This window comes from Alkalimonas sp. (assembly GCF_020831925.1).
Lineage (GTDB): Bacteria > Pseudomonadota > Gammaproteobacteria > Enterobacterales > Alteromonadaceae > Alkalimonas.
Map to the genome: position 1 here is coordinate 1 of NZ_JAFIFQ010000003.1, position 55782 is coordinate 55782.

59 protein-coding genes (1 of these 59 only partly in view) are annotated in these 55782 nt (G+C 49.7%); 24 read left to right on the plus strand and 35 right to left on the minus strand.

Going from position 1 to position 55782, the window contains the following annotated elements; all coding sequences use genetic code 11:
• The 4 genes from gltB to JJU14_RS01660 all read right to left on the minus strand — a co-directional run.
• Nucleotides 1–3220, minus strand: a 3220-nt coding sequence (gene gltB, locus JJU14_RS01645) for a glutamate synthase large subunit (RefSeq protein ID WP_228610859.1), incomplete at its 3' end; no start/stop codon positions are given.
• Nucleotides 3221–3580: 360 nt separating this feature from the next.
• Entirely contained in the window at nt 3581–4762 is a 1182-nt protein-coding gene (gene iadA / locus JJU14_RS01650) for a beta-aspartyl-peptidase (RefSeq protein WP_228610860.1), read from the minus strand.
• 10 nt (nt 4763–4772) lie between these two features.
• Nucleotides 4773–6263, minus strand: a complete 1491-nt coding sequence (gene yfcC, locus JJU14_RS01655) for a putative basic amino acid antiporter YfcC (protein WP_228610861.1) — start codon at nt 6261–6263, stop codon at nt 4773–4775.
• 84 nt (nt 6264–6347) lie between these two features.
• Nucleotides 6348–9281: a TonB-dependent receptor gene (locus JJU14_RS01660; protein ID WP_228610862.1), complete on the minus strand. Its 2934-nt coding sequence runs from the start codon at nt 9279–9281 to the stop codon at nt 6348–6350.
• 391 nt (nt 9282–9672) lie between these two features.
• On the opposite strand from JJU14_RS01660, the gene JJU14_RS01665 reads away from it, so the two are divergent.
• Nucleotides 9673–11208, plus strand: coding sequence for a cyanophycinase (locus JJU14_RS01665; protein WP_228610863.1), 1536 nt, complete (start codon nt 9673–9675; stop codon nt 11206–11208).
• 36 nt (nt 11209–11244) lie between these two features.
• The gene (locus JJU14_RS01670; protein WP_228610864.1) at nt 11245–13539 is read left to right on the plus strand and encodes an ATP-binding protein; all 2295 of its coding nucleotides are present in this window, start codon (nt 11245–11247) and stop codon (nt 13537–13539) included.
• Here JJU14_RS01670 and arcA read toward each other — a convergent pair whose 3' ends face one another.
• Complete coding sequence (gene arcA, locus JJU14_RS01675) at nt 13540–14250, minus strand: two-component system response regulator ArcA (RefSeq protein ID WP_228610865.1); 711 nt, start codon at nt 14248–14250, stop codon at nt 13540–13542.
• Nucleotides 14251–14445: 195 nt separating this feature from the next.
• Nucleotides 14446–16017 carry a HAMP domain-containing sensor histidine kinase gene (locus JJU14_RS01680; RefSeq protein ID WP_228610866.1) on the minus strand — a complete coding sequence of 524 codons (1572 nt, stop codon included), beginning with the start codon at nt 16015–16017 and terminating at the stop codon, nt 14446–14448.
• 184 nt (nt 16018–16201) lie between these two features.
• Here JJU14_RS01680 and JJU14_RS01685 point away from each other — a divergent pair, with 184 nt between their 5' ends.
• Nucleotides 16202–16597, plus strand: a complete 396-nt coding sequence (locus tag JJU14_RS01685; protein ID WP_228610867.1) for a DUF3293 domain-containing protein — start codon at nt 16202–16204, stop codon at nt 16595–16597.
• On the opposite strand, the gene JJU14_RS01690 is transcribed toward JJU14_RS01685, so the two are convergent.
• Genes JJU14_RS01690 through trmB form a run of 3 tightly spaced genes read right to left on the minus strand, consistent with a single transcriptional unit; the run spans nt 16580 to nt 18668 of the window.
• The gene (locus JJU14_RS01690) at nt 16580–16900 is read right to left on the minus strand and encodes a hypothetical protein (protein WP_228610868.1); all 321 of its coding nucleotides are present in this window, start codon (nt 16898–16900) and stop codon (nt 16580–16582) included. The genes JJU14_RS01685 and JJU14_RS01690 overlap by 18 nt on opposite strands.
• A gap of 3 nt (nt 16901–16903) precedes the next feature.
• On the minus strand, nt 16904–17941 hold the full coding sequence (locus JJU14_RS01695) for a class I SAM-dependent methyltransferase (protein ID WP_228610869.1): 1038 nt from the start codon (nt 17939–17941) through the stop codon (nt 16904–16906).
• 1 nt (nt 17942) lies between these two features.
• Nucleotides 17943–18668 (minus strand): tRNA (guanosine(46)-N7)-methyltransferase TrmB, encoded by a 726-nt coding sequence (gene trmB, locus JJU14_RS01700; protein ID WP_228610870.1) that lies wholly within the window; start codon nt 18666–18668, stop codon nt 17943–17945.
• A gap of 195 nt (nt 18669–18863) precedes the next feature.
• Here trmB and mutY point away from each other — a divergent pair, with 195 nt between their 5' ends.
• The 7 genes from mutY (at nt 18864) to JJU14_RS01735 (ending at nt 24339) form a co-directional block, all read left to right on the plus strand.
• The gene (mutY, locus tag JJU14_RS01705) at nt 18864–19904 is read left to right on the plus strand and encodes an A/G-specific adenine glycosylase (protein WP_228610871.1); all 1041 of its coding nucleotides are present in this window, start codon (nt 18864–18866) and stop codon (nt 19902–19904) included.
• A gap of 37 nt (nt 19905–19941) precedes the next feature.
• Nucleotides 19942–20214 (plus strand): oxidative damage protection protein, encoded by a 273-nt coding sequence (locus JJU14_RS01710; protein ID WP_228610872.1) that lies wholly within the window; start codon nt 19942–19944, stop codon nt 20212–20214.
• A 42-nt stretch (nt 20215–20256) separates the two neighbouring features.
• Complete coding sequence (locus tag JJU14_RS01715; protein ID WP_228610873.1) at nt 20257–21192, plus strand: transcriptional regulator GcvA; 936 nt, start codon at nt 20257–20259, stop codon at nt 21190–21192.
• On the plus strand, nt 21155–21862 hold the full coding sequence (locus JJU14_RS01720) for an alpha/beta family hydrolase (RefSeq protein WP_228610874.1): 708 nt from the start codon (nt 21155–21157) through the stop codon (nt 21860–21862). Before JJU14_RS01715 ends, JJU14_RS01720 begins: the two co-directional genes overlap by 38 nt.
• Nucleotides 21849–22235, plus strand: a complete 387-nt coding sequence (locus JJU14_RS01725; protein WP_228610875.1) for a DUF423 domain-containing protein — start codon at nt 21849–21851, stop codon at nt 22233–22235. Before JJU14_RS01720 ends, JJU14_RS01725 begins: the two co-directional genes overlap by 14 nt.
• Nucleotides 22232–23305 (plus strand): 23S rRNA (cytidine(2498)-2'-O)-methyltransferase RlmM, encoded by a 1074-nt coding sequence (rlmM, locus tag JJU14_RS01730; RefSeq protein WP_228610876.1) that lies wholly within the window; start codon nt 22232–22234, stop codon nt 23303–23305. Before JJU14_RS01725 ends, rlmM begins: the two co-directional genes overlap by 4 nt.
• Nucleotides 23306–23514: 209 nt before the next feature.
• Complete coding sequence (locus tag JJU14_RS01735; protein ID WP_228610877.1) at nt 23515–24339, plus strand: MipA/OmpV family protein; 825 nt, start codon at nt 23515–23517, stop codon at nt 24337–24339.
• A gap of 67 nt (nt 24340–24406) precedes the next feature.
• On the opposite strand, the gene JJU14_RS01740 is transcribed toward JJU14_RS01735, so the two are convergent.
• The 3 genes from JJU14_RS01740 to JJU14_RS01750 form a co-directional block, all read right to left on the minus strand.
• A complete protein-coding gene (locus JJU14_RS01740; protein WP_228610878.1) occupies nt 24407–24670 on the minus strand; it encodes a Txe/YoeB family addiction module toxin in 264 nt (87 codons plus the stop codon).
• Nucleotides 24663–24917, minus strand: a complete 255-nt coding sequence (locus JJU14_RS01745; protein WP_228610879.1) for a type II toxin-antitoxin system prevent-host-death family antitoxin — start codon at nt 24915–24917, stop codon at nt 24663–24665. The genes JJU14_RS01740 and JJU14_RS01745 overlap by 8 nt, the downstream gene beginning before the upstream one ends.
• A 203-nt stretch (nt 24918–25120) precedes the next feature.
• Nucleotides 25121–25408, minus strand: a complete 288-nt coding sequence (locus tag JJU14_RS01750) for a hypothetical protein (RefSeq protein WP_228610880.1) — start codon at nt 25406–25408, stop codon at nt 25121–25123.
• Nucleotides 25409–25545: 137 nt separating this feature from the next.
• On the opposite strand from JJU14_RS01750, the gene JJU14_RS01755 reads away from it, so the two are divergent.
• Together JJU14_RS01755 and JJU14_RS01760 are read left to right on the plus strand one after the other, a co-directional pair.
• The gene (locus JJU14_RS01755; RefSeq protein ID WP_228610881.1) at nt 25546–25818 is read left to right on the plus strand and encodes a type II toxin-antitoxin system Phd/YefM family antitoxin; all 273 of its coding nucleotides are present in this window, start codon (nt 25546–25548) and stop codon (nt 25816–25818) included.
• Nucleotides 25799–26071, plus strand: a complete 273-nt coding sequence (locus tag JJU14_RS01760) for a Txe/YoeB family addiction module toxin (protein ID WP_228610882.1) — start codon at nt 25799–25801, stop codon at nt 26069–26071. The genes JJU14_RS01755 and JJU14_RS01760 overlap by 20 nt, the downstream gene beginning before the upstream one ends.
• 66 nt (nt 26072–26137) lie before the next feature.
• Here JJU14_RS01760 and JJU14_RS01765 read toward each other — a convergent pair whose 3' ends face one another.
• The 16 genes from JJU14_RS01765 to queF all read right to left on the minus strand — a co-directional run bounded on the left by JJU14_RS01765 (nt 26138) and on the right by queF (nt 41612).
• On the minus strand, nt 26138–26662 hold the full coding sequence (locus tag JJU14_RS01765) for a hypothetical protein (protein ID WP_228610883.1): 525 nt from the start codon (nt 26660–26662) through the stop codon (nt 26138–26140).
• 86 nt (nt 26663–26748) lie between these two features.
• Nucleotides 26749–27321, minus strand: coding sequence for a hypothetical protein (locus tag JJU14_RS01770; protein WP_228610884.1), 573 nt, complete (start codon nt 27319–27321; stop codon nt 26749–26751).
• Nucleotides 27322–27339: 18 nt separating this feature from the next.
• Entirely contained in the window at nt 27340–28029 is a 690-nt protein-coding gene (locus JJU14_RS01775; protein ID WP_228610885.1) for a hypothetical protein, read from the minus strand.
• A 144-nt stretch (nt 28030–28173) separates the two neighbouring features.
• Entirely contained in the window at nt 28174–28713 is a 540-nt protein-coding gene (locus tag JJU14_RS01780) for a lysozyme inhibitor LprI family protein (protein WP_228610886.1), read from the minus strand.
• Nucleotides 28714–28878: 165 nt separating this feature from the next.
• Complete coding sequence (locus tag JJU14_RS01785; RefSeq protein ID WP_228610887.1) at nt 28879–29865, minus strand: hypothetical protein; 987 nt, start codon at nt 29863–29865, stop codon at nt 28879–28881.
• Nucleotides 29866–29986: 121 nt separating this feature from the next.
• Nucleotides 29987–30205 carry a DUF6500 family protein gene (locus JJU14_RS01790; RefSeq protein WP_228610888.1) on the minus strand — a complete coding sequence of 73 codons (219 nt, stop codon included), beginning with the start codon at nt 30203–30205 and terminating at the stop codon, nt 29987–29989.
• Nucleotides 30206–30300: 95 nt separating this feature from the next.
• Nucleotides 30301–31194, minus strand: a complete 894-nt coding sequence (locus JJU14_RS01795; protein WP_228610889.1) for a hypothetical protein — start codon at nt 31192–31194, stop codon at nt 30301–30303.
• 3 nt (nt 31195–31197) lie between these two features.
• Entirely contained in the window at nt 31198–32547 is a 1350-nt protein-coding gene (locus JJU14_RS01800; protein WP_228610890.1) for an AAA family ATPase, read from the minus strand.
• Between the two features lie 119 nt (nt 32548–32666).
• Nucleotides 32667–33074: a hypothetical protein gene (locus JJU14_RS01805; protein ID WP_228610891.1), complete on the minus strand. Its 408-nt coding sequence runs from the start codon at nt 33072–33074 to the stop codon at nt 32667–32669.
• A gap of 292 nt (nt 33075–33366) precedes the next feature.
• On the minus strand, nt 33367–34374 hold the full coding sequence (locus JJU14_RS01810) for an isocitrate dehydrogenase (protein ID WP_228610892.1): 1008 nt from the start codon (nt 34372–34374) through the stop codon (nt 33367–33369).
• A 164-nt stretch (nt 34375–34538) separates the two neighbouring features.
• On the minus strand, nt 34539–36167 hold the full coding sequence (locus JJU14_RS01815) for a hypothetical protein (protein WP_228610893.1): 1629 nt from the start codon (nt 36165–36167) through the stop codon (nt 34539–34541).
• On the minus strand, nt 36139–36531 hold the full coding sequence (locus JJU14_RS01820; protein WP_228610894.1) for a DUF3192 domain-containing protein: 393 nt from the start codon (nt 36529–36531) through the stop codon (nt 36139–36141). Before JJU14_RS01820 ends, JJU14_RS01815 begins: the two co-directional genes overlap by 29 nt.
• On the minus strand, nt 36524–37342 hold the full coding sequence (xni, locus tag JJU14_RS01825) for a flap endonuclease Xni (RefSeq protein ID WP_228610895.1): 819 nt from the start codon (nt 37340–37342) through the stop codon (nt 36524–36526). Before xni ends, JJU14_RS01820 begins: the two co-directional genes overlap by 8 nt.
• Nucleotides 37343–37346: 4 nt before the next feature.
• Nucleotides 37347–38705, minus strand: coding sequence for a nucleotide 5'-monophosphate nucleosidase PpnN (gene ppnN, locus JJU14_RS01830; protein ID WP_228610896.1), 1359 nt, complete (start codon nt 38703–38705; stop codon nt 37347–37349).
• Nucleotides 38706–38727: 22 nt separating this feature from the next.
• On the minus strand, nt 38728–40287 hold the full coding sequence (locus JJU14_RS01835; RefSeq protein ID WP_228610980.1) for a GGDEF domain-containing protein: 1560 nt from the start codon (nt 40285–40287) through the stop codon (nt 38728–38730).
• Between the two features lie 485 nt (nt 40288–40772).
• A complete protein-coding gene (gene queF / locus JJU14_RS01840; protein ID WP_228610897.1) occupies nt 40773–41612 on the minus strand; it encodes an NADPH-dependent 7-cyano-7-deazaguanine reductase QueF in 840 nt (279 codons plus the stop codon).
• A gap of 80 nt (nt 41613–41692) precedes the next feature.
• On the opposite strand from queF, the gene syd reads away from it, so the two are divergent.
• Nucleotides 41693–42244, plus strand: a complete 552-nt coding sequence (gene syd, locus JJU14_RS01845) for a SecY-interacting protein (protein WP_228610898.1) — start codon at nt 41693–41695, stop codon at nt 42242–42244.
• A gap of 48 nt (nt 42245–42292) precedes the next feature.
• On the opposite strand, the gene JJU14_RS01850 is transcribed toward syd, so the two are convergent.
• Together JJU14_RS01850 and JJU14_RS01855 are read right to left on the minus strand one after the other, a co-directional pair.
• Nucleotides 42293–43066, minus strand: coding sequence for a DUF2310 family Zn-ribbon-containing protein (locus JJU14_RS01850; RefSeq protein WP_228610899.1), 774 nt, complete (start codon nt 43064–43066; stop codon nt 42293–42295).
• On the minus strand, nt 43053–43388 hold the full coding sequence (locus JJU14_RS01855; RefSeq protein WP_228610900.1) for a hypothetical protein: 336 nt from the start codon (nt 43386–43388) through the stop codon (nt 43053–43055). Before JJU14_RS01855 ends, JJU14_RS01850 begins: the two co-directional genes overlap by 14 nt.
• 149 nt (nt 43389–43537) lie before the next feature.
• Between JJU14_RS01855 and JJU14_RS01860 the strand changes: the two genes are divergently transcribed.
• Nucleotides 43538–43903, plus strand: a complete 366-nt coding sequence (locus tag JJU14_RS01860) for a DUF3192 domain-containing protein (protein WP_228610901.1) — start codon at nt 43538–43540, stop codon at nt 43901–43903.
• Between the two features lie 37 nt (nt 43904–43940).
• On the opposite strand, the gene JJU14_RS01865 is transcribed toward JJU14_RS01860, so the two are convergent.
• Complete coding sequence (locus JJU14_RS01865) at nt 43941–44171, minus strand: DUF2789 domain-containing protein (protein ID WP_228610902.1); 231 nt, start codon at nt 44169–44171, stop codon at nt 43941–43943.
• A 118-nt stretch (nt 44172–44289) separates the two neighbouring features.
• On the opposite strand from JJU14_RS01865, the gene JJU14_RS01870 reads away from it, so the two are divergent.
• Entirely contained in the window at nt 44290–44928 is a 639-nt protein-coding gene (locus tag JJU14_RS01870; RefSeq protein WP_228610903.1) for a GNAT family N-acetyltransferase, read from the plus strand.
• A 32-nt stretch (nt 44929–44960) separates the two neighbouring features.
• Here JJU14_RS01870 and JJU14_RS01875 read toward each other — a convergent pair whose 3' ends face one another.
• The gene (locus JJU14_RS01875) at nt 44961–45278 is read right to left on the minus strand and encodes a DUF3301 domain-containing protein (RefSeq protein WP_228610904.1); all 318 of its coding nucleotides are present in this window, start codon (nt 45276–45278) and stop codon (nt 44961–44963) included.
• A 134-nt stretch (nt 45279–45412) separates the two neighbouring features.
• Between JJU14_RS01875 and JJU14_RS01880 the strand changes: the two genes are divergently transcribed.
• Genes JJU14_RS01880 through JJU14_RS01890 form a run of 3 tightly spaced genes read left to right on the plus strand, consistent with a single transcriptional unit; the run spans nt 45413 to nt 46957 of the window.
• Complete coding sequence (locus JJU14_RS01880; protein ID WP_228610905.1) at nt 45413–45730, plus strand: YqcC family protein; 318 nt, start codon at nt 45413–45415, stop codon at nt 45728–45730.
• Nucleotides 45708–46511 (plus strand): tRNA pseudouridine(65) synthase TruC, encoded by an 804-nt coding sequence (gene truC / locus JJU14_RS01885; RefSeq protein ID WP_228610906.1) that lies wholly within the window; start codon nt 45708–45710, stop codon nt 46509–46511. The genes JJU14_RS01880 and truC overlap by 23 nt, the downstream gene beginning before the upstream one ends.
• The gene (locus JJU14_RS01890; RefSeq protein ID WP_228610907.1) at nt 46508–46957 is read left to right on the plus strand and encodes a flavodoxin; all 450 of its coding nucleotides are present in this window, start codon (nt 46508–46510) and stop codon (nt 46955–46957) included. The genes truC and JJU14_RS01890 overlap by 4 nt, the downstream gene beginning before the upstream one ends.
• A gap of 94 nt (nt 46958–47051) precedes the next feature.
• Here JJU14_RS01890 and dapD read toward each other — a convergent pair whose 3' ends face one another.
• Genes dapD through map form a run of 3 tightly spaced genes read right to left on the minus strand, consistent with a single transcriptional unit; the run spans nt 47052 to nt 51316 of the window.
• Nucleotides 47052–47876: a 2,3,4,5-tetrahydropyridine-2,6-dicarboxylate N-succinyltransferase gene (dapD, locus tag JJU14_RS01895; RefSeq protein ID WP_228610908.1), complete on the minus strand. Its 825-nt coding sequence runs from the start codon at nt 47874–47876 to the stop codon at nt 47052–47054.
• Between the two features lie 9 nt (nt 47877–47885).
• Nucleotides 47886–50507, minus strand: coding sequence for a [protein-PII] uridylyltransferase (gene glnD / locus JJU14_RS01900; RefSeq protein WP_228610909.1), 2622 nt, complete (start codon nt 50505–50507; stop codon nt 47886–47888).
• 20 nt (nt 50508–50527) lie between these two features.
• Nucleotides 50528–51316 (minus strand): type I methionyl aminopeptidase, encoded by a 789-nt coding sequence (gene map, locus JJU14_RS01905; RefSeq protein ID WP_228610910.1) that lies wholly within the window; start codon nt 51314–51316, stop codon nt 50528–50530.
• Between the two features lie 290 nt (nt 51317–51606).
• Here map and rpsB point away from each other — a divergent pair, with 290 nt between their 5' ends.
• From rpsB to JJU14_RS01935, 6 genes are all read left to right on the plus strand, one after another.
• A complete protein-coding gene (gene rpsB, locus JJU14_RS01910; RefSeq protein ID WP_091344655.1) occupies nt 51607–52335 on the plus strand; it encodes a 30S ribosomal protein S2 in 729 nt (242 codons plus the stop codon).
• A 92-nt stretch (nt 52336–52427) separates the two neighbouring features.
• Nucleotides 52428–53300 (plus strand): translation elongation factor Ts, encoded by an 873-nt coding sequence (gene tsf / locus JJU14_RS01915; protein WP_228610911.1) that lies wholly within the window; start codon nt 52428–52430, stop codon nt 53298–53300.
• 122 nt (nt 53301–53422) lie between these two features.
• Nucleotides 53423–54157: a UMP kinase gene (gene pyrH / locus JJU14_RS01920; RefSeq protein WP_091344651.1), complete on the plus strand. Its 735-nt coding sequence runs from the start codon at nt 53423–53425 to the stop codon at nt 54155–54157.
• A gap of 52 nt (nt 54158–54209) precedes the next feature.
• The gene (gene frr, locus JJU14_RS01925; RefSeq protein ID WP_091344650.1) at nt 54210–54767 is read left to right on the plus strand and encodes a ribosome recycling factor; all 558 of its coding nucleotides are present in this window, start codon (nt 54210–54212) and stop codon (nt 54765–54767) included.
• A gap of 69 nt (nt 54768–54836) precedes the next feature.
• Nucleotides 54837–55607 carry a polyprenyl diphosphate synthase gene (gene uppS, locus JJU14_RS01930; RefSeq protein WP_228610912.1) on the plus strand — a complete coding sequence of 257 codons (771 nt, stop codon included), beginning with the start codon at nt 54837–54839 and terminating at the stop codon, nt 55605–55607.
• A 1-nt stretch (nt 55608) separates the two neighbouring features.
• Nucleotides 55609–55782 carry the 5' portion of a phosphatidate cytidylyltransferase gene (locus JJU14_RS01935; protein WP_228610913.1) on the plus strand. It continues 690 nt past the right edge of the window, so 174 of the gene's 864 nt are visible here — the first part of the coding sequence; the start codon lies at nt 55609–55611; its stop codon lies off the right edge, out of view.

A 55782-nucleotide genomic window follows, 5' to 3' on the forward strand; every position in this document is an offset into this window, starting at 1 on the left:
CACCATCGACCTGCAGCCGTACTTTATGGCGCAGGCCGTTATCAACCAGCGCCTGGTGCACTTCGGCCAGGCCCAGCTCCCACGGGCTGCCGGCGTATTTAACCGATGTCAGCGGGCTGGCGCCGGTGCCGCCATCGTAGCCGGAAACGGTAATCAAATCGGCATAGGCCTTGGCCACACCGGTGGCTATGGTGCCGATGCCTGGCTCTGATACCAGTTTGACCGAGACCAGCGCTTTAGGATTGACCTGCTTTAAATCGAAAATCAGCTGGGCCAAATCTTCAATTGAATAAATGTCGTGGTGCGGTGGCGGTGAAATCAGCGTAACGCCAGGCACCGAATAACGCAGGTGGGCAATTTCAGCGGTGACTTTCTCACCCGGTAGCTGGCCACCTTCACCGGGCTTAGCACCCTGAGCCACTTTGATTTGCAGCACTTCGGCATTGACCAGATAGTGCGGCGTAACACCAAAGCGACCAGAGGCGATTTGCTTGATTTTGGAATTTTTTTCGGTGCCAAAGCGGCGTGGATCTTCACCGCCTTCACCGGAGTTTGAACGGCCACCCAGCCGGTTCATAGCAATAGCCAGCGCTTCGTGGGCTTCCGGGCTTAAGGCACCAATCGACATAGCGGCACTGTCAAAGCGCGGGTACAGTTCGGTATCCGGCGCGACCTGCTCCAATGGCAGTGGTGTATCGACCGGTTTAATGCGCAGCAGATCGCGGATATGAGCAATAGGGCGCTCATTCACCAGTTTGCTGTAGCGCTGGTAATCGCGGTAATCGCCGCTACGCACTGCCTGCTGCAGGGTTTGCACCACATCCGGGTTGTAGGCATGGTACTCGCCATCGTGCACGTATTTCAGCAAGCCACCATGATTCATGGGTTTGCGTTTTAGCCAGGCGATATGCGCCAGTTGCTGCACATCCTGCTGCAGATCGGCAAAACCAGCACCACCGATGCGCGAGTCGATATCGGCAAAGCAGAGCTGCATCACCTCTTTGCCCAAGCCGATGATCTCAAACAGGTTGGAGCAGCGGTAACTGGCGATGGTGGAAATCCCCATCTTCGACATGATCTTAAACAGGCCTTTGTTGATGCCTTTGCGGTAATTGAGCACAGCCTGGCGGGCACTTAGACTCAGCCTGCCTTTTTCCACCAGCTGCTCCACCGTCTCGTAAGCCATAAAAGGATAAACGCCGGTAGCGCCTAAACCAACCAGCACGGCGAAATGGTGCGGATCACGCGCTGTGGCTGTTTCGACAATAATGTTGGAGTCGCAGCGTAGCTGAGCTTTTACCAGGGCTTGTTGCACGGCACCTACTGCCATGGCGGCCGGGATTGGCAATTTACCAGGGCCGATATCGCGATCGGATAGGATCACCAGCACCACTTTCTCATCGCGTACTGCTGTGATCACGGCATCACACAGCTGGCGCAGTGCCTGCTCCAGGCTAAGCTGTTCCGGGGCAAAGTTTAGCGAAAACTGGCGGTGGCGGTAAAACTCATCATCGGCAGCTTTAAGTTGCTTCAGATCAGAATACATCATCACTGGCGATTCAAATTGAATACGACGGGCGTAACCGGCCGTTTCGCTAAACACATTGTGCTCGCGGCCTATGCTGGTCGCCAGCGACATCACATGGTTTTCGCGCAGCGGATCGATCGGCGGATTGGTCACCTGAGCAAATTGCTGCCGGAAATAATCAAACAGGTTGCGCGGTTTTTGCGACAGCACTGCCATCGGCGTATCGTCGCCCATAGAGCCGACCGCTTCCTGACCATCTTTGGCCAGCACCGTCATCACCTGATCGATTTCTTCGTAGCTGTAGTTAAACAGCTTGTGATAGACCTGCATGGTGTCATCATCAAACACTCGTTTGCCAATCAGATCAATTTCGTACTTTTCATACGGGATCAGACGCTGTACATTTTCATTCAACCAGGCGCGGTACGGGTGACGCTGTTTTAAATCTTCATCGATATCGCAGGAGCGCCAGACTTTGCCGGTGTAGGTATCCACTGCCAGCATTTCGCCCGGGCCAACCCGGCCTTTTTCCTGCACTTCATCCGGGCTGTAATCCCAGATCCCGACTTCGGATGCCAGCGTCAGTACCTGGTCTTTGGTGATGACAAAACGGGCAGGGCGCAGGCCGTTTCTGTCCAGGTTGCAGGCTACATGACGGCCATTGGTCATCACGATACCAGCCGGGCCATCCCAGGGTTCCATATGCATGGAGTTAAATTCGTAGAAGGCTTTTAAATCATCGTCCATCACCCGGTTGCCTTGCCAGGCAGGTGGCACCAGCAAGCGCATGGCGCGAAATAAGTCCATGCCACCGGCTAAAAACAACTCCAGCATATTATCCAGTGAGCTGGAATCCGAGGTGTCTTCTTTGACAAAAGGAGCGGCCTGCTGCAAATCGGGCAGCAGGGGCGAGCCAAATTTGTACTGGCGGGCGCGGGCCCACTGCCGATTGCCTTTAATGGTGTTGATTTCACCGTTGTGGGCTAAAAAGCGAAAGGGTTGTGCCAGCGGCCAGCGCGGCATGGTATTGGTGGAAAAGCGCTGATGGAACACGCAAATTGCGGTCTCCAGCCGGATATCGGCCAGATCCAGATAAAAGCGCGGCAAGTCAGCCGGCATCATCAGGCCTTTAAATACGGTAACCAGGCAGGAAAAGCTGGGGATATAAAAATCGGCATCATCGGCCAGCCGTTTTTCGATACGGCGGCGCACCATATAAAGGCGGCGCTCCAGATCGCGTTTACGCCAGCCGGGCTGGGCATTGACAAAGACCTGCTCGATTTGCGGCAAGGAAGCTACAGCGATAGGCCCCAGCACTGAATCATCAATCGGCATTTTGCGCCAACCGACCAGGCTGAGGGTTTCATTGCCGACTTCTTCTTCAATCACTTTGCGGGCAAAAGCAGCTTTGTCCGGATCCTGACTTAAGAACAGCATGCCAACGCCGTATTTTTTGCCGAGCGTCCAGCCATTTTCTTCGGCAATGGCTCGAAAGAAACTGTCGGGCTTTTGCATTAAGAGACCGCAACCATCGCCGGTTTTACCATCGGCAGAAATCCCGCCTCGGTGCTGCATGCGATCCAGGCCATTGATGGCGGTTCGCACCAGCTTATGGCTGGCTGCCCCTTCTAAGTGGGCGATCAGGCCAAAGCCACAGTTTTCCCGGGCTTGTGCGTGTTGGTACAACGCCATAACACACCTCCAAACTTGTCCAAATGGATATAAATATAGATTTTATGAATTTTTATTCTATTTGTGTGCGCGGCGTTAAACTGAAATAAAACAACAAAATAAGTTCAGTTTTTCAGTGTTTCTAGAGTAAAAGCTCTTAGAGCGTCTAGCCGTCTAAACAATATCAAGCTATAGGTATACCGGCTTTGCAGAGAAAAAGCAAGCAGACTTTTTGCACCCTAGAGTATAGAAAGTAATCAGTTGAATATGAAAATAAATTACACGAATTGCGGCTATTTCGGCTATCTATGGGGGTTGAGGCAGAAAAAAAGCTGCAGAAGCAGCTTTTGATAAATGCCAAATTATTCTGAAACTATGCGGTTAAACTTCAAAGGTGCCTTTTACCACGGCTTTGGCATTGGCCACCAACTGCCGACCTTTGGCCCAGACCTGGTCGATCTGCAAGTCTTCACGCTGAATGAGCACCAAATCGGCATCTTTGCCTGTGGCAAGACGGCCTTTTTGCTTCAGTCCAAGAATATCGGCTGGCGAGGCGGTAATGCTGCAAATCGCATCGGACAGTGGCACATCAAACTGCTGCACTGCCTGACGGGCCGATTGATACAAGGTACGAACCTGGCCAACTTCCAGCCCGAGCATGTTGCCTTTTTTATCATAAATCGGCAGGCTGGCATTGCCATCCGAGCTCATGGTCAGCTGCAGTACCGGAATGCCCTGGGCCAGACTAAGCGCCAATGCTTCGGCTGCAGCCACTTCACCATGTGCCAAATCGTAGGCAGTGGTGCTGGTGGTAAAATCCAGATAACCGCCTTGTTTGGCATAGCTAAGGCCGGCCGCAAACACATCCTGATTGCGGTTCATATGGGTTGGGTAGAACTGGGTTAATTCCAGTTCGCTGCCACTGACCGCATCCAGAATCGGTTGCAGTATGCTTTCGCCTGCGCCCATGTGGACACTGACAATGCCACTTTTACCCGACAAAATACCACCGACTCTGGCCGCTGCCGCGACTTTGCGAATTTCGCTGGTGGTCGGCTGGGAGGAGCGGTGATCGCTAATGGCAATCTCGCCAACACCGATAAACTTATCGATCAGGATTAAGTCGTCGGTAATGTTGCCGGTCAGGGTGCGGCAGGGGATTTCATACGAGCCGGTATGGCACCAGGTGCTGATGCCTTCTTCTTCCAGCGCATGCGCCTTGGCCAGCAGATTGGTCAAAGTGCGGGTAGTGGCATCGGTACCAAGCACGCCTATGGCGGTGGTGACGCCGCCTAAGGTCGCATCGGTCAGTTGCATTTCCGGTGTGCGGCTGGCAAAACCAGCTTCACCACCGCCGCCGATAAAATGCACCAGCGAATCGACAAAACCAGGCACCAGGTAATGACCGCGGGCATCGATTTCGGTCAGCGGCAGATTGCCGCTACCGCCAGCAAGCTCGTCGGCAATGGCCAGTATTTTACCGCCGCCAATCAGCACATCTTTTTGACCCAGCGGTTCAGGAGCCAGCACTTCAGCCCCTTTAAATAAAGTTAATCCGTTCACATACACCTCGTTATTGGTAGCCGATCGCCACTGCCAGCAGCATCGCCAGGCTGGCCAGTAAGAACAGCCACAAATACAGTTTCCAGGCAAAACGGGCCCACAGGGTCCAGTCCACCCGTACCACCCCGAGACAGCCAATCAGCGCTGCCGAGGTTGGGATAATGATATTGGTCAGGCCATCGCCCAGCTGAAATGCCAGCACGGCAATTTGCCGCGACAAACCGACTAAATCCGCCAAAGGCGCAATCAAAGGCATGGTCAGTGCAGCCTGGCCGGAGCCTGAGGCCACAAAGAAATTAAACACCGATTGCAGCACCAGCATAAACCAGGCCGATAGCCAGCCAGGTAAATCCCCCAGTGCCTGGCCGGAATAATACAGCAGAGTATTAAGTACGGAAGGCGTTTCCGGGTTATCGCCACCCAAAATCAGCACGATGCCCTTGGCCATGCCAACAATAAGCGCTGCTGGCAGCAACTCAGCCGCCCCTTGCTTAAAGGCATCGGCCGCGCCATTCACGGTAAGTCTGCCAGCTAACACCCCCAGCACGGCCACGACTAAGCCTATGGTAAAGAACTGACTGGCAATTTCCGGAATGTAGTACTCTCGTGTGGTGACACCCCAAATAATCCAGCTAAGGCCGGCAAAGAATGCCAGCAAAATCACCGTATCAACGCCGGTGTAATGGCTGTGCTCAGACTGCTTGCCTTGTTGCTGGGCTTTTACCTGCAGATCGCTGGCGTAACTTGGCGAAAGCTCAGGATTGGCCTTGATGCGTTTGGCGTAGCGCATGGTGAACACCAGGCCAAAAAGCGTCAGTACCAGCCAAAGCCCATAGCGAAACTCAGCACCGGACATCAGTGGAATATCAGCAATACCCTGGGCAATGGCAATGCTAAAGGGGTTCATCCAGGAGGCCGCAAAGCCGATTTGGGTGGCGACATAGGTCACCAGCACCGTAGTAATGGCATCGTAACCCAGCGCATACATCAGTGGCAGTAGCACAATGCAAAAGGCGATGGCCTCTTCCCCCATGCCAAAGATGGCCCCACCCAAAGAAAACAACAAAAACATGATGGGGATAAAGAGTGCCTCCATGTTTTTGGTTTTCTCTATCAGTGCCAGGATGCCATTGTGGATGGCACCGGTGCGCATGATGATGCCAAAGGCACCGCCAGTGATAAGAATAAAGGCAATGACGCCAATGGCCGAGCCCCACTTAGAGCCTGAGACCATGCCTTCAAAGGCATAATTTAAAAAGCCAATACCACCGCCTTCGGCGAACAGTGGCACTCCATGCTGTTGCTCGGTATCCAGCGCAAAGCTGGCCGGATCGATGCGTTGCTGCAGTCCGATCTCACCGTTTTGTTCAACTTCTACCTGCTGCATGCCAAAGCTGCCTGCCGGGATCAGGTGGCTGGCAATAGCGGCCAGTACCATCACGAAGAACAGGATCACAAAGGCATCAGGCATGTTGACCGGTTGTTTAACCGCGGTTTTCATAACGATTTAGCCTGTAACGTACCATTGAAAAGATAGGGGGGAGCCAGGCTCCCCCTTAAGGTTGCTTACTAGAATACTTACCTGTTAAAAGAAGTAAGTAAAGGATAAGCGATAACTACGGCCCATGGCGTTATGATTGATGGAATCAAAGCCGCGAGCACTGCCGAATACACGTGGAGGATCCCGATCCAGCAGATTATCGATGCTGAAGTTAATAGCTGCATTGTCAAAATCATAGCCGATGTTCGCCCGCAATGTGGTCCATGAGGCGACATTGCGACCACCATCTTCATTCAGCTCACCTAAGTCTTCCAGCTCCCAAATATTGCGACGACGCAAGCGGCTGATATCGTCTTCATAGGAAGAGGTATAGAGTGCGGTTAAGCCGAGGAACAAGTCATCGTTGCGCCAGGAGATGCGGGCACTACCAATGTTGCGTGGATAGCGGTAGGTGCCTACCAGCGACTCGATTTCATCCGAGCCTGCTTTATTGCGTTTAAACGACAGGTAGTTGGTCCAATCGATGTCCAGCCCTAAGCGACCACCGGCAAAGTCCAGCGTATGCTTGAAGCTGATATCCAGGCCTTTAACTTCTTGCTGACCTACGTTTTCCAACTGAATCACGTGATCCCGCAGCAACGGAAGTTCAGCAAATCGAGGGTTGAATGCAGCATCGTAGGCTTCCAGTATTTCGCTCAGATTAGCCCCTTGCTGATCAATACGAAGGCCAGCGGTATCGGTCACCTGACAGACATCTGGATTGTAAGCAATACCAATTTGGCCTTGCGGTACCAAACCACAATGACGGATCGAGGCGTCGTTCGCGGTACGGGCCAGCATGGCGGTCATATCGGTATCCACCAGGCGTTTGTGTTCAAACTGCCAGTAGTCAACCGTAATAGTGGTATCACGGGTAGGGCTCCAGGCCAGGCCTAGGCTGATAGACTCAGACGTTTCAGCTTGCAAATCAGGGTTACCCAGTTCCAGCACATTAGGGCTGCTGGTAAAGCTCTGGCCATCACAGTAGAGATCGGATACGGTCTGGTTAGCCGAACAGTCATAGGTAGCTGTTGTGGTGCGAAGCTGCACACCCGCCTGAGTCAGCGATGGCGCGCGGAAAGAGGTTGCCCAGGAGCCACGCAGAATCAGTTCATCCACCGGACGCCAAGTCAGGCCTACTTTCGGGTTGAAAGTACCGCCAAAGTCGTTGTAATGATCGTAACGTCCAGCAGCCAAGAGCTCGACCCGCTCAGCCAGTGGTACATAGATTTCGGCAAAAGCGGCGGCCTGGTTGCGGCTGGCGGCAGATAAACTGGAACCGAAACCAAATACATCCACCAGGTAGTCATTTTCCGGGCGGGCGCGGGCATTTAACGATGGGGTATCGGTAATTTCTTCGCGGCGAAGTTCCAGGCCAAGGGCGGCACCAACAAAGCCGTGTGGCATTTCAAACAACTCACCGCTAAAACGGGCATCCCAGCCATAGACGGTGCTGCGACCATCCCGGGTAGGCACTTCTTGTGCCAGAGCTAAAATAGCTTCGTTGGCTGGGTCATTTTGCAAGAAGGGGTTGTATACCCCAGCCAGGCCAGCACCTGAAGCACAGGTCAGATCAAAACCATCGTAATTGGCAATGCTACCATCCTGGCACAGCTCACCTGCAATACCTGCGTGGTATTTGTAGCGATTGTAAATGCCGGCCACCGCTTCCTGCTTGGACTTTGAACGTGATAACAAAATAGCACTTTCCCATTCCCAATGACCAATATCACCGCCCAAGGAAGACACAAAGCGAATGGCTTCACTTTCTACTTCAATGGTACGAGGATCATTAAAGCGGGCATCAAATTGGAAGCCCCACAGACGCTGGCCAGCCGGTGAAAAGAAAGGATCAATCCAGATTTCATCATTACCAAAATAGATGAAATTAGAGTCACGGGTCACGCCGGGGAAGATATCCAAAGCATCTTCCTGTACCCAGGCACCTTCACTGTCATCCAATTGATCAATAGGGGCGGGGCTGGAGAACGCCGTGGATTTGGTGCGGGTATAGAACAGATCCGTATTCCAACGCAGCCCATTGGCTAAATCGCGGTTAAACATAAAACCAACAGCAGCACTTTTGAACGGGCTTACCAGCACATCGTCTTCGTTGCTGTAGTAAGCACAGATTTCCTCACCAAACTCGGTGGTGACAAAGTCCGTTTTACAATCCGGGCTACCGATCTCATCACCGCTGCGTGCAGAGTTAAAATAAATATTTGGCGTACCTTTGGGTAAGTAAGAGTAGTTACTGACCAGTGCCGGCTCACGGGTAAAGCTGCGATCCTGAGCGGTCAGCATTTTACGGTCAAAGTAATCGGCGAATACGGTCAGGTTGCCACCAGCGACCTGGCGCCCCATCACAAAATTAATGTTGGCTCGGCCATCATTGCTCGAAGCAGTGCTGTTGCCGTAGCTCAGGTTTAGCTCGGCGCCATCGTAGTCGCTTTTTAAGATGTAGTTGATAACACCGGCTACTGCATCGGCACCGTAAATGGCTGAGGCACCGGTCGCCAGTACTTCTACCCGCTCAATCGCAGCCAGCGGGATGCTATTGATATCGACAAAGTTCTGGGTGCCGGCGGCAAAGGAAGATGCAGCAACCCGGCGGCCGTTGATTAGGGTTAAGGTTGAGGCTGGACCTAAACCACGCAAAGAGGCCGCTGCCTGCCCACCTGGCGTTGAGGTAGAAGTGGCACCACTTTCGGAGGTGGAGAAAGTTCCGCTACCACCACGAACCTGACCCAGGTCGCGCAGCAGTTCATAGATATCGCTGGCACCTGAGTTTTTGATGTCTTCGGAGGAAATAACCACCAGAGGCTGAGTGCCTTCCAGATCGACCCCGCGAATACGAGAACCGGTGACTTCAATTCGCTCAAGTTTGGCTTCTTCGGTCGCCGCTTGTTCATTCGCCAGTAGTGGACTCGAAACCAAAGCCGTTGCAATAGCTGTGGCTAAAACTGAGATTTTACGCATGTTGTTACACCTGTGCTGTACGACGGGCAGCATGCCAACCGACCATTGCTCAGCAAAAGCAAAAGGCAGCAGGTCAAACCGCGGGCGTCGATGTAGTTTTCGTTAGTTCTGGTAAAAATTAGTGGGCAGGAACAAATAACACCTGCCGGTCAGGGATGACCGGATGTGCTATTCGTTAAACCACTCAGAGAGGTAGTATGACGAATAGTGATATGAGCTAAGCTGTACTGCTTTTTTCAGCATATCGCTACCCTGGGACAAAAATGCGTCAAATTCTGCCTATAGATTTATCTCTAATTGGCAAGGAAGTCAATACAGGATACTCTATGCAGCGATAAAAAATAATAATAAAAATCGTCTCAATCCATCCGATAAGCAATGAAGTGACCTTATGAATCCAATGAATTATATCAAACGAACTATCGCATTTTTTCCGCTAATCGCTGCTTTTTCGCTGCACTCTAACGAAGTTATCCAAAGTGGCCACCAGATGATGTTGGTAGGTGGCGGGGTCAGTATTTGCACGTCTGAAGCACCAGGGAGTTGTTTACCCGATACGCGGTTTGAACATGATGACAAGCCGTCTTCTGGCAAGTTTCAGGTAGAGCAAGTGGCACTTTTGCAGAGTAAGGATCCTTTTTCACGTGATTTGATACTGGATTTTGTGCGCCAGGCAGCACAGTTATCTGGCAAAGAGCAACCAGAGGTGTTGGTGGTTACCGCTTCATCCCGCAACCCTTTTGCCGCGGTTGATTTTTACCTGGAGCTATTTACCCAGGCGGGGGCTAAGGTGCGCTGGTTGCCCATCCACGCAGCCTATCAGCAAGCGCAACGGCTTGGGGCTGAGTCTGGCTGTGCTCAGTTAGATACTTTGTTCGAGCAATACCATGGCCTGACCGAGCCTGGGAAAGAGCACCCGAATTTAATGGTTTATCAACAGCAGTTTTGTCAGTTTGGTTCTGAGCACAGTGTTGCTTTGATTGACGCTGCCGATGCAATTTTTTTTAATGGTGGCGATCAGTCGATGACCCTGCAGGCGCTTCGAGGCCTTGACGGAGCTGCAACGCCAGAGCTAACAGCCATAGAGCGGGGGTTAAAAGCAGGTACTTTATTAGTGGGTGGCACCAGTGCTGGTACTGCTGTCATGTCCGGTAGTGAGCCTGCAGCTGTTCCGATGATTACCAATGGCGATTCACGCTATGCGCTCGCTTTTGGGGCCCATGCGGTAGAACCACCTGAGCGTGACTGTGCCGAACATGGCACTTGCCCGGCTGGTTTGCATGAGAGCTCCTTAACTTACAAGGCAGAAGGTGGTGCTGCTCTTTTTCCATGGGGTATTTTGGATACGCACTTTTCTGAACGTGGGCGCGAGGGGCGGTTACTTGAGCTGGCTCTGGCGACCGACACCCGTTTTGGTTTTGGTGTCGATGAAGCGACCGCTCTGTGGGTTTATGTACCTAAAGCAGGCTCAGATGACGTGTGGTTTGAAGTGCAAGGACGAGGAGGTGTGTTTATCCTTGATCTGTCGACTGCTCAACAGGACCAAAAAGCGGATGGAAAGCGAGTTCGTCAGGTCGTGACGCACTATTTAACGCATGGCGACAAGGCCAGGCTGCATCAAGGCGAGCTTAGCATTCAGTTTGCTGACTGGAAGCATGGGGTTGCAGACGATGCTGCAAAGCCGCAACAACTGAATAAGATCTTGCAGCATGATCATTTTCAGCAGTTAGCTCATCATTTGTGCGTCAGCAATCAGAAGACTGCCAGCGGACAAGACCAGCTGGCAGCCACCAGATTCTTATTGCAATTAAGTCGCAATGACCAGAGCAAAAGCAAGCCAGGCGTAATAGTAAAAGATGACCAAGCGTTTCGTTTTTGCTCGTATCAGCATATGCTGCTAGAGCTTAGCGTAGCAGCGAACCCTTAGCAGGCAGAGTAGAATTGAGCAGATAAAGAGGCATTGATGACGGTTCAACCTGTACATCCGATGGTAAAAGGTCTGGCAGAACGATTACGGCAGTGGGGTTGGCTCAAGCTGATGGCGCTGGTGCTGTTGTTCGTTGTTATGGCCGCGACTTTGCTGGCACTCGGTGTATCGGTACTGCTTGGTGCTGGTATCCATTGGGATACGGTTTTAACTGTCTTGCTCCTCACCTGCCTGATTGGTCCCTTGGTATTGGCGCTGGTGTTTTATCTGATTGAACAACTGGATGCCACTTTGTTGTATCTGGAAGATTCCAGCCGCCAGGAAAAAGTACTGAATCAGCACCTGCAGGAAAATATCCGCCAGCTGAACTTTGAAATCGAAGAGCGTAAAAAAGCTTTTCAGGCCAAGCGTAGAGCCATTGATGAGTTGCGCAAAGAAATTCTTGAGCGTAAAAAAGCTCAGCAGGAGCTGGAAGAGCAGACCTTGCTGATCCGCTCCATCGTTGATAGCTCGCCCGATTTATTCTATTACCGGGATGAAACGGGCCGCTTTGCCAGTTGCAATAAAATGTTTGAAGTTACCATGGGCAAACCGGCCGCTGAGCTGCTTGGACGCCATCCGGCAGATATCTTCAAAGATGATACGGTGCCTTCTGCGATTTTAAGTGACCACGAAGTAACGACCCAACAATCCGAGCTGATCCTGGATGTGGAATTTACCGATAGCAAAGGACAGAGTCTTTGGTTTGAAATGCGTAAGGTGCCGTTTTTTGATAAGCAAGGGCGCTCCATTGGCTTGCTGGGTTTTGGCCGGGATATCACCTCACGTAAGCTGGCCGAGCAAGCGTTGGAGAAGGCCTATCAGGACAAAGGCAAGTTTATTGCAACGTTAAGCCATGAGCTGCGCACTCCGCTGAATGGCATTGTTGGTTTAACCAGACGCCTGCTGGACAGCGAACTGGCAGAATCACAACGCAGCTGGAGTCAGACTATCTTTACCAGTGCCGAAACTCTTGGAAATATTTTCAATGATATTATTGATTTAGATAAAATTGACCGCCAGGATCTCGATATTGTTTATCAGAACATCGAAATCAATGGCTTTGTCACCGATATCAAAAACTTTGCCGAACTGATTTGCCAGCAAAAAGAGCTGGATTTTGAGTTGGTTTTGCATGCTCCAGCTGACTGCTATTTGCAGCTGGATCCAACCCGGGTACGTCAGGTGCTTTGGAATCTGCTGAATAATGCCGTGAAATTTACCGCCAAGGGCCGTATCAGTTTGTATTGTGAGCTACTGCAACACGACAACACCCAATTGTTGTTAAAAGTGATCGATACCGGCATTGGCATCAGTCAGCATGAACAAAAGCGTATCTTTGATATGTATTACAAGTCCAACGATGGCCGTCGTTTGAGTGTGGTTGGTTCGGGGATCGGTTTATCGGTTTCAAAAGCCTTGGTGGAGGCGATGGATGGTTCCCTGACGTTAGAAAGTTCGGTGGGTGCGGGCAGTTGTTTTGAAATCTTATTGCCGACCCGCTTGGTTAGTCGGCCCACACAGCAGGCGATTGATTGTCCGGAGCTCACTATCTTGTTGGTTGAAGATGTACCTCTCAATGCAGACATCGCTATTAGTTTGTTGGAGCAGCGTGGTCATACTGTGATTCATGCTGAAACCGGAGAAGATGCGCTGGCATTACTGGAAACGGAGGATGATCTGGATTTGGTGCTGCTCGATATGCAGTTACCGGATATGACCGGTGATCAAATTGCCAGGACGATGCGCCAGGAGATGCACCTGAAGCATTTGCCTATCGTTGTACTCAGTGCCAATGTGCGCAAAGCGGAAGAGCAACTGGCTGGGATCCGGATTGATGGCGCTTTGGCAAAGCCACTAAATACCAACAATCTGGATCAATTACTGGCGCAGTTGTTTTCGCCCAGCGCCTTAAAGACAGCCACCACTCAACCTACGGTAGAGTCGGATTATATGCTGGATCTGGCAACCCTGGATGATTATATGCAATCGCTGGGCAAAGAAACTATGCTGCGCAGCGCTAAGTTGTTTGCACAGTTGTTGCCAGGTTACATTAACAAGATGCTGGAAGAAGCCGTGCATCAACGGTTGAATGCTTTCAAGGATGCAGCGCACACCCTGAAAGGGGCCGCATCATCGGTTGGTTTGCATTGGGTGCAGAAGCAGGCTAAAAAATACGAGGCGCTGTCGGAGCCCAATTGGCAACAGCTGGAACGACAGTTGGTAGACTTCCATTTAACAGCAGAGCGGCACTTGGCCGCTCTGTATGACTATTTGGAAAAGGATAGCTGATTAATCTTTATCGATATTACCGACAAAGCGGTAACCTTCACCGTGAATGGTGCTGATCAGCTCTGGCGTATCCATGTCGGTCTCAAAATGCTTACGGATACGACGAATGGTTACATCTACGGTCCGATCATTCGGACGCAGTTCACGGCCTGTCATATGGCGGATCAATTGCTCACGGGTAAAGATTTTTCCTGGGGTATCCAGCATCAGACGCAAGGCGCGGTATTCGCCTTTTGGCAAGCGGCGTGACTCACCTTTTGGCGACGTCAGGTTGCGGCTATTCTCATCCAGCGTCCAGCCATTGAAGGTCACTACGCTTTTGTGCTCTTCCACCACAGGTTGTGCTACCGTGCGGCTTAACAGGTTGCGAGCGCGGATGGTTAATTCACGTGGGTTGAATGGCTTGGTCAGGTAATCATCGGCACCAATTTCCAGCCCCAGAATACGATCGACTTCGCTATCGCGACCAGTCAGGAAAATCAGGCCAATTTTTTCTTTTTGACGCAATTCACGCGCCAGAATTAAGCCGTTTTTACCAGGCAGATTGATGTCCATCACGATTAGATTGACTTTGCTTTCAGCCAGGCGCTGATTCATTTCTTCACCATTGATGGCTTCAATCACATCGTAGCCTTCACCTTGAAACAGGCTGACCAGATTGGTGCGAGTAACTTCTTCATCTTCAACAATTAGAACGACAGGGGTCTGCATATAATTAACCTTATGTGAATTTTGTTTGATTTGTGATTCAATGTGACGCTTTGATATGACAGAACATTGTCAATTAGTTCTCAATTATAGCTTTACTTGGCTTTGTTAACAAGTAGTATTGTTAACATTTAGCGCATCCTAAAGTAATTCACCGCATTTGCATGTTTAAATTCATAAAAATCAATTGGTTGAACTTTATTTTGTATCTCTTATCAACACCGGAAACTCGATAAAAACATGGACGCCCTCACCAATAGAGCTTTCCAGCTGAATTTTTCCCCGCAATGCCTGAGTCACCAGGTTGTATACCAGATGGAGACCAAGGCCGCTGCCACCTTCACCTCGCTTAGTAGTGACAAAGGGATCAAAAATACGCTTACGAATTTGCTCTGGTACACCAGCACCATTGTCCTGATAAATCAATTGGCAATGGTTATTCTCTGTGGTCACGGTGATGATGATTTTTCCTTTATCCTGGTCACTGAAGGCATGGATCAGACTGTTCATAATCAGGTTGATCAGAATCTGATTGATTGGGCCCGGCTTGCTTTCAAGCAGCAGCTCTTCCGGGCAATTGACCACCACTTCATGACTGGTTTTTTTTAAGTTTGGCCGCAGTGACAGCAATACTTCATTAATTAACTGCAACATATTAAAAGTACGTGCACTATCGCTGGATTGATCAACGGCAACCTGTTTAAAGCTTCGAATCAGGCTAGCCGCACGTTCCAGGTTACGGTAGACAATGCCAAGGTTTTCCTGGGCTTCGCCAATAAAGCGCGATAATTGGGAGGAGGTAAGCTTTTTATCCTGAAAGTTCTGTTCTATCACTTTCAACTTATCTTGCAGTAAGGTTGATGCAGTGATGCCCAGGCCTATGGGCGTATTTACTTCATGCGCAATTCCCGCAACCATCTGACCAAGGCTGGACATTTTTTCGGTTTCGACAATCTGGTTTTGATACTGATGCAAGGTCTCCAGTGTGTTTAGTAGCTCCTGGTTCGATTCCTTTAATGCCTGGGTTCGCTCCGAAATCTTTTGCTCCAAGCCCTGGTTAAGCTGGCGAATTTCCTGCTCAGCACTTTGCAGCTTATTAAACTGACGCTCAATTTTATCCAGCATCAGGTTCAGGGCTTTACTGAAGGATTCTACTTCATCCAGGTTCGTTTGCGGCACGCGCAAACTAAAGTCTTGGGTTTTGGTAATGATTTGAACCTGCTCCAATAAGCCTTTAATGGGCCTGGTTAACCAGCGCTGTAGTCGGTTGGCAGCCAGAAAGGCCAGCAACAACGCCAGCACTGCAATGGCAATATCGGATAAAATGCGGTTTTGGGTATAGCCGGATAACTCTGCCTTGGTCGCACGTAAATAGGTATAGCCTATGAGTTGACCGGAAAACTCTATTGGCGCCATCACTTCAAGATGATTCCGGCTTTGCTTTGGTTGTAACAGCTCTGGCAAACGATGAAACTGTGTCGGGTAGGGGCCTATGGTTTGACGGTTGTAACTGCTGAAAAATACCGGCTCAGACGCCTCGGGATCCAGGCTATAAATATGGATATTATTGATCATAGGAACTGCAGAAAAAGCCTGCAGCTGCTGTTCTAACAGATCAGTGTCATTGTTATAAAGCCCGGTGGCTGAGCTGATGGCAATAATGGTGGCGTAGGCCTCCAGCTGGTGCTGAAGTTTGCGGTATTGCGCATTGATATCATGAATGCTGGATAGGGCAAGTGATGCAATCAGTGTCAGGCTACAAATCAGCATTACAATGCTGATTAACATTCCTTTTATGGAAAAAGTTTTTTGCATCATAGAGTTGTCATATTCCAAACCAACAATGGCATGTCAGTATTCACCTGACTATGATGTTATGCAGAAAACCATAATTTCGCAAACTACTGGCTTGTTTTTTTATGCTTGGAAGGCAACTCTGCAGATGGAGGTTCTGATGACACCATGGCAATTGTATCAAAACGTAGTCTTTATTAGTTATCAGCCTTTTGCCACTATGAGCAGTTTTGCCATTATCAGTGCAATTAATCCTGCAGGTAAAATGGCCCCGGCCGGGCAAAATCTTTGTCGCCATATGGCCTTTGCTGCCAGCTTGCACGATGCCAGAGTGCGCTATCGGAAAGTCACAGGAGCATCCCCAGATTTTAAGCACCTGGAGCCAAGTTGGGCTGTGTTTTGTAGCCGGCATCAGGCGGTGGAGTATGCGTTGGACTGGCAGCAAAATGCGCTGTACTGGGTAGAAGACGATGAGCTTTGGCTGCTACCTGCATTGTTGCAGCAAGAGCCGGTGGCTTTGGGCTGTTTTTCGCAGCGCTTAATCCTCGCGCCTTAAGATACGTAATATGGGCTCTAGCTCCATCCCCAGTTGAGCTTCTAATTGTCGTCTGTCCATGCGTTGACGGATTTGCGCTACTTCTGATTCTGGCTGCTGTAAGAATGGCTGAAAATCGGTGACGCAGATGCAGCGCACCCCAGCTTCTTGTTGATCGGGTAGCTGCATCAGCCGGTACAGCTGGTGTGGGCAGGGTAAGGTGCGGTTTGGCTGCTGCAGGCAGGTGTCAGTTGCCGTCGTGGCCATGGCTGAAAAAGTCAGGCCGGACAAGGCTGTTCCCAGTAATACCGCCTTTACACCCATGTGTTATTTCCTCGATTTTAAACACTGGTAAATGGTAAAACCATGCGCTTGTGCCAGTATAGTACAATGACCAAAGCTTTCCTGTAGCCAGCTCTGGTAGGGCAGATGATTGTTAGCAACCAGCGTCAGGCTACCTCCAGGAGATAACCTGTAAGGGCAGGCTCTGATAAAAGCTTCTGCAATGCTGTAATCCGTTTTCTGACCGGTGTGAAAGGGAGGGTTGCTGACTATGTGCTCGAATTGCGCAGGCGTATCCGGCAACCCATCGGCAGCCAGCACGGTGCCAGTTAGCCCATTGGCTGCTAGTGTTGCTTGGGCGGCTGCAGTGGCGAGGGTGCTGACATCGGAGGCATAGAGCTCAATCGATGGCTGGCTTGCTTTTAAATAAGCCGCGATAACACCACAACCACAGGCAAAGTCCAGCACCCGGCCAGACTGAATGTGCGCCAAATGCTGCAGCAACAAGGCTGTGCCTTTATCCAGACTGCCATGACTGAACACCCCAGGGTAGGAGTGAAGGTGTAATTTAATGTCGTTTAGTGTGACAGCAAAGGTTTGGGCGCGGATGGTACTGGCTGGTAAGCGACCATTGACGACAAACCAGAGGGCATGGCGGGCATTGTCCAGTTTATGAGCGCTCAGCTCACTGCTTTGCAGCTGTTTGGGTAATGTTTTGATACCGCTTTTATTGTCGCCCACCACAAAGATGTCGGCGTTTTCTGCCAGCACCGGCTGCAACTGCTGCAGCATCAACGTCAGCTGCTCTTTGCTTTTCGGGTAAAACAGCACCGCTGTTTCAAAGCGTTCGGCAAACTCGGGCTTAAGCCCTGAGCTGCAGCGGTAACCGGCGTGCTGCCAGCGGGCAGCTACCGCTACATGGCTGCTGTAGACTGCGATTTTTTGGCGGTGATCGCTTGGTAGCTGGCCAGCCAGCTGATCCAGCGGCGGCTCCACCAGCAAGCTTGGGCCGGTTAAATCGGCCAGGTTTCGCAGCAGCATCTGGCTGGCACTGCTAAGCATTTGGCTGGCGCTAGCGGACATCTTAATGCTCCCGCTTAAACATCAGATCCCAGACGCCATGGCCAAGCTTTTTACCGCGTAGCTCAAACTTGGTGACGGGGCGATGGGTTGGGCGTTCCACATAGTCATTGCTGGCCGACAGGTTGCTAAAGCCTTCCGCGGCCTGCATCACTTCCAGCATATGTTCGGCGTAATGCTGCCAGTCGGTAGCCATATGAAAAACACCGCCAATCGCCAGCTTGCTACGTAGTTGCTGCACAAAGTCGGCTTGCACAATGCGGCGTTTGTGGTGTTTTTTCTTTGGCCATGGGTCTGGGAAAAACAACTGAATGGTAGTAAGGCTGTTATCTGGGATCATCTGAGCCAATACTTCAACAGCATCGTGCTGGAACACCCGCAGATTGCTGATACCGGCTGCAGCAGCATCTGCCAGGCAGGCGCCAACGCCAGGGCGGTGCACTTCAATGCCAATAAAGTTTTTTTCCGGGGCTGCTGCTGCCATTTGCACCAGAGATTTGCCCATGCCAAAGCCAATTTCCAGTACCGTATCGGCTTTGCGGCCAAACAAGGTGGCTAAATCCAGTAGCTCGGGTTTAAACTCAACGCCCATGGCGGGCCAGTGTTGTTCCAGCGCCAGTTTTTGTGCCTTGGTTAAGCGGCCTTCACGCAGGACAAAGCTACGAATTTTACGCATATAAGACGTGGTTTCTGCGCTTTCGTCAGCGGCTGTGGTTGGCTGTTCGCTCATGGCGGGCTCCGGTAATGGGTTATTTATGCGCCTGTTATTCACCTGTCATGTATCTTACAAGGCATCTCAGGCTGGCAACGATTGGTAGCCGCGTATTATCGGTGTTCTTAAGCAGAAGCTCAACCCGCTTTTTTCCACATAGCCTCGCTTCACCGGGCTATGGCATACTAGCGGGGTTTTCAATGCGGAGGCTGTGTGCAGAGTACTGACTTATCCGATAATCATCCGTTTGCTGCCGATCAATTTGCTGCGCTGGTGATTGGCTGGCAACAGCAGCAAGGGCGCCATGACATGCCCTGGCAGCAAGCCATCACCCCATACAAGGTGCTGGTATCCGAGCTGATGCTGCAGCAAACCCAGGTGACTACCGTCATTCCTTATTTTGAGCGCTGGTTACAGCGCTTCCCAACCATTGAAGCTCTGGCAGAGGCCGAACAGGATGAGGTGATGACGTTGTGGCAGGGGCTTGGCTACTACGCCCGGGCGCGGAATCTGCATAAAGCGGCTCAGGCCATTGCCGAGCGTGGTAGCTTCCCGGATGATTTGGACAGCCTGCAGCAAATCCCTGGTATAGGCCGTTACACCGCCGGCGCTATTATGTCCTTTGCCTACGATGCCTATGGCCCTATTGTCGATGGCAATGTGCGGCGCTTATTTTGCCGTTTGTTTGCCTTAGAAGGCTACGCCGGCCAAAGCAAGCTGGAAAAACAGCTGTGGCAGCTGGCAGAACAACTTACCCCAAAGCAGCACAACCGCCGCTTTGCCCAGGGCTTGCTGGATTTAGGCGCTACGCTTTGCACCGCCAGGCAACCCGACTGTGTCCGCTGTCCACTGCAAGGAGACTGTAAAGCGTACGAACGGCAACAGGTCGATCAGTTTCCAATGGCAAAACCGAAAAAAGCCAAGCCAAGCCGGCAGGGCCACTTTTTATGGGTGCAGCAGCAGGGCCAGTTGTTGCTGGAGCAACGGCCGGATAAAGGCATTTGGTCTTCGCTACTAACCTTGCCGGAGGTGGCAGCTGAGCACCCGCTGCTGCAGCAGGCCGAGCCGATAGGCAGCTTTCGCCATCAGTTCAGTCACTATCAGTTGGATGCCACCATCTGGCAACCCCGGCAGCAGGTGCAGGAGTCGCCTCAGCATGGCTGGTATGCCAGTCGGCAACTGGCCGATATTGCCTTGCCGGCACCGATTCGCAAGTGGATTGAGCAGCAATTAAAGCATTCCACAGCCGATTAAGATAAACTAGATGAAACCATTGCGTTAAGAGGCCAGTATGTCACGTACCGTTTATTGCCAGTATCTGAAAAAAGAAGCCGCCGGCCTGGACTTTCAGTTGTATCCTGGCGAGTTGGGCAAACAGATTTTCGACACCATCAGTAAAGAAGCCTGGGGCCTTTGGCAAGCCAAGCAAACCATGCTGATCAATGAAAAGAAACTCAATATGATGGACCCTGAGCACCGCAAACTGCTGGAAGCTGAAATGAAAGCTTTTTTGTTTGAGGGCAAAGAGGTTGCCATTGAAGGCTATACGCCGCCAAAAAGCTGATTCGGCTTTTTCTATCGGACTTATGGGAGACCAGGCTAAGCCATGGCGCGACGATTACCCCCGCTGAATGCTTTAAAAGCCTTTGAATCTGCAGCCCGGCATCTGAGCTTTACCAGAGCCGCCGAAGAGTTGTTTGTCACCCAGGCCGCCATCAGTCATCAAATCAAAGCGCTGGAAGATCACCTGGGCCTGAAGCTGTTTTTACGCAAAAACCGCTCTTTATTGCTGACCGAAGAGGGGCAGGGCTACTTTCAGGATATCCGGGAAATTTTTTTGCAGCTGCACGATGCCACCGAGAAGCTGCTGGCCCGTGGCGCCAAGGGCTCTCTCACCGTGAGTATGCAGCCAAGCTTTGCCATTCAGTGGCTGGTGCCCAGGCTCAACTTATTCAGTGAACAGCATCCGGATATTGATGTGCGCATCAAAGCGGTCGATCAGGACGAAGGTTCACTGACCGACGATGTCGATGTGGCGGTCTATTATGGCCGCGGCAACTGGCGCAATCTGCGCTCAGACAAGCTGCAGGCCGAGTACCTGCTGCCGGTGTGCTCGCCACTCTTGCTAAGCTCTGGTAAGCCGTTGTCGGAAGTGACCGATTTGCGTTTTCATAATCTGTTGCACGATGGCTCACGCAAAGCCTGGAAGTCCTGGTTTGCCAGTCAGGGTTACAAGCATTTTAATGTCAATCAGGGGCCTATTTTCAGCCATTCGTCGATGGTATTGCAGGCGGCCATTCATGGTCAGGGTGTGGCACTGGCGCACAATGTGCTGGCGCGGCCAGACATCAGCTCAGGTCGCTTAATTGTGCCCTTTCATCATGTGCTCTTGTCCAAAGATGCTTACTACCTGGTGTGCCGGGATAGTCAGGCCGATTTAGGGAAAATCACCGCCTTTCGCCAATGGCTGACGGCCGTGGTGCAGCAGGAGCAGGAACAATTTAATGAGCAGCAATTTACCAATGCCGTCGCCGCTGATTGAGCGCCCGGCTAAGCCGGTGGCGCGTTTGCTGCTGGCGCATGGCGCAGGTGCTGGCATGCAAAGCGACTTTATGCAGTGGCTAAGCACAGCTTTGGTCGCCGCAGGCATCGAGGTGTGGCGCTTTAATTTCCCCTATATGCAGCAGCAAGTTGCCGAGCAAAAAAAGCGCCCGCCAAACCCGATGCCAAAGCTGCAGCAGGCTTTTCTTCAGCAGGTGCAGCAATGCCCCAGCGACTTACCGCTGTTTATTGGTGGCAAATCGATGGGAGGACGGGTTGCCTCCATGCTGGCGGTGGATAAGGGCTTGCCGATTGTCGGCGTGCTGGCTTATGGCTATCCATTTCATGCGCCAGGCAAGCAGCAGTTCCGCACCGAGCATTTTGCTGAACTTGCCAGACCGCTGCTGATCCTGCAGGGCGAGCGCGATACCTTTGGCAATACAGCAGAGCTGGCCGATAAGCACTGGCCTGACGTGAGCCTGAACTGGCTGACGGATGGCGATCACAGTTTTAAACCGCGCAAGAAAAGCGGGGTCACTCAGTTACAGTTGATTACTGAGGCGGCTGTCATCAGCCGGGCCTGGATCGACACGCAGCCAGAGGTTCAGATTAAGGCGCAGACCGCGGCGCAGGTCGAGGCACAAATCGAGGCGCAGCATGAACAGCGCTAACCTGCTTAAATTAAGCCGCAGCCTGGCCGGGCTCTATGGTGCTGCTTTGGTGGCTTTATCGGCGGTCACCATGCACCTTGGCTTGAAACAACTTACCGTGGCAGAGCTTGCCGCGGTAGTCAGTGCCTTGTCGATGCTGGCTGTACATACCCTGGCTCTGTTGCTGCTAAGCAATAAGCCATCGCCCGGCAAACTGGAAACAGCAGCTCTGCTCTGCTGGCATCTGGGCACCTGGCTCTTTGTCTATACCTTGTTGGCTGGCGTGTGGCAGTTACCATGGCACCTTGGCCGTTTAGCTCCCTTTGGGGGGCAATTGATGATACTGGGTTGGTTGCTGCTTGCCATCAGCCCCTGGTTTGGGAAGCGCGCATGAAGCAATTATTGCTCTATTGTCGTTCTGGTTTTGAAAAAGACTGTGCGGCGGAAATTCAGGATAAAGCAGCTCAGCATGAGGTGTTCGGTTATTGCAAACTCAGCAATCACAGCGCCTATGTGATTTTTGAAGCCTACGACGGTGAAGCTTTAGTGCATTTCTTTCGTACCTTTGCTTTGTCGCAACTGGTGTTTGCCCGCCAGTGGTGTTTGCTGCTGGAACCTTTGCTGGAGCTACAGCCGCACGATAGAGTCAGTACAGTGCTTGAAGCTGCAGCAACGCACGAGGTGCAGGGCTGTGGTCAGTTGCGGGTGGAATACCCGGAAACCAATGACGGTAAAACCCTGTCGACCCTGGCGCGCAAACTGACGGTGCCACTGCGGCTGGCGCTGCGCAATCAGGGTGCTTTAACGGCGAAAGAGCGGGATGATAAGCCGGTGCTGCATCTGTTTTTACTCTCCGGCAGTGAGGCCATGCTGGGCCTGAGCTACCCGAAGAACAACAGCCCGCTTGAAAACGGCATTATGCGGTTAAAGTCACCGAAAGATACACCCAGCCGCAGTACGCTGAAGCTGGAAGAAGCCTTTCTTACCTTCATTCCGGCCAGTGAGCGGCCGCAGCGGTTGGCTTCTGGTTTAAGGGCAGTGGATTTAGGTGCCAGCCCGGGCGGCTGGACCTATCAGCTGGTGCGGCGCAGCATGATGGTGACCGCCATCGACAATGGCCCTATGGATCCGGCGCTGATGGAAAGCGGCCAGGTTAAACACTTGCAGGTGGATGGCTTTAAATTCCAGCCCGCCAAGCAAAATGTCTATTGGTTGGTCTGCGATATGATTGAAAAGCCTGATCGGGTGGCGATGCTTATTTGCGATTGGTTTATCAACGGCTGGTGTCAGGAAAGTATTTTCAATCTGAAACTGCCGATGAAAAAACGCTACGAGATGGTCGAGCAAGTGCTGGAGCAGGTGCATCTGCGTTTGCATGAAGCCGGCATCCGCTATCAGTTGCAGGCCAAGCATCTGTACCACGACCGTGAAGAAGTGACGGTGCATATTCAGCGAAAATCATAGCCAAATGTCGCTGTTCGCTTTTAAAAACCGCAGCCTTAGCCAGGGGCGGTTTTTTATTGGGATAACAGCTGGATCGTCGTTTTAGGCGCAGCAATGCGGCAATTGAAAAATAAAGACGCCACCAGCAGATCTCCGGGCAAAAACCCCGCGTATACTGAGTAACTCTACCTTGGGCTGTCCTGGCCCGAACTTATGCAGGAAAATTTCTTATGAAAAAGTTTACCGCGTTATTGTTGATCACCTGCATGCACGGCTTTTTCGCTCACAGCGCATTAGCGCAAGAAAGAACCGCTCTGGTGCCTTTGCCTTCAGTCGACGATTTCAGCAGAGGCCAGGATGGCTGGGCTTTGGGGTTGGGCCTTGGCATTGAGTACGAGACTCTGTACGAAGGCTCCGACGAATTTGGCTTTGAGCTGGATCCGGCGGGTGCCCTGCAATGGCGCCGCGGCAATGATATTTTCTTCTGGGCGGGGGAGGCTCTTGGCTGGCGTGGCCTTCGCGCAGATATCTGGTTATTGGAAGCGCTGATTGGTTTTGATGAAGGCCGTGAAGAAGGGGACTCGAAAAAAGGCTACCTGGATGGACTCGGCGACAATGATGAGAGCTTCGAGCTGGTGCTGCAAGCACGCCGTGCTTTCGATGCCGATTGGCGCTATTGGCTGGTTGGCCGGGTTGTCACTGGCAGCAATGGCAATCTTGGTTTATTTGGCGTGGGGCGGCGGTTCGGCGATAAACTGGATGGCTCCGGCTCGGAGATTAATGTCGTTGCGGTATTTCACGATAGCAAATTCGCCAATAACGATTTCGGCATAACCGCCCAGCAATCGCTGGCATCCGGTTTGAATGAAACCCGGTTAAGTGGTGGTTTTCGCTCGCTGGGGGTCAATTACAATTATCGCTACATCATCAATGACAACTGGCAGATTTTCGGTGAAGCGCTGTATGAGCATTACAGCAGCAAGGTGCAGGACAGCCCCATTGCCCGCAGCAAGTATGAAGCCGAAGTAGGTATTGGGTTTATTTACGTTTTCTAGCCGACAGCTGGTAAGCCATGCGCCCTATGGGCGCAAGGCTTAACTGTTCGCTGGGCAAGGGCAAAAGCTAATAGTGATAACGGCACGAGATAATGGTAACCGCATGATCGTCAATGGCGTAGACCAGTCGGTTGGTATCATCGATACGCCGCGACCAAAAACCAGCTAAATTTTCCTTTAACGGTTCTGGTTTACCAATGCCTTCAAAGGGAGATCGTCGAACGTCGTTGATCAGCTTGTTGATTCGTTTCAGCGTCTTTTTGTCCTGGGTTTGCCAAAATAGGTAATCGCTCCAGGATTCGTCAGTCCATGACAGTAAACGATTACTCATCCATCAAGTCTCTGTGGCTTAGCTTACCTGCTTTGAATTGTGCAATGGAGCGATTCAAATGCTCCGCATTTGCCGGTGAACGGAGTAAGTGCACCGTTTCCATCAGGCTGTTGTAGTAGTCTAGCGACATCACCACAGCATCTTCCGCATCACGGCGGGTAATCACCGCTGTATCTGCGTCATTTACGACGGAGTCTAATACCGCTTTCAGGCTATTTCTTGCTTCTGTAAAAGACACAATTCTCATAGAGCCTCCATATGTACGTTTTACAGTACAAGTATAACCTTAACCTCTGACATGTACAATATAACGCACAGGTTGGTGATGGCAGTTATTGTCTATATCGAGCGCGGAAAGTCGCGCCGCGGTTTAGATCCTGGCCGGCAGCTAGTTTGTCGGCGGATAAAGTTTATAGGCGATGCGCCATGTCACAAGGCTTCGGTACAGCGCTATCTTCTGACTATCCTGGTGACCACTGCTGCAGCACATGCGACTACTGAAAACTGCCCTGCCATTTGCAGCGCGAGTTTCGGCCAGAAATTAATTTCTTCAGTAAAAAGTGGATGCCACAGATACACCAGCGACAAATTACCAGGGTAAAGGAACAGCCGAATGCCCGGCATAGGGCCGCCCCAAAAATCCCACAGTTGCCAGCTTAACGCAAAGGCAACCAAGCCGATCACGACGGATACCGCCCCCGATAGAATAGCTATGGTCGATGTTTTAAGTTGGCTCATTGGTCCCCGTAATGCCGCCAACATCCGCGGCTTTGTAGCGAAGGCGAAGACTCAACGAAAAAGCTGTCGCTGTGATTGGCCTCGTTGGGGCTATTGACGTATAATTGTACGGAAATTCCGTACGTCAAGGTACCTTTATGGATACGATCAGTGTAAACAAATTCAGAGACAACCTGAAGAGTGTTGTAGAGCAAGTGGTTAGCAGACATGAGCCGCTCAAAGTTACTCGACGAGCCGGAGAGGCTTTCGTTGTGATGAGCGCCGATGACTGGGAGCAAGAACAAGAAACCCTTCACGTTCTCCAAAGCAAGAGTCTCATGCAGCAGATTGCCGACTCTCTTGCAACTCACACCTGTGGAAAAGGCTATAAGCCGACTAGCGAGCAGATGGATGAGATCACTGGTCTTTGAAGGCAACACCTGGGACGCGTATGAGGTTTTGCGTGAAAAAGACAAACGATTACACAAGGCCTTGTGCAAATTGCTCAAGGAAATGCTGCGATCAGATGACCCTTCTTCCGGCCTGGGAAAACCTGAACCACTAAAGCACAACCTCTCAGGCCTGTGGTCTAAGCGAATATCACAGAAAGATCGTTTAATATATCGGTTCGACGAAAAGTCCATTTATATCTTCGCTATTGGTGGTCACTACGACCAGCCCTAACGCCCGCCATAAAGGCGAGCAACTTGTTGCGAGTCGAGCCACGGAGTGGCGTTTGGATGGCGATTGTTAGGAACTAGCCAAATAGTCACGACAAGAATTAAGAATCTCATCAACTTTTTCTCTAATAGGTGCTTTAACCTCTATCGATTCGAGTTTTGAGCCCGGGCCGAGAACATCTCCGACAGAACCTTTAAAAATATTCTCTACAATTGAATCTTCTTGTTGATTTAAAGGCTGGATGTCATCTGGTGCCGATTTACCAAGCGCATTGTAAATATACCAAGTAACGCTATTGGCATACTTAATGCCCAATTCAGAGCTGAGGAAGTCATCAGAAATCTGCAACTGTTCAGAACTAAAATTCTGCTGCAAAATGGACTGGTACGATTTAGCCAAAATATTCACGTCGATTCTGTCAATACACTCTGCAAACTCTTTTGTCGCAAGACCTTTCTCAGCCCCATCAATTATTGATAACTTTATTCCGCCAAAGCTTACATCGGCTAAAAATTTTGAAGTTGCACTAACATCATTGTCTCCAGATGAAATTAGTAAAAATGAAATAGAAAGTGCCAGACCGAGGTAGTTCATAATAATTCCTAACGCCCGGCGCAACGGGCCATTTGGAGCGATGAAGGAGCGGAAAATGGGTCCGCCTGCCGCCGTTTGTTAGGCATTTATCTGGTTTTTTCCTCAAACCACTTTTCGAGTTCGACACTGGCAGCAGTATCAGTAAGATTGAGGTCCAGTATATAGTAGGGGGAGCCAACTGGCTGCCCACATCTTAACTGGAGCCAACGTGATTTATCTTTTGATTGGAACTGATATTGTTCGCTCCAATTCATTTTTTGGTTGAAATCTTTAGATAGCTGACCACTTAACTGTCTCAGTGAAGTTATGCATTGTTCAGATGACTCAAAGCTTCTATGAGTAGTAATTTGAAATACCGCCCCATTGAAAAGCGAAATCCGCATCGTAAAGTCGTTAAAAATTCCGTTGTAGTGTGATTTTGCAGGAGCATGAATAATTTTAACGGGAGCCTCATCACCAAGATATCTATTGCCAAGCAGCTTAATTTGAGCTTCTTTAAAAGGTTTGCCAATATGAACTCCAAAGATCCTTTCAACATCATTGTCGCTGTAAGCCAATGATGAAGTGCTAAATAGAACCAACAAAAGTAGACTCTTCATATTTGATCCTAACGCCGTGCTCTGCGGAAATTTAGGAGCGCCAGCGAGTAAATTTTCCATAGCAGCACCTTGTTAGTTTCACATTTCAAACACACTGCCAAAGCTCTCTCCATTTCGAACCCGTTCTAGTTTTTGATAAAGCTGTAGCGGCTCGAAATTATTAACTGCCATTCTTGATGCAACATAGTTTTCATGTGTGTTTGTACCACCAAAAAATTCTCTGCCGGTTTTCAATTGTTTGACGGAGTCTATGGCTTCTTGGCTGATATCAATATTTTCAATTAAGAATGGCTTTCTGTGATCCACGATTAAGGCCACCCCTTCATTGAACCAAACGGGAATTTCTAGCCAATGATTTAGCCATCCAACTCTTTGTCCAACTTCTGCATGCACCAGCTCATGCGCGGCAACATCTACATTTTGCCCTTTAGGGCCAAGGATTATGCAAGTGCCCATTGGGGTATAGTAAGCTGTTGCAGTTGAGTTAGCTCCAAAGTTGCTTGCTTCAGCTTTATTACCCACAATTACTATTTTGGGGGTAGCGATCATTTCGCCAAATGTTGCATCTACTCTTTGTCTACCGTCTATGATGCTTCTTAAAGCTTCCTCTATATTTTCAACGCTGGGGGATACAAAAACATTTGGAGCGACTTGCTCATAACCTTTAAATCCCACAGCTTCACAGGCCAACGCATGTCTCTGAGAAAAAACACCAGCGAGTGCAACTAACAAAAAGCAGGCGAAGACAACAATTTTAATTCTTTGCATGATGCTCCCTCGTGAAACTAACGCCGCGTTAAGGGGTGAGCAACGCCAACTACCAACTCACCGCATTACACTAAAAACTAATAAAATCAATGCATAACGAAAATGCTACGCGTTGCGAATCCCTCTTTAACGCCTTGTTAGGGCTCAGTTACCCAGCGATACTAGTTCGTCTAACTCACTCTGCAAGCGAGCAGTTCGTTCAAAAACTAAAGTTTCGAGTTCCGAGTAATATATCAATGGGTATATAGATCCCCCTTTGTACATATCAGCTACTGATCTCGCATGGGCTTCGATATACTCGTTCCACTTTGCCTGTGCACACCCGTATGCTTCGGTGTGGTCACTATCTAGCTTACTCATTAATTGAGCGTAAACCTCGTTCATTTTAATTAATGAACGATTGTAACTATCCGAAGCCATTTGGTTCATTTCAGTTTGAGTAATATGCTCAGTGCTACTCGCCTGCATATGAGAAACCGATTTGGTGTTTAAATCAAAAACATGACTTTGCACCGCGCTACTTTTTTCTGTGAGCATAGATCCAAATTGGTTTAAGCCTGAGATATCTAAACCTTGCTCACTCATTTTTTTATGTATATCTAGAACTTTTTGATGCTTATCCAAAATTTCTAATTCAGGCTTTGATTCGATTTTTCGCTTTATAAGATAACCAATGCCCGTCATGAGAGCTCCTAGTAGAACGAAGCCCAACTTTTCTATCATTTCATTCATTTACACTGAATCTTCCTATGAGCCCTAACGCCTTTCTAAGAGGCGAGTAATTGTTGGCTAAAATGTGTAGCGAAGCGGAACCGAGCCAACTGTTACGAGTCCTGCTTGAGCAACTTGTTAAACGTCATTTGACTCGAAGTTTCCTGCTAAATCGGTTTGTCCCCAACGAATATAGCCAGTATCAAAAATCCTGCTATGAAAATCAGACTGGTCTATAAAAAAACCTTGCCTTGAAACCGATTCAAAGTTTAATTTATTGTCATACTCATTGAAGTTTGAGTTTATAACAAACTTCTTTTCGTCGACTAATTCTATTCCAAGAATAAAATGAGGAAATAAAGCACCTTTTACTGAAACTTCCTGTTGCTTTGGAAATAATCCTGTAGATTTATATGTGGGTAGCCTGAGAGCATTGACTATTCGTTGATGATGATCAGCAACCCATGGTGCTATTGCATGCACATGAAAAGGTTGTGGAATAAAATAGTGAAATATTATTCTTGAACTATTCCTATTTACTGCTTTAGAAAAACCACGAGCAATTCTCCTATCTGTTGTAGTTGAAACAAACATTGTTTCTTTACGAATTCCCGCAGATCCTGCGATATGTAGAAAATATAGGAAATAATCTCTAGCCTTTAGCTTAGTTTCAGAGGTATAGGCTTGATTTATCCTTTGTAAAAAATCGTGTTGATTATGCTGATTTAGAAAGAAATCCCTAAACTCCCTAGATGTGTTCTTATTTACTTGACTTAAAACTCTGGGATCTTCTAAAGACTCACAAATACGTCTATAGATAAACAATAGGGTTTCATCAGAGCAATCATTTATGCCTGTGAGGAAATTTCTTTCCGTATTAAAAGTATCAACTGAAAAATGTCTGGCTTTATCACCAAAGTAAAAAGCGCGTTCGAACACTTCATTCGTTTCAATTCCCAAACCACCACTAGTTAAACGCCTCCTAATATTGCGCTGCTCTTCTCCTCGAAATAAAAATAGCAAACGCCCAGCCTTATCCTGTTCAGATAAAAAAGATTTAAGGCTTAAGAAGCGTGTTCTTAACTCTTCGCTTATCGGCTGTAAGTTATTATCAACGTACTCCATACCCTTCCTTGACGTTTAACGCCCGGCTTTGGGGCGGGCTTGGAGCCGCGCAGCGGCGGAAAGGCCGTCCCAGCCCCGAAGGGGCGACAACAGCCGATTGTTATGTGATTTGCAGGCGCGACTAAACACCAGATTTCACCATATCCCTGATCTTTATTGCCTTTTCGAAATGATCCAATTTGTGAGTCTCAATCCACCACCGGGCTGCTTCCATAAGCACTTCTGGCTGATCATTTCTATTTTTGAAGAATGCGTAAAACGAGAGGCCGACTCCTGAACCTTTCTGATCGATTTTGTGATCACATACTTCTACAATTTTTTCTCTTAGCTCTTTCCGCAAAACAGTATCCCTATGCTGGATTGATCACATAACGCTTTGCACAGCGGCGCGAGGAACGAGCGTCCGGTGCCGCAGGCACGAACTGCTGCAACTTGTTAGCCCTTGGGCATATTTGATACAGGCATGTTAACTCCTAACCCAGCAAGCTGTTTACCCATAGGACTACGCTGAAATTCAGAGAACTCGCAGGCTAGTCTTAGCATAAGTTCAAGCTTGTCGGCCGTCATTCCTTTTTGACCTCGACACTCAAGATGTAGAGACAACATTTCTGTCAAATCGTGACCTCTTGACAAAGACCAACTTGAAGATGCTTCTCGATCAAGGCGTTCAGCCACCTCAATAAGATCGTCAGTATACTCACGATAATTGGACCATCTGGGTAATGCTTTTAAGAGTTCATTCTGATCAAAAGAGATATCTTTAGGATTGAAAAATGCTCGGATATCCAGCCCATTTAGAACACTTGATCTTAGATTATGCTCTTTTTGAACTATAATGTCTGCCGCACGAAGACTTCCAGTGACACGTGACGCACGCTCCAAACGATCTCGCAGATTATCTGCTTCGTTGATATCAATATCCAAGTTAACTAAAACCTTTTCAAAGGCGCTAGTATTTATAAGAAAAGACTCTAAGTCATTGTAATGAAGTCGATTTTCAGTGAAGCAAAAAGAATTGTAGATAAAACTCGGATGATTATGCAGTTTATGTCCGGCAATGAAATCAAAGTCAACATCGGCTAGAAAGCACAGGAAATCATAGTCACAATACGGCTTCATTTGTGAAGCGCTATATACACGACTCACCAATGACTTGCCATCAAGCCCGTCAAATCGAATCGATGCATTCGCGCAAAGCCATTGACTTAGAAAGCGCTTATCACACACACCTTCTACAACGGCAGTGCGTATTTCTTTACTTCGATACATTTGCAATGCGTTATTAAGGAGATTCTTGGGATCTTTTTGATACTTACGGAGTGAGCTCATATATTACACTCCATAGCTGTCTTGGCTGCCAACCTCTCGATGCTGTTCAGCAAGCTCGATCACGCTCTCCCATCTATCCCCTATTAGTATTGGAGAGTGTGTTGCTAGAAGTACTGTAAAGCCATTAACTTTTCGAATTTCTTCAAGAATTGAAAGGAACTTCTCTTGCCATTCAGGATGAAATGAAATCTCTGGCTCATCAATAAGAACAAGCGAACCCCTAGTCGTACTAAACACTAGCTTTCCTATCAGGACAATTAAGTGTTGCTCACCGGAGGATAATACTGACAGAGATAATACCTGCTTTTCTCCATCACAAACTCTAACAACAATACCCTCGTCAGCTGATGTTTCAATTTCTTTAAAGGCAATTAGGCTATTGATAGAACTACAAAAAACATCGAGGCGACGCGCTAGATCATCGAGTAAAGAAAATTTCTCACGAATGTCGTCCAAGTATGTTTTTAGTACCAGCATGCCAGCATTTTCCGAAGATTCAGCATGGACATTCAGTTGTTTTGTTGTTCCAGTATGAGGAACTAAGCCGAGTCGCGCATATCTCTCTTCATATTCCTGAACAGCTTTTATAGATTCAACAATAGCCTCCCTAGCCGGTGATACCCCTTCTTTTAAAGACTCCATTAGCCGAGTTGGAAAATTTGTCTCTTTTTTTCGACCCTCTTCAAACTGATTTCGAATAGCAAACTGAATTTTATCTTGAATATCTTTCGCTAGAGCCCCTACCATTAAACTACTTTTAGCTGCTGCATGCCCTCGAATATCGAAATCTTCTTCAAATTTTAGGCGGTTAGTGGGGATGGAAAATACCTTTATTGATCTTCGTGCTTTTTCTAGCCACTCATCGCGTTTAATATTCCTCCTGAATATTGGATGATCACCATATCGAGACAGTATTTCAGCACGATCAAATACCTCCCCAGTACGATCATGTCGCCATGTTTTTGGTCCAATCCTCGTCAGGAATGGCAAGGCTCTTTCAACTACAAATGATCGCTGGGCCCCATCTTGATTCCCAAATGGGTCTTTTATTTTCGTTTCATTAGATCCGGAACGAATTGTGACTTGATTATTTTCAAGGTCATCATCGATATGGAGTATTTCGATAACATCATTATCCGACAAATAAAAGCGAATACTTCCAAAATTCTCCCTGATAAAATAGTAATGATCGCCTGAAGCAAAACTGCTAATTATCTTTAATATTGTTGACTTCCCGTACCCATTTGGTGCGGTTAATATAGATATATTTGTTTCATTATCATAGAGGTTAATGGTGTAGTCAAAGCGACCAAAGAGCTTATCAATCTCTATTCTTTCAATTATTTTTTCCATGAATCCCTCTAAAATAGATTGCGGTAAAATTTCTGACGTAAGGCTAACGCCGCCAGCACGCGCGGCTTTGCAGTGGAGGCGAAGCCGCAACGGAAAAGACGTCGCTGTGACTGGCCTTGTTATAACTCAATGCTCGTGACCACTGTTTTGCTTAAGTTTTTGAAGCCGGTTCTTTCATACTCAAGAACCCAATTTGTTTCAAGCGTAATTGGTAACTTCTTGGATTGAATATTCCCAAACACGATTTTTGTAACATCCACGGGATTATGAGCCGCAAAGAAATAAATAGAACCGTCAATGTAGCCAGGCACCGGATTGATTGGAAATATGAACTCCTTCCCCTCAAGCTCCACCGGATTCCGTGGAATACGAACACAGTCGAGGCGGATACATGTATCCACATTTTCAGCATAACCATCTAAGTTCAATTCAAAAGGCGCAACATCAACTTCAATGGAGACGTTTCCGTCTTTCCCTTGAATCTTGGCTTTTGTGAAAACAATTTTCTGTATCGGAAATTCTTCCATGCTTCACTCTGAGTTATAACAGCTTGATAGTTTGTAAAGTCCCTTCTTTCCGCGCGGGATTTTGCCTTCTATCTTTTTTTGATGAAATTAAACTAGCGAAAAACTTGCTGATAAGCAACAGAATTTTAACGATGAGCTGGTATGTGAGTGGTAATTGCTGGGTTTCTACTTGCGATTCGCTGGTTAACTGCTGGTTTACTTTGAACTGAGTGTTTGTACAGTCTTAGCTAGCTGACTTTTGGCACTAAAAAAACCGCTGCAGCGGTTTTTTTAGTGGGGTAAGCGATGGAGCTTACAGCCGTTCCAGCATCGCTGCGGTGAAGTCGGTGGTGCCGTGGCTGCCGCCGAGGTCGCGGGTGGTGCGATCGCCGCTGGCAATTACATCGGTCAGGGCCGCTTTGATTTTCTCGGCTTTGTCTTTCATGCCCAGATGCTCCAGCATCTGAATCGACGCCAGGATCACCGAGCTTGGGTTAGCCAGGTTTTTACCGGCGATATCCGGTGCGCTGCCGTGCACGGCTTCGAAAATCGCGCAATCTTCACCAATATTGGCACCTGGAGCCATGCCCAGGCCGCCGACCAAGCCGGCGCACAAGTCAGACAGAATGTCGCCAAACAGGTTGGTGGTGACAATCACATCAAACTGCTGCGGGTTCATCACCAGCTGCATGCAGGCGTTATCAACAATCATTTCCTGCATCTGGATATCGCTGTACTGAGCCGCCACTTCGCGGGCCACTTTCAGGAATAAACCAGAGGTAGATTTCAGGATATTGGCCTTGTGCACCACAGTCACTTTTTGACGCTGCTCACGGCGTGCCAGCTCAAAGGCAAAACGCACGATGCGCTCGGCACCTTCACGGGTGATGATGCTGGTAGCCTCGGCGACCAGGCCATCTTCGGACACCACCTGGCCATGGCCGGAGTACATGCCCTGGGTGTTTTCCCGGATGGTGATGATATCGATGTTCTCGTAACGGGCTTTGGTGCCTTTGAACGAAATCACCGGCCGTACATTGGAGTACAGATTGAATTTTTTACGCAAGGTCACATTGATGGAGGTAAAGCCCTCGCCAACTGGCGTGGTCAATGGCCCCTTTAAGGTGATTTTGTTGCGGGCAATGGCGTCTAAAGTTGCTTCTGGCAGCAGCTCGCCGGTTTTTTCCAGCGCAGTTAAACCCGCATCAACGTATTCGTACTGAAAATCACAGCCGGCTTTATCGAGAATTTGAATGGCTGCTTCAACAATGCTTGGACCGATGCCATCACCTTTGATGACCGTAATGGTTTGGGTGCTCATGAGAAACCTTATAATTTGCTTTCGTGGAATTGGGGGCTGGGCGAAGAGGCCCAAAATCGCGGCAAATTATAGCATTTTTTCCGGATATGATACCAGTTTGTAGGAAGGTTACTTGATATACGACCTTAGTCTTAGCTTTATAGCGCTAAAATTAAGTAATAAAACTACATTGACAGCGTAAGTGGGTAGTAGCAATGTTGCAACAGGCTGTCAGGGAGCTGCTCTGTTAGTTGGCTGCCCGGATCATTGTGCAGCATTAACCGATCACAGCATTGCCAGGCAGCATGCAATTGCTGGCTGTAGTGGCTTACTTGATCGGACTGAGAATGGGCACTGGCCGGGATACGAAAATGCAGCACCGCTTTTTGCAGTGCTTTGGGTTGCTGGTAATGATGAAACAACCACTGTATCCGCTTTAGGTAGCTATCGGATTGCCATAGCTGCTGTTGACAAAGCTTGTGCAGGTGCTGGCAACTGACAGGGGTAAAGCCCGCCAGATAACGCAGTGCACTGAGTTGCCAGAGCGGCAGACAAAGCAGCCAGCTGATTAGCTCCAGCTGAGCGGTCGGCAGGTCCAATTGTTGCTCGGTTAACGCCTGCTGCAGCAGTTGCCGCAGTTGCAACAGCCAGTGATGATAGGGCTGATGTTGTTGCACGGCAAAACGTTGGCATTGGATTTGTGACAACAGCCAGGGCAGCTGTGCATGGCCTAACAATAAAAGTGCATGTTTGACTTGATGGATGTCTTGTTTGCTACGGTTGGCTTTGCTGGCAGCGGCTAACAGCAAGCTGACACCAGCTTCATCCTGCTCCAGGATGGGAATGAGCCGTGCAGGCTCCAGCGCACAGAGCTGCTGAATGCTATTGAAATCCAGCGTTGCTGCAGAGGGTTTTCCTGGCAGTGATTGTTGGATTAAATCACTGTGCTCGGCTTTTCCAATGAGCTGCAACCAGTGCCAGTCATGAAAACCGGTCTTTTGCTGATAGGGCTCATCAGTGTGCTGGATGGCCTGCACTGGTCCTGTGAGCTGGCCCTGCTTTACTGGCAACACCAACCAGAGTTCCGCTTGCTTATCCAGCAACAGCCACTGTTGCTGCTCTTGCTGAAGCATCAGGCCACAATGCCAGAGCGCCGGGCCAATGCTTGCCAGGGATTCCAGCAACTGGTAGCTCGCCTGATCCTGTTGACGCCAAAGCATGACCCGCAGAGTGTGCAGCAGATCATCCGATGGCAGCAGTACCAGCTGGCGAGCAATCTGACGGGTTAGTTGCAGCGCAGTGCTAAAAGGATTTTGTTGCCAGGCAGGTTTGGTTTTTTCCGCATAGCAATGTTGCAGCCAATGTCGGCTATATGGCGCAAGGACTGCTTTGAAACGGCTTAAGCTGTAGTGGGCAGGGAAGTGCAGCAGCTTACTGGCTGTACGTTTGTCATCGGCTAACTGATTTACCGGCTCAGCCACTGCCGCCAAACTAAGCAAGGCGGTACTCAGCAGTTGCTGGTGAAGCTTATCAGACCATTGATGCGTTCTGCCAAGCAAATAAAGCAGGCAGCATTGTTTCATAGCTACTAACGTACAAAAAGGAGGTTGCACTGGATGAAACTGTAGCTGGGCATAGACGCCCAACTCAGTTTCGGCTGCACAGTCGATAAAAGTCTGGGCCAGTTGATCTGCCTGCTGTTGCAGTGCATCGGTTTTGCTAAGAGCGCTTGATGCCCGGTAAAAATCCGTGACGGCCCGATACAGCGGCTGCCAATTACCTGGCTCAGTGAGCGCTTGGGCGTTGTTGTTCATACAAGTCGATGGCCTCATTGCCTATGGCCACCAGTTGGCGGTCTATGAACAGCAAAGGTGTACACTCATCTTCAGTGGTGATGCCATCGGCGATAGCTCGATGTGTGCGGTAATACAGCAACTGATACACCACACCATCTTTGCGATAAGCGCGGGTAATATCCGGGCCACCGAGCCGTTCTATCACTTGTTGTTGCTGTACCTTCGGTTCTTGCTCCAGGCTTTGAATGTATTTGGCGTTAAAGGCTTCCCTGATTTGCCAATTCATTTGCTCAGGATCATCCGGGTAAAACCGAAGGATACCGGCGACAATAATAAAATACAGGGCGATGCCTGCCAACAGCAGTGCAAAAATCCTAAGCATGGGCCGGCTCCTGATTGGGGTAGCGTAACTGTTGCAGGTTCAGACCAAGCTCCATATCCGTTCGGGGCTGAAATAACTGCAAAAAACACTGAATATCGGCTTTGTGATCCGTGAGCTTTATGCGCATAGCTTTTGGACAATCTGGGTGCTGCAGGATTTCAGTAAAAGTATCACCCAGCTGCAATAACTCGAGCGCGGTTTTTGGTCCTATACCGGCAACTCCGGGAATATGGTTGGTACTATCGCCGACCAGGCTCCAGTAACGGATTAAACGCCTGGAAGGCACACCAAACTTTTGCTGGACATAGGTTTCATCCAGATACTCACGGCGGAAGTGATCATACAGCTTTACCCCGCTATCCAGCAGAGGGCAATAGCCTTTATCTGTGGAGACCACAGTGACGGCTTGTTGATGTTGCCGCATTTTCAGTGCCAAAGAGGCAATGATATCATCGGCTTCATAGCCCTCTTGCTTATGAATGGCAATGCCAAGCTGCTGGATATGCTGTTGCAGTTCTGGTAGGGCTTGTTGCAGTATGGCTGGCATTGGACTGCGGTTGGCTTTGTAATCCGGGTACAACTGATGACGCCAGGTGGCTTGCTGGCTGTCAAATACCAGCAGCAAATGGCTTGGCTGGCACTGCTCGATAATGGTTCGCAGCGCTTTTTCCACCGCATGTGTGGTGTTTTTCATCAGTTGCTGGCGGGTGCTTTCAGTCAGTTGATCAGGCAAAGGCAGGTAAGGCCGCTCCTGCGCTGCGTAGAGCCGCCTAATCAGATTCATCGCATCAATCAACACCAGATGAGTCATGGTTCTATTGTATGATCCTGTAACAAGGCTCGTAGGTGCTGCCTGGCAGCTTCATGCGCCCTTGCTCTACAAAAGCTTGCAGTAAGCGATCCATCATGCGCATCAGCTCGGGTTCACCACTTAACTGAAATGGACCTTGCTGCTGAATTGCTTTGATGCCTTCATCTTTTACATTGCCTGCAACAATGCCAGAGAAGGCCCGTCGCAAATTAGCGGCCAGTGTTGCGGTATCTTGCTGGCGGTGCAAGTCCAGTGCGGCCATATTGGCATGGTTCGGGACAAATGGTTGCTGAAAGTCTTTTTCAATCTTCAGCGTCCAGTTGAAGTGGTAAGCATCGCCGACCTGACGCCGATAATCACGCACTTCCTGACATCCTGCTTTCAAAGCTCTGGCCACAGCGGCCGGATCATCAATAATCACCTGCACCAGATCCAGCGCCTGCTGACCTAATGTTTGCTCAATAAAGTGAATTATTTCTTCAAAGTAGCCTTCACTGCTTTTCGGACCAGTCAGGATCACCGGTAGCTTTTGTGCTTTGTTCTCTTCGTGCAGCATAATACCTAACAAATACAATAGCTCTTCAGCAGTTCCGGCACCGCCTGGGAAAATAATAATGCCATGAGCGACCCGGACAAAAGCTTCCAGGCGTTTTTCAATATCCGGTAAAATGACCAGTTCATTGACGATAGGGTTGGGTGGCTCAGCTGCGATGATACTGGGCTCGGTCAAGCCAAGGTAGCGGCCCTGACTGATTCGCTGTTTGTTGTGCCCAATGGTCGCGCCTTTCATTGGACCTTTCATGGCGCCAGGGCCACAACCAGTGCAAATATTCAGGCCGCGCAGACCAAGTTGATAGCCAACATCCTTGGTGTACTTATACTCTGCTTCTTTAATCGAATGACCGCCCCAACAGACGATCATGGTCGGCTCTGTATTGCAACCCAGCACCTGCGCATTGCGCAAAATATCAAACACACTGTGGGTGATGTGTGCGCTACTGGTCAGATCCAGCCGGTTGGCATTGATTTTAAGCTGGGTATGGTAAAACAATATATCGCGTAATACAGCGAACAGATGCTCGTGAATACCCCGTATGATCTGACCATCGACAAAGGCGTCTTTGGGTGGATTAAACAGCTCAATTTTAATGCCGCGTTCACGGCTGATAAGATTGACGGAGAAGTCTTTGAATTGCTGATAGATTTCAGCTGAGCTGTCGGTATGGCTGCCTACGTTTAGTACCGCCAGGCAGCAATTGCGAAACAGCTGAAAGGCTTCTTTGTTGGTGGTTTGCTTTAGTCGGTCTACTTCGAGCTGGGAAAGCAAACTCATTGAGCCAACTGGATTTAATTGGACATGCATAAAAGGCTCCATGGCCGTGCTGTTATTTGTGCACGGATTTAAGTACTACCTTGTCCCTGCCTGCATGTTTAGCCTCATACAAGGCCTCATCGGCCCGGTCAAAGGCAGCCCGGACATTATCGTGTTCGGTTAATTGCGTCGCACCAAACGACAGGGTGATAGGTACTTTTTTGTTTTTGAATTTGAATGGGATCTTTTTAATTTTTTCCCGTAGATTATTCAGTGGTTTATCCAGCTCCGATAAACTGGTTTCAGGAAACAGGATGACGAACTCCTCGCCACCGTAGCGTGCAATAAAATCGGTTTCACGCAGGCTCTGCTTTAAAGCCCGGGCAATAACTTTTAAGGTTTTATCGCCTGCACTGTGGCCATAGTTGTCGTTGATACCTTTGAAGTAATCGACGTCAGCCAAGGCGACACAAAGAGGAGTGCCATATCGCTGATAGCGCTTTAATTCCAGCTCAAAGCGTTCATCAAATGCTGCTCGATTCGGGATCTCAGTCAGTGCATCCTGCAGGCTACGGAATTTTTGTTCGGCAAGTTTTTTCTGGAACTGTTGTGCTTCAGATTCCAGCTCTATTAAGCGATGTTCCATGGTTTTTAACGAGCTTAGCATCAGTTCACGTTCTTGCTTTTCGAGCAGTTCTTTTTCTGCCAATGAACTGGTGATTTCACTTAAACGTTCATTGACCAAACCTTTGAGCTGCTCCAGCGAAGTCGCATTTTTGCTGTCTTTGCCAAAGGCATCAATTTTAAGCTCCAACTGTCGACTGAGCTGGTTGAGCTTGCTGTGCAGTGAGCTGGACTGGCTAAGCGATGAAACCAGAGACTTTTGCACCTGCTCCAGCGTATCGTGCAGCTGCAACAAAAAATGCTGAGCTGATTGCCGTTCAGAGTTGATGCTGGCAACAATAATGGTGATGGTTCCCAGGCAGGCATTTAATAGCTCCTCAATGCCCAGGTGGTCCATCAGTGATTGGCGGATCTTTTCGATGTCGTTGGAGAACTGCTCGGCAAAGCTCATTTCTGTCAGCAGGTTGGTCAACTCAACCGAGATTTGTCGGCAAATATGGCCGTAACGATCCTGCTCCGGGTTGTCGGAGTCATCCAGGCTTTGCTTCGCTTGCAGCGCATTTTGATACAAACGGGCCAAATCAGTTAAATGCGGCAGGTAAGCGTGGATGGTCGGGGAGCTTTCGTTTACTTTAGTAAGTAAGGTGCGTAAGTCACGTCGTAACTGATCCGGCAGGCCTTTTTGCTGCTGCAGTAGTTGGCCTGCTTCCTTTAAACCATGTTGCAGTTTGCGCAAATCCTGCTCATTTTTGCTCTCGAGATGCCTTAAACCATCACTTAACGTTTGAACCAGCGGCAAGAGTTTTTCCAAGTCGGTGCCGCGAGCCAGCTCTAAACGAAGTTTGGCAAGCTTATTGTCAAGCTCAATATCAAGCCCCTTGCATGCGAGAGATAATCGGGAGACAAACTTGGCCAAAATTTTAAACTGACTTTCGTAGGTGTCTTCCAGTTGTTTGCGCGTTTTTAACGCATGCTCGAGTTGCTGTTTCAAATCATCTTGCAACGGCATCACCATGAATGATTATCAGAAAATGTCTACTGTGAGAGGTCAGATATAAGTATATATGCTAGCACAAGAATTGCGACTGTTGTTTGACATAGATGCGAATTATGCAAGGTAGCTGCGACCAAAAAAATAAGCCGGTGAGGGGAGCCGGCTTATTTTTGTAGGGTATTTGTCTGGCCAGCTCTCGGGCTGTCTTTGCCAAACAGGTTACTTACACAAATAGTAAGGTAACCAGGATTGCTCTTCTGTCGAGGTAAGGTGTTGCATGATGCTGTTCATCCATTGGCTGAATGCAGCTCAGTCCATCTGAACTGCTGAATGAATTATAAGCAAAAAAGCTTTGCTTTGAAAGTAAAACTGAAAGTTTTCATGCTGACTTTCAGTTTTAACTCAGGCGCTATTCCTGTAAGATCAATTTACTCAGTTACTTAGCTATTTTGTTTGGGCTGTCATTCTGAAAGTTTGTTCGTAATTTTTCAGGTGTTTGATTATTGCCTGGTCAGGCGGATCACCGGGACCGGATAGGGTTCACTGCTACGCAACGGGTTGATGTCCAGGCCTCCGCGGCGGGTGTAACGGGCATAAACAGCCAGAAACTCTGGTTGGCATTGTCGCCAGATATCGGTAAAGATCCGTTCAACGCACTGCTCGTGAAACTCATTGTGCTGGCGAAACCCTATCAGATAACGTAGTAAGGACTCATGACAAATGGCTTTGCCACGGTAGTGAAAAAAGACACTGGCCCAGTCTGGCTGATTGGTGATCAAACAATTCGATTTCAGCAAATGTGAAAACACCTTTTCATCCCTAGGGGCTGCGTCGGCCTTAAGCTTTAATTGCTCTGGCTGATACAGATATTCGGATACCTCGATATCCAGATCATCCAGGCAACTGCCCTGGATCCAGGTGGGTTGAAAGGGTTGTAATTCATTGACATTGTGCAGGGTTACATCAACTTTTGCGCCGGCACAGGCGGATAAATCCTGCTGCAGCAAACGAAACACCTGGCCTAAATCGGTAAAGCGGGTTTGATTTAAGCTGTTCAGGTAGAGCTTAAACGATTTGGATTCAATCAGATTCGGCGAATCAAAAGGTACTACAAAGGTAGCCAGAGCAACCACTGGTTTGCCTTTATGGTTTAACCAAGACAGCTCATACGCATGCCAAATATCCTGACCAATAAAGGGCAGCTCTTCGGTCAACTGCAATTCATTGCGACCAACCAAGCGAGGTACCGCCTGTAACAGCTCGGGGGCATAGTCGGATGCATAGCCGGTTACTTTACCCAGGCTTAATTGTTGCTGCAGTTCCGGCTCAAGCTTTGTCATGGCAGTTCCAGTCAGGTTAGAATGAGCACATTGTAACATACCGGCTGATGTTGGATCAGCCGAAAATAAGGATGAATTGCATGGATTTGGCCACCAGTTGGCAGGATTTTATTGAACGTACGCTCGCCTGGTCGCAGCAACAGCAGCAGTCTTTGCTGACAGAGCGTGACAAGGTGCTGCCATCGCCCTGTGAAATAAAAGCGCAAGGTGATGATCAGGTGCTTTGGCAGCCGGTGCTGCAACAACCAAGGCTGGATTTTAGTGCGGTGGAACAAGCTCTGGAGCTGGAGCTGCATGCCGATATCAAGGCCTTTTATGGTCTTTATTATGGGGGCGGCCTGGCAGCTGAGCATACTGAAGGTAAGTTATTGCTGCTGATGCCCTGGCATGAAGCCGATTGCGACCGTTTAAAAGAGAACATCATTGGCCATATCCTGATGAAACGGCGGCTGCGTCAGCGTGAAACTGTCTTTGTTGCCGTAACGGATGATGAGAATGTGATGGTATCGGTATTAAATGGCACCGGAGAGGTGTACGCCGAATCGGTTGGTAAGGAAGTAAAACATAAACTGGCGGACTCGCTGGGTGAATTTTTGCAGCAGCTAACACCGGCTAATAGCGACGGTTTTTGACTGCTTTTCATCCAGCAAGGCCCGCCCTGCTGGATGGGTACTAACGAGCTACTGACAATCCCAGGCGATATTGGATACCAGCCGGCAGCTATCGCAACGAAACTGGAACAAACCATGCCAGCTGCCATCAAGTCCCCAGTCACTAGCACAGCCGGGGCACTTTTTGCAGGCCTCCTTGTTGCAATTGGGGCTACTGCCACTGTATAAATAATAATAACAGGTCTTGCCGCTCAGCTTTTCTACCTGCCTGGCCAGTTGCCTGCCTTGCTGGTTTAATGTGCTGTGCAGTTGCTGCAGTGCATTTTCGGCGCTTTTGGGCAGCACACGCTGCTGCTGCATTTGTATTTCATCCAGCGCCTGGTATTGCAGCTGCCAACGGATGAAAGCTTCGTAATCTGTTGTACTATCCGCGCCTAGCCGATACAAAGGCACAGGCGCAAAATGCTCACTGCAACGCAGCGGTGAGACTTGCTCAGCAAAATTAGTAAACACTATATAGCCTTCGGCGGGCTGGCAGGGATCGGTATGGCTGGACATCAAATCCTGTCCCAGCAGTTTTAACTTTGGGTAAGCCAGTCCAGCCTCAGACAAGGCTGCTAATGCCTGCTGTCCACGCTGACTATGATGCTGCGGTATCAGTGCATCTTCGGCGGGCAAAATTACCCGGCTGCAGAAATGATCGTTGGCAAAATAGGTAGGAAACTCCCGCCCAATCAACTGGCCTTGGAAAATCAGGGCCTCCAGATACTGCCGGATTTGCTGTTCTGCCTGGCTGTAGCTGGTATCGCTAACCAGCCGAAACTGCAGCTCAGCCAGCCACATGTGAAGTTCCCTGACTCTCCAGCAGTGCCAGCCGCTGCTCCAGCAGAGCTATTCTGGCTTCCAGGTGCTCAATACGATGTGCCATGGGCTCTGTGTGAGGTTGTGATGCAGCAACCGGCTCTTTTGCTATCTTGGTGTTGGCTGCTGTTTGTTTGGCTTCGGCAGGTAATTGTTTCCATTGCTGAAAAGCAGGCAATAAGTCTGCTGGTGGCACTTTACGTCCCAACCGACTGCGAAGTAGTGCCAGGCTGGGAGTTTTACCTTCCTGGATCAGGCATGCTGCTTCCTGACTTAGTAATTCCAGGGCTGTTGTGCTGTTCATTGGTGAAATCCGCTAGTTAATGGCCAAATCTTACATCAATTTTGCCCATGCTGGCATGATATAATTTTAAGTTATTGATTTATTTATCATTAAAAATTGGCCTTTTCCTTGCTTTGCCCCCTGTGCTCAAAAAATAAAAGGAGAAAAGAATGACTATGAAACATCTGCTGTTGGTATCTGCGCTGATCCTGCCATTATCTGGCTGTGTGGTGGCGGTGAATGGCTCGAAAGACGCGCGTTTTAATGAATCGGACTGGCGTCAAACCCAAAAAGCCAATCGCAGTTACATTAACCAGTTAACAACGGGGACCTCACTGGTGCAAGTGATGCAAGATCTGGGATCACCGGATTTTACGGAAGCTTTTCAGCAGGGGGATACCTCTGTGCAGGTGTTGTTCTATCGCACCCACCACAGACGCAGCGATGGCATGACCACCAAAGATGAATGCACACCGCTTATTTTTAGCAATGGCCGCTTAACTGGTTGGGGCGATAAAGCCTACGCTCAGCTGTAAAGCCTCGTGATGCAAGAGCCAGAGCATAGCTCTGGCTCTACTTGCGCAGCAATGTATTTAACTCATCAATCACTTCAGACCAATCGGCATCTTCCTTTAAAGACTCGGCAATAAAGCTGGCCTGACCAGGGCTCCAGAATGGCGCTTTCTCCAGCGGTACATGTTCGGCCAGGCGATGCTGGGCAATAAAAGCATCAATTGCTGCTTGATCGTTATCTAATCCGAGCTGGGCAAACAAAGTGGCTAGGCTATGTGTTGAGGTATCCATTGACATGTCTCCGTTAAAATCAGTTTGCCTTAAGGGTAGCGCATCAAAGTAGATTGGCAATTGCTAATTGCCCTGCTATGGTGATGAAAAAACAATCATAATAAGAATCAGGAATGCTATGTCGGTTGAACAATTAAATCATTTGCTGGTGCGTGAGCTGGAAGGACAGGAATTAAATGTCGCCGCTTCCATTTTGTATCAGTCTTACCACGATGACCCGCTTTTTATGACCATTTTTCAGGCCGAAAAAGCCGACTATGAAAAAAAGCTGCGGGCAGCCATTCGCGAAGAGCTGAGTGCCTTTTGGCAAAGTAGTCAAACCATTATAGGGCTGTTCCAGGCTGAGCAATTAATCGGTGCCGCTTGTCTGGTAAAAGCCACCTCAGGCCTGGGTGGCCATCGTTACTGGCACTGGCGACTAAAGATGTTATTGACAGCAGGTTATGTCTCTACCCGCCAGTTGCTGGAAAAAGAAGAACGTATTCACGCAGCCATGCCAGCTAAGGATTACCATATGCTAGCTTTTATTGCGGTATCCCCCAGGCATCAGCAGCTTGGCCTTGGTCATCACTTGCTGCGGGCGGTGGATCAGCTGGTCGATCAGGATAGTGAGTCTTCGGGCGTGGGGGTTTTTGTCACGCTGGAAAAGTATCTACCATTCTTTGGTGGTGATGCCTATCAAAGCGTGACTGAGCTTAGTTTTAATGCAGTACAGGGCAAGCTGTTGTTCCGGCCGCGTCAGTCAGGTGCAGCTTAAGGGCAAGGCATTAGCTAGCTTTGAAAGCCAGGTTAATGAGTAGGGAAGCTCTCTGGCAGCCGGTAAGCCGGTAAATCAAAAGCTGCGTACTGCAAGCCAGATAAGCTCAAAGTACCCTGATAGCGGCTCTCACCATCGCTGCTAAAATCAACGCCATAATGGGTCAGCCAGCGCAGCCGGCCCTGACGGCGCTCCAGCTTGTGATGAAGCCTGCCACAATCCAGATACTGCAACTGATGTTTTTTGCACAGGTGTCTGGCCAGCACAATAGCGCGCTCGTCCTGCTTGCGCTGCAACCAGAACAGATAACAAATCAATAGTAAGCCAATAATCAGCCAGGTGGTGGCCATCGATAGGGTCCAGAAACTAATACTGGCGCTTATGGTACTGACAAAACCAGTCACTGACAACAGACAGCCGTGGATGCCGGTGTTGATAAACTTATGCTAAGATCCGGCCAGAATCTTTTGCCACAGGAGTTGTGATGTCACAGCTGATTGTTGCTGCACTGCAGGAAATTAAAGCTGAGTTAAAAGCACTGGAGCTATGGAGCCCAGTGCCACCAAGCCCCGAGGCCATGGCAAGTACAGCGCCCTTTTGTTGCGACACCATGCCTTTTGAGCATTGGTTGCAATTTGTGTTGCTGCCACGCATGCAGGCTTTGCTGGATGGCGATCATCCATTGCCAGAGAAAGTCAGTATTTTGCCTATGGCCGAAGAAACACTGGCCAAGTATCCAGAGGATACCCGCTTATTGTTGTACTGGATAGGACGCTTTGATGCCTGCTTCCAGACTGATTGAAACGCCCGACATCACCGAACTGACCATTTTGTATCAGGATGAATGGCTGGTGGCGGTGGATAAACCGGCCGGTATGCTGGTGCACCGTTCCTTTTTGGACAAACACGAAAGCCGTTTTGTGATGCAGACGCTGCGCGATCAACTGGGCCAGCATGTGTTTCCGGTGCACCGACTGGACCGGCCTACCTCCGGTGTCTTGCTGTTTGCCCTATCCAGTGAGATAGCCAGGCTACTGAGTGAGCAAAATGCCAGCCAGCATTGGCACAAAGGCTATCTGGCCATAGTACGGGGTTATCTGGTGCAGGGTGGCACTCTGGATTACCCCTTAAAAGAGCAGCAGGATAAAATCGCCGATAAATTCAGCAGTTCGGATAAGGAAGCGCAAGCTGCAGTGACCGACTACCTGCCGCTGGCGCAGGTGGAGCTGCCGATCCCCGTGAGTCGCTACCCGGCGGCGCGTTACAGCCTGGTGGCGCTATCGCCTCGTACCGGGCGTAAACACCAGTTGCGGCGTCATCTGGCGCATTTGCGCCATCCTATCATTGGCGATACCAGCCATGGCGATGGCAAGCACAACCGTTTGTTTCGCGAGCATCTTGACTGCGCGCGTTTACTTTTGCTGGCGAAACAATTGATCCTGACCCACCCGATCAGCGGTACAAGGTTGTGTATCGAGGCTAGTCTGACCGAGTGGCAACCAATACTGCAGCAACTGGGTTGGCCCGAAGATGAAAGCTTTTATCGCCAGGCGTTGGCGACACTTTACAAGGAGCAAGCATGAACCGTATTGCCATTATCGTTGGCACCGTCTATGGCGGTGCTCAGTATGTTGCTGAGCAGGCCGAGCAGTTACTGACCGGGCGTGGTTATCTCTGTGGTTTGCACACCGAGCCAACACTGGATGCTGTTCTGGCAGAAGATCCTGATGTCTGGCTGGTGATCAGCTCAACCACAGGGCAGGGCGATATTCCGGACAATGCCTTGCCATTTTTCATTGATGCCCGGGATCGTTTTCCGCTTTTGACCGACAAAGTCATTGCGGTGATTGGCCTGGGGGATAGCAGCTACGACAATTTTTGTGGGGCCGGTAAGCAGTTTTACGAGTTGTTGCAGGAGCTGCAGGGCAAACCGCTGGCCGAGCCACTGTGGATCGATGCCTGCGAAACGCTGGAGCCGGAGACGGTAGCACTGCCCTGGCTGGAAGCGCACTTTCCAAAACTAAGCTAGCGCCTGGTGAGCTCGTTGTGACAGCACAGATACCATAAAGGCCAGTAATCACTGGCCTTTATGGTTTGCTTGGCTAATTAGCCTGGCTGTTGCTTTACTCTACATTGCGCAGCAGTGCATTGATGCCAACTTTAGCGCGGGTCTGGGCATCGACTTTCTTAACAATAATCGCCGCATACAGACTGTGGCTGCCGTCTTTGCTTGGCAGGCTGCCTGGTACTACCACAGCACCGGCTGGTACCCGGCCGTAGCTGACTTCACCGGTTTCTCGGTCATAAATACGGGTGCTCTGGCTGATGTACACCCCCATCGACAGCACGGCGCCTTCTTCAACAATCACCCCTTCCACCACTTCAGAGCGGGCACCGATAAAGCAGTTGTCTTCGATGATGGTTGGGTTGGCCTGCAGCGGCTCCAGCACACCACCGATACCAACACCGCCGGATAAATGCACGTTTTTACCGATCTGAGCGCAAGAGCCAACTGTGGCCCAGGTATCGACCATGGTGCCTTCGCCCACATAGGCGCCAATATTGACGTAAGACGGCATCAGCACGGCATTTTTGGCAATGTAGCTGCCTTTACGCACCGCCGCAGGTGGTACTACGCGAACACCTTCAGCGGCAAAGCGGGCAGCATCGTAGCCGGCGTACTTCATCGGTACCTTGTCGTAGAACTTGGTTTCACCGCCATCGAGCACTTCATTGTCATTGATACGAAACGACAGTAAGACGGCCTTTTTTAACCACTGATGCACCACCCATTCGCCCGCCAGCTTTTCGGCCACCCGGGCTTTGCCGCTGTCTAAAAGCTCCAGCGCTGCTTCAATAGCTGCTCGGTGTTCGGCCGAGACGGTGCTGGGCGTGATGGAGTCGCGCTGCTCAAATGCTTGTTCAATAATGGTTTTTAAATCTGCCATCTTGGGTTATCAACCTTCTGTTACGTGAGTTAAATGGTCAATCAAAGTCCGTTTCAACTGGCTTTGTTGGTCAAAATCAAGGGCGGTATCTTCTGCCGTTGAGACCATGAAAAAATCTTCTGCCCGCTCGCCCAAAGTGGTGATTTTGGCGGCGTGGATTTGAATGGCGCATTGCTGGAACACATCACCAATGCGGGCCAGCAAGCCGGGTGCATCCAGCGCGGCAATTTCTACCATGGTGCGGTTTTTGCTGTTGCCAGGTAAAAAGCTGACTTTCGGCGGTACATTGAACTGGCGCATCTGGCGCGACAGTTTCGAGTGACGTTGTGGCTCCACTTTACCGGCTATGGCCTGCTCCAGCGCGCGTTTGATGCTTTGTACCCGTGATGGCGAAGTCACTGGCTGGCCATTTTGCTCCAGCACCACAAAGGTATCCATCACATAGCCGTCTTTGTTGGTCATTATCTGGGCATCAAAAATGGCGACTTTTTTGCTATCAAGCGCCGAGACCAGCCGGGCGAATAAATTGGGCTGATCCGGCGTATAGACAAACACCTGGGTGCTGCCCCGAATGGGGGCCTTGCTCACCAGTACCAGGGGCTGTTTCGGCTCTTTGTGGCGCAGAATATGCTCGCAGTGCCAGACAATTTGCTTGGGGTTGTAGCGAATAAAGTAATCGGCCTTGATCCGGCTCCACAAATGCTGGATCTCGGTTTTGGTAAAGGCCTGGCGTTGCAGCAATCGCAGGGCTTCAGCCTGGTTCTCGCGGATTTGATCGCGCATATCCATCGGTTTTTCCAGGCCGCGGCGAAAGGCTTTTTGCGTCGACAGATACAGATCACGCAGCAAGGAGCCTTTCCAGTCGTTCCACAGGTTGTCGTTGGTAGCGCGAATATCGGCCAGCGTCAGACAATACAGGTAATTGAGCCGGGTTTCATCTCGTACTTTTTCAGCAAATTCGATGACAACCTGCGGATCATGAATGTCTTTGCGCTGAGCGGTGACCGACATCAGCAGGTGCTGCTCGACCAGCCAGCTGATCAGCTTGCTGTCAAAATCACTGAGTTTGTGCAGCCGGCAGAACTCTTTGGCATCCATAGCGCCGAGCTCGGAGTGATCGCCACCCCTGCCTTTGGCAATGTCGTGGAAAATGCCGGCCAGAAACAGCAGCTCGGGCTTTTCCATGCGTCGCACGATATCCGAGCACAGCGGGAATTCATTGTCGTACTCCGGCAGGGTATAGCGGTACAGGTTTTTCAGCAGCCGGTGGGTGTGCTCATCCACGGTATAGGCATGAAAGAGATCGAATTGCATCTGGCCAACAATATTGCGCCACTGCGGCAGGTAAGCTGCCAGAATGCCGTATTTGTGCATCAGAGTGATGGACGTATCCATACCACGTGGGTGACGCATCAGTGCCAGAAACAGCCGGCGACAGGCCTCGTAATCCTGCAGATCCCCCATTAAGCGGCGCCGCACCTGACGCAGCAAACGCAGTGTATCGGAGTGAATGCCAGTGATGTTGGAGTTGTTGGCAATGTGCCAGAACAGCTTAAGCAGATTGTCGCGTCTGGCAAACACACTGTTGTCCAGTGCTTTGATCAGGTGGCCATGCAGCTCAAAGCTATCATCCAGCGGCTGCACTTTGGCACTTTGATGGTTATTCAGAATGCTGCCTTCAAAATGCTGCAACAGCATTTCATTCAGCTCACTGACCCGCTGTACGGTGCGAAAAAACCGTTTCATCATGCGCTCAACGGTAGCTTTGCCATCGTTTCCAAAGCCTAGCCGCTCGGCTACTGCTGGCTGGTAGTCAAACAACAGCCGGTTTTCATTGCGGCCAGCCTCCAGATGCAAAGCAAAGCGCATCTGCCACAAATAAGCCTCGCACTCCATCAGCTCCTGGTACTCGTCTTCGGTTAGGTACTGATAAGCCACCAGTTCCCGCATGGTCCGGGTCTGAAAGTGCCGTTTAGCCACCCAGCCCACGGTCTGAATATCACGCAAACCGCCCGGGTTGGCTTTTAAGTTTGGCTCCAGGTTGTAGGCGGTGCCATGATACTGAGCATGACGCTGTTGCTGCTCGTGACGCTTGGCTTCAAAAAATTGTTGGCTGGTCCAAAAGTCCGTGGCATTGATTGCCTGATGCAGGCGCTCATACAGCGCTTTATTACCGAGCAAGCGGCGCATTTCCATCAGATTGGTGGCGATGGTGATGTCTTCTTTGCCGAGCTGCAGGGTTTCATCCAGCGTGCGGACACTGTGGCCAACTTCCAGCTTCAGGTCCCATAGCTGGGTAATAAATGCGGATAATTGGTCTTGCTGGGTGGCCGTTAATTGCTGTTCACTTAATATCAGCAGGTCAATATCTGAAAACGGATGCAGTTCGCCACGGCCATAACCGCCAACGGCAATTAGACACAGGGTGTTATCCTGATGAAGATCCTGTTGCTGCCACAAGGCCGCCAGCAATTGATCGATAAAGCGGGCTCTGGCTTTAACCAGGCTTTGCACCGACTGTTGCTCGAAAGCCAGCTCGGACCAGCGCAGAAATTCGGCCATATGCTTTTTGTAGCCATCCAGGCTGAACTGGCTGGGCCAGCTTTTTTGAAAAGCAACAGCTTCTTTCATGCGCTTTAGCTCCTGTCGGTTTATTCGGCGCTAACCATCCGCTCGATGGTATCGTCACTGCGCAGGGTCAAAATTTCACAGCCGGTTTCTGTTACCAGGATGGTGTGCTCGTATTGGGCCGACAGGCTGCGATCCTTGGTCACGACGGTCCAGTCGTCTTTGAGCAGCTTGCTATGACGGGCGCCGGCATTAATCATCGGCTCTATGGTCAGGCACATACCGGCTTTTAATACCTCACCGGTACCGGCTCGGCCATAGTGCAGTACTTGCGGCTCCTCATGAAACTCGGCGCCAATGCCATGACCACAATACTCACGAACCACCGAGTAACCGTGCTTTTCGGCGTGCTGCTGAATCACCTGGCCAATATCGCCCAGGCGGGCACCATCTTTCACCTTCTTGATGCCCAGGTACATGGCTTCCTGCGTTACTTTGATCAGCCGCGCAGCCAGAATGCTGGCTTCACCCACCACAAACATCCGTGAGGTATCGCCGTGATAGCCGTCTTTAATTACGGTGATATCGATATTAATGATATCACCGTCTTTCAGCGGTTTGTCATTTGGAATGCCGTGGCAGATGACATGGTTGACCGAGGTACAAATCGACTTTGGGAAACCGTGGTAATTGAGCGGGGCAGGAATGGCTTGCTGCACATTGACGATGTAATCGTGGCAGCGGCTGTTCAGGTCGTCTGTAGTCACGCCAGCGACCACATAAGGCTCAATCATTTCCAGCACCTCGGCTGCCAGACGGCCAGCCAGGCGCATTTTTTCGATTTCTTCCGGTGTTTTGATGATTGGGGGCATCCGGTCTCTCTCTGTGTCATAAACGGTGGCATAAAAATGCCACAAAGCGGGTATAATATTGTGTTTTACAGGTGGCTATGGTATAAAGCGCGCCGCAATTTAGCAAATAGCTTTGTGCTTTTCTTCAAAGTATTTCGTTATTGCTTATGCTGCGAAATGACAAATAACACACATACATCGGCACATGGGCCGGGGTGCCTGCACTATCCTGCACAATAAAGCGGGTTGGTAAGCGGGTCGGAACATGGGATGTATGGAGGCCTAACCCCTAAATTTAAGGTATTTTTATCATGGCAAAAGTTTCAATGCGTGACATGCTCCAGGCGGGTGTCCACTTCGGTCACCAAACCCGTTACTGGAACCCGAAAATGAAGCCGTTCATCTTCGGCGCGCGTAACAAAGTACATATCATCAACCTGGAAAAAACCGTTCCTTTGATGAATGACGCACTGAGCTTCATCCAACAGGTTTCTGCCAAGAAAGGCAAAATCCTGTTTGTTGGCACCAAGCGTGCAGCTTCTGAAGCCATTAAAGAAGCAGCAAAGAGCTGTGACCAGTACTACGTTGACCACCGCTGGTTGGGCGGCATGCTGACCAACTGGAAAACCGTTCGTCAGTCCATCAAGCGTCTGAAAGACCTGGAAGCACAAAGCCAGGACGGTACTTTCGACAAGCTGACCAAGAAAGAAGCGCTGGATCGTACCCGCGAAATGGACAAGCTGGAAAAGAGCCTGGGCGGTATCAAAGACATGGGCGGCTTGCCAGACGTTCTGTTCGTGATCGACGCTGACCATGAGCACATTGCCGTGAAAGAAGCTAACAACCTGGGTATCCCAGTTGTGGCTGTAGTAGATACCAACTCTGATCCAAAAGGCATCGACTACATCATTCCTGGTAACGATGACGCCATCCGTGCCATTCAGCTGTACCTGTCTGCTGTAAGCCAGGCAGTGAGCGAAGGCCGTAGCAACACCATCGAAGTTCAGGCGGAAGCTGAAGGTTTCGTCGAAGCTGAATAAGCTGTTGGCTCCCTGGGAGCTGAACTGACTAAGACATCAACAGAGGCTTCGGCCTCTGTTTGTTCAAACCGATTGATAACGAGGATACTCTGATGGCTGTAACTGCTGCCTTAGTAAAAGAACTGCGCGAGCGTACCGGCGCAGGCATGATGGATTGTAAGAAAGCTTTGGAAGAAACCAAAGGTGATATCGAAGCTGCGATTGATGAAATGCGTAAAAGCGGTCTGGCCAAAGCGGCTAAGAAAGCTGGTCGTGTTGCCGCTGAAGGCACCATTCTGACCCGCGTTGGTAATGGCTTCGGTGTTGCGGTTGAATTCAACTGTGAAACCGATTTCGTAGCACGTGACGGCAGCTTCCTGGCGTTCGCTAACAGCGTGGCAGACCTGGTTCACAGCAACAAAATTTTTGCTTTGGACGCTTTGCTGGCTACTGACCTGAATGGCAGCACCGTGGATGAAACCCGTGCCGCTTTGGTTGCTAAAATCGGCGAGAACATCAATGTTCGTCGTATCGCTGTGGTTGAAGGCGATACCATTGGTCAGTACGTGCACTCTGGCCGTATCGGTGTATTGGCTGTATTGAAAGGTGGTAACGAAGAGATCGCCAAAGACGTCGCCATGCACATTGCTGCGAACAACCCGGGCTTTGTTAAGCCAGAAGACGTGCCAGCCGATGTGGTAGAGCGTGAGCGCGCTATCCAGATCGAAATCGCAGTCAACAGTGGCAAGCCACAAGAAATCGCTGAGAAAATGGTTGCTGGTCGTATGGCCAAGTTTACCGGTGAAGTCAGCCTGACTGGTCAGCCGTTTGTGAAAGATCCGTCCATGTCGGTTGGTGATTTCTTAAAGCAAAACAGCGCTGATGCCGTTTCTTTCATTCGTCTGGAAGTCGGTGAAGGCATCGAGAAGAAAGAAGAAGACTTCGCCGCTGAAGTTGCCGCACAAATTGCCGCAGCCAAGAAGTAAATTTACGCTTTAGCCTCAGGGCAAAAAAAGCTAGAATAGCCGCGACCTCAGGTCGCGGTTTTTTTTTGGCAGGCTGCCAACAGAAAACCACCCTGTACAGCGGATAATCAGATGGAGCACGCATGAACCCGAAACCAGCATACCGACGCATATTACTGAAACTAAGCGGTGAAGCCCTGATGGGCGATGAAGGCTTTGGCATCGACCCCAAAGTGCTGGATCGGATGGCGCAGGAAATCAAAGAGATTGTCGAACTGGGTGTGCAGGTTGGCATCGTGATTGGTGGCGGCAATATTTTCCGTGGAGAAGGCCTGGCAAAAGCTGGTATGAACCGGGTGGTCGGGGATCATATGGGCATGCTGGCAACCGTCATGAACGGCTTGGCGATGCGCGATGCGTTGCACCGAGCTTATGTGAATGCCCGTATGATGAGTGCGGTACCGTTAAATGGTGTCTGCGATAACTACAGCTGGGCAGAAGCCATCAGCTTGTTGAAGTCTGGCCGGGTGGTGATTTTCTCTGCTGGTACCGGCAATCCATTTTTTACTACGGACTCTGCCGCCTGTCTGCGCGCTATCGAAATTGAAGCCGATGCAGTGTTAAAAGCTACCAAAGTTGATGGCGTTTACTCCGCGGATCCGGTGAAAGATCCGGCCGCGACTATGTACAGCACGCTAAGTTACAGCGAGGTGCTGGAAAAAGAATTGAAAGTGATGGATCTTGCGGCTTTTACGCTGGCGCGGGACCACAGTATGCCAATCCGGGTGTTTAATATGAACACGGCCGGAGCATTAAAACGGGTGGTGATGGGCGAGGTTGAAGGAACTCTGATCGACCACGCTGAGAATTTACAGTAAACTAGATCGAATTTACTGCATAAACAGCTGACTGCTTACAAGGATAACTTAAGTGATTAACGATATTATCAAAGACAGCAAAAGCCGGATGGAAAAAAGTGTTGATGCACTGAAATCTCAACTGTCCAAAGTTCGTACTGGCCGGGCACATCCCAGCCTGCTCGACAACATCATGGTGCCTTATTATGGCGCCGACACTCCATTGCGCCAGATGGCAAATGTCACAGTGGAGGATGCGCGTACTTTAACGCTGACGGTGTTTGATAAGAGCATTACGGCCGCGGTGGAAAAAGCCATCATCAACTCCGATCTGGGTTTAAACCCAATGAGTGCTGGCACCAACATCCGTATTCCTTTACCGCCATTGACCGAAGAGCGCCGTCGTGATTTGGTCAAAGTGGTAAAAGCAGAAGCTGAGCAAGGGCGGGTGGCTATTCGCAATATCCGCCGCGATGCCAACAACGATTTGAAAGCCTTGTTAAAAGACAAGGACATTACCGAAGATGATGAACGCCGGGCAACCGATGAAATTCAGAAACTAACCGATCTCTATGTCAAGCGGGTGGATGAAGTACTGGCCGACAAAGAAAAAGAACTAATGGAAGTTTAAGCCGGTCTTAGACTGATGGAACGCCGTGCTTGGTTATTTCACGGCGTTTTTTATTGATGCAGGGGTCGCATGTCCACACCGTCACAGCTGAACCAAAATGAGTTACCTCAGCATGTTGCCATTATTATGGATGGTAATGGCCGCTGGGCCAAGCAACAAGGAAAACCCCGGGTCTGGGGGCATAAGAAGGGAGCGGACGCGGTTCGACGTAGTGTACGGTTTTGTCGTGAGCTGGGTATTTCAGCCTTAACTTTGTTTGCTTTTAGTAGTGAGAACTGGCAACGACCGGCTGATGAAGTCAGCAGCCTGATGCAGTTGTTTATGCTGATGCTAAAAAGTGAAGTCAAGAACCTGCATAAAAATCAGGTGCGCTTACGTGTTTGTGGCGATTTGAGTGCTTTTGATGAAGCACTCCGAAAGCAAATTAAGGCGGCCGAAGCCTTAACCGCGGATAACCGGGCACTGACGCTAACCATAGCTGCCAATTATGGCGGCCGTTGGGATATTACTCACGCCGCCCGCCAACTAGCACAAGAAGTCAGTGCTGGTCGTTTGGCTGTCGATGCGATTGACGAACAGCGGATGGCTCAATATATTCAGTTGGCGGATTTGCCTGAACTGGATTTGCTGATCCGTACCGGTGGGGATGTTCGCATCAGTAATTTTTTACTGTGGCAAGCCGCCTATGCTGAACTTTGGTTCACTGATACCCTATGGCCGGACTTTGATCAGCAGGTTTTTGCGGAAGCTGTCGCTGCGTTTATCAGCCGTGAACGCCGTTTTGGTTGTACCTCGGAACAGGTTTGTGCTTTGGCGAGCCGCCAATCGAAAGGAACATAATTTGCTAAAACAACGCATAATAACAGCAGTTATCCTGGCACCACTGGCGCTGGCCGCCGTATTCTTTTTACCTTTACCTGCCTTTGCAGCTTTTGTTGCCGGAGCCTTTTTGTTAGGGGCCTGGGAATGGGGCAGCTTTTGTGGCCTAACCGGTAGCCGAAAGCGTTGGGGTTTT

Excerpts from the sequence above, each read along its gene's own strand:
- yfcC (WP_228610861.1), bottom strand. The coding sequence starts at position 6,263 with ATGAAAACCGCGGTTAAACAACCGGTCAACATGCCTGATGCCTTTGTG.
- JJU14_RS01660 (WP_228610862.1), bottom strand. The coding sequence starts at position 9,281 with ATGCGTAAAATCTCAGTTTTAGCCACAGCTATTGCAACGGCTTTGGTT.
- JJU14_RS01665 (WP_228610863.1), top strand. The coding sequence starts at position 9,673 with ATGAATCCAATGAATTATATCAAACGAACTATCGCATTTTTTCCGCTA.
- JJU14_RS01670 (WP_228610864.1), top strand. The coding sequence starts at position 11,245 with ATGACGGTTCAACCTGTACATCCGATGGTAAAAGGTCTGGCAGAACGA.
- arcA (WP_228610865.1), bottom strand. The coding sequence starts at position 14,250 with ATGCAGACCCCTGTCGTTCTAATTGTTGAAGATGAAGAAGTTACTCGC.
- JJU14_RS01680 (WP_228610866.1), bottom strand. The coding sequence starts at position 16,017 with ATGCTGATTTGTAGCCTGACACTGATTGCATCACTTGCCCTATCCAGC.
- JJU14_RS01685 (WP_228610867.1), top strand. The coding sequence starts at position 16,202 with ATGACACCATGGCAATTGTATCAAAACGTAGTCTTTATTAGTTATCAG.
- JJU14_RS01690 (WP_228610868.1), bottom strand. The coding sequence starts at position 16,900 with ATGGGTGTAAAGGCGGTATTACTGGGAACAGCCTTGTCCGGCCTGACT.
- JJU14_RS01695 (WP_228610869.1), bottom strand. The coding sequence starts at position 17,941 with ATGTCCGCTAGCGCCAGCCAAATGCTTAGCAGTGCCAGCCAGATGCTG.
- trmB (WP_228610870.1), bottom strand. The coding sequence starts at position 18,668 with ATGAGCGAACAGCCAACCACAGCCGCTGACGAAAGCGCAGAAACCACG.
- JJU14_RS01710 (WP_228610872.1), top strand. The coding sequence starts at position 19,942 with ATGTCACGTACCGTTTATTGCCAGTATCTGAAAAAAGAAGCCGCCGGC.
- JJU14_RS01715 (WP_228610873.1), top strand. The coding sequence starts at position 20,257 with ATGGCGCGACGATTACCCCCGCTGAATGCTTTAAAAGCCTTTGAATCT.
- JJU14_RS01720 (WP_228610874.1), top strand. The coding sequence starts at position 21,155 with ATGAGCAGCAATTTACCAATGCCGTCGCCGCTGATTGAGCGCCCGGCT.
- JJU14_RS01725 (WP_228610875.1), top strand. The coding sequence starts at position 21,849 with ATGAACAGCGCTAACCTGCTTAAATTAAGCCGCAGCCTGGCCGGGCTC.
- rlmM (WP_228610876.1), top strand. The coding sequence starts at position 22,232 with ATGAAGCAATTATTGCTCTATTGTCGTTCTGGTTTTGAAAAAGACTGT.
- JJU14_RS01735 (WP_228610877.1), top strand. The coding sequence starts at position 23,515 with ATGAAAAAGTTTACCGCGTTATTGTTGATCACCTGCATGCACGGCTTT.
- JJU14_RS01740 (WP_228610878.1), bottom strand. The coding sequence starts at position 24,670 with ATGAGTAATCGTTTACTGTCATGGACTGACGAATCCTGGAGCGATTAC.
- JJU14_RS01745 (WP_228610879.1), bottom strand. The coding sequence starts at position 24,917 with ATGAGAATTGTGTCTTTTACAGAAGCAAGAAATAGCCTGAAAGCGGTA.
- JJU14_RS01750 (WP_228610880.1), bottom strand. The coding sequence starts at position 25,408 with ATGAGCCAACTTAAAACATCGACCATAGCTATTCTATCGGGGGCGGTA.
- JJU14_RS01755 (WP_228610881.1), top strand. The coding sequence starts at position 25,546 with ATGGATACGATCAGTGTAAACAAATTCAGAGACAACCTGAAGAGTGTT.
- JJU14_RS01760 (WP_228610882.1), top strand. The coding sequence starts at position 25,799 with ATGAGATCACTGGTCTTTGAAGGCAACACCTGGGACGCGTATGAGGTT.
- JJU14_RS01765 (WP_228610883.1), bottom strand. The coding sequence starts at position 26,662 with ATGAACTACCTCGGTCTGGCACTTTCTATTTCATTTTTACTAATTTCA.
- JJU14_RS01770 (WP_228610884.1), bottom strand. The coding sequence starts at position 27,321 with ATGGAAAATTTACTCGCTGGCGCTCCTAAATTTCCGCAGAGCACGGCG.
- JJU14_RS01775 (WP_228610885.1), bottom strand. The coding sequence starts at position 28,029 with ATGCAAAGAATTAAAATTGTTGTCTTCGCCTGCTTTTTGTTAGTTGCA.
- JJU14_RS01780 (WP_228610886.1), bottom strand. The coding sequence starts at position 28,713 with ATGACGGGCATTGGTTATCTTATAAAGCGAAAAATCGAATCAAAGCCT.
- JJU14_RS01785 (WP_228610887.1), bottom strand. The coding sequence starts at position 29,865 with ATGGAGTACGTTGATAATAACTTACAGCCGATAAGCGAAGAGTTAAGA.
- JJU14_RS01795 (WP_228610889.1), bottom strand. The coding sequence starts at position 31,194 with ATGAGCTCACTCCGTAAGTATCAAAAAGATCCCAAGAATCTCCTTAAT.
- JJU14_RS01800 (WP_228610890.1), bottom strand. The coding sequence starts at position 32,547 with ATGGAAAAAATAATTGAAAGAATAGAGATTGATAAGCTCTTTGGTCGC.
- JJU14_RS01805 (WP_228610891.1), bottom strand. The coding sequence starts at position 33,074 with ATGGAAGAATTTCCGATACAGAAAATTGTTTTCACAAAAGCCAAGATT.
- JJU14_RS01810 (WP_228610892.1), bottom strand. The coding sequence starts at position 34,374 with ATGAGCACCCAAACCATTACGGTCATCAAAGGTGATGGCATCGGTCCA.
- JJU14_RS01815 (WP_228610893.1), bottom strand. The coding sequence starts at position 36,167 with ATGAACAACAACGCCCAAGCGCTCACTGAGCCAGGTAATTGGCAGCCG.
- JJU14_RS01820 (WP_228610894.1), bottom strand. The coding sequence starts at position 36,531 with ATGCTTAGGATTTTTGCACTGCTGTTGGCAGGCATCGCCCTGTATTTT.
- xni (WP_228610895.1), bottom strand. The coding sequence starts at position 37,342 with ATGACTCATCTGGTGTTGATTGATGCGATGAATCTGATTAGGCGGCTC.
- ppnN (WP_228610896.1), bottom strand. The coding sequence starts at position 38,705 with ATGCATGTCCAATTAAATCCAGTTGGCTCAATGAGTTTGCTTTCCCAG.
- JJU14_RS01835 (WP_228610980.1), bottom strand. The coding sequence starts at position 40,287 with ATGCCGTTGCAAGATGATTTGAAACAGCAACTCGAGCATGCGTTAAAA.
- queF (WP_228610897.1), bottom strand. The coding sequence starts at position 41,612 with ATGACAAAGCTTGAGCCGGAACTGCAGCAACAATTAAGCCTGGGTAAA.
- syd (WP_228610898.1), top strand. The coding sequence starts at position 41,693 with ATGGATTTGGCCACCAGTTGGCAGGATTTTATTGAACGTACGCTCGCC.
- JJU14_RS01850 (WP_228610899.1), bottom strand. The coding sequence starts at position 43,066 with ATGTGGCTGGCTGAGCTGCAGTTTCGGCTGGTTAGCGATACCAGCTAC.
- JJU14_RS01855 (WP_228610900.1), bottom strand. The coding sequence starts at position 43,388 with ATGAACAGCACAACAGCCCTGGAATTACTAAGTCAGGAAGCAGCATGC.
- JJU14_RS01860 (WP_228610901.1), top strand. The coding sequence starts at position 43,538 with ATGACTATGAAACATCTGCTGTTGGTATCTGCGCTGATCCTGCCATTA.
- JJU14_RS01865 (WP_228610902.1), bottom strand. The coding sequence starts at position 44,171 with ATGGATACCTCAACACATAGCCTAGCCACTTTGTTTGCCCAGCTCGGA.
- JJU14_RS01870 (WP_228610903.1), top strand. The coding sequence starts at position 44,290 with ATGTCGGTTGAACAATTAAATCATTTGCTGGTGCGTGAGCTGGAAGGA.
- JJU14_RS01875 (WP_228610904.1), bottom strand. The coding sequence starts at position 45,278 with ATGGCCACCACCTGGCTGATTATTGGCTTACTATTGATTTGTTATCTG.
- JJU14_RS01880 (WP_228610905.1), top strand. The coding sequence starts at position 45,413 with ATGTCACAGCTGATTGTTGCTGCACTGCAGGAAATTAAAGCTGAGTTA.
- truC (WP_228610906.1), top strand. The coding sequence starts at position 45,708 with ATGCCTGCTTCCAGACTGATTGAAACGCCCGACATCACCGAACTGACC.
- JJU14_RS01890 (WP_228610907.1), top strand. The coding sequence starts at position 46,508 with ATGAACCGTATTGCCATTATCGTTGGCACCGTCTATGGCGGTGCTCAG.
- dapD (WP_228610908.1), bottom strand. The coding sequence starts at position 47,876 with ATGGCAGATTTAAAAACCATTATTGAACAAGCATTTGAGCAGCGCGAC.
- glnD (WP_228610909.1), bottom strand. The coding sequence starts at position 50,507 with ATGAAAGAAGCTGTTGCTTTTCAAAAAAGCTGGCCCAGCCAGTTCAGC.
- map (WP_228610910.1), bottom strand. The coding sequence starts at position 51,316 with ATGCCCCCAATCATCAAAACACCGGAAGAAATCGAAAAAATGCGCCTG.
- rpsB (WP_091344655.1), top strand. The coding sequence starts at position 51,607 with ATGGCAAAAGTTTCAATGCGTGACATGCTCCAGGCGGGTGTCCACTTC.
- tsf (WP_228610911.1), top strand. The coding sequence starts at position 52,428 with ATGGCTGTAACTGCTGCCTTAGTAAAAGAACTGCGCGAGCGTACCGGC.
- pyrH (WP_091344651.1), top strand. The coding sequence starts at position 53,423 with ATGAACCCGAAACCAGCATACCGACGCATATTACTGAAACTAAGCGGT.
- uppS (WP_228610912.1), top strand. The coding sequence starts at position 54,837 with ATGTCCACACCGTCACAGCTGAACCAAAATGAGTTACCTCAGCATGTT.